Annotated in this window: 40 protein-coding genes and 2 pseudogenes (1 of these 42 running past the window's edge); 29 read left to right on the forward strand and 13 right to left on the reverse strand. The window is 36.9% G+C overall.

The window, feature by feature from the left end:
- Nucleotides 1-135 precede the first annotated feature (135 nt).
- Nucleotides 136-2,007, reverse strand: coding sequence for an S-layer homology domain-containing protein (locus ACVYAD_RS08450; protein ID WP_476425816.1), 1,872 nt, complete (start codon nucleotides 2,005-2,007; stop codon nucleotides 136-138).
- 603 nt (nucleotides 2,008-2,610) lie between these two features.
- On the opposite strand from ACVYAD_RS08450, the gene ACVYAD_RS08455 reads away from it, so the two are divergent.
- Nucleotides 2,611-6,312, forward strand: coding sequence for an S-layer homology domain-containing protein (locus ACVYAD_RS08455; protein WP_476425818.1), 3,702 nt, complete (start codon nucleotides 2,611-2,613; stop codon nucleotides 6,310-6,312).
- A 991-nt stretch (nucleotides 6,313-7,303) separates the two neighbouring features.
- Here ACVYAD_RS08455 and ACVYAD_RS08460 read toward each other — a convergent pair.
- The gene (locus ACVYAD_RS08460; protein ID WP_476425820.1) at nucleotides 7,304-8,143 is read right to left on the reverse strand and encodes a copper amine oxidase N-terminal domain-containing protein; all 840 of its coding nucleotides are present in this window, start codon (nucleotides 8,141-8,143) and stop codon (nucleotides 7,304-7,306) included.
- A gap of 900 nt (nucleotides 8,144-9,043) precedes the next feature.
- Between ACVYAD_RS08460 and ACVYAD_RS08465 the strand changes: the two genes are divergently transcribed.
- Nucleotides 9,044-10,930: a stalk domain-containing protein gene (locus tag ACVYAD_RS08465; protein ID WP_197139729.1), complete on the forward strand. Its 1,887-nt coding sequence runs from the start codon at nucleotides 9,044-9,046 to the stop codon at nucleotides 10,928-10,930.
- Nucleotides 10,931-11,038: 108 nt separating this feature from the next.
- Here the strand turns inward: ACVYAD_RS08465 and ACVYAD_RS08470 are convergent.
- Nucleotides 11,039-11,231 (reverse strand): annotated as a pseudogene (locus tag ACVYAD_RS08470) (IS3 family transposase); the annotation flags it as partial.
- Between the two features lie 253 nt (nucleotides 11,232-11,484).
- Between ACVYAD_RS08470 and ACVYAD_RS08475 the strand changes: the two are divergent.
- The 3 genes and pseudogenes from ACVYAD_RS08475 to ACVYAD_RS08485 all read left to right on the forward strand — a co-directional run.
- On the forward strand, nucleotides 11,485-13,362 hold the full coding sequence (locus tag ACVYAD_RS08475; RefSeq protein ID WP_476425822.1) for a copper amine oxidase N-terminal domain-containing protein: 1,878 nt from the start codon (nucleotides 11,485-11,487) through the stop codon (nucleotides 13,360-13,362).
- A gap of 72 nt (nucleotides 13,363-13,434) precedes the next feature.
- Complete coding sequence (locus tag ACVYAD_RS08480) at nucleotides 13,435-15,933, forward strand: S-layer homology domain-containing protein (protein ID WP_476425824.1); 2,499 nt, start codon at nucleotides 13,435-13,437, stop codon at nucleotides 15,931-15,933.
- Between the two features lie 171 nt (nucleotides 15,934-16,104).
- Nucleotides 16,105-16,508: pseudogene (locus ACVYAD_RS08485) on the forward strand (transposase family protein); the annotation flags it as partial.
- 953 nt (nucleotides 16,509-17,461) lie between these two features.
- On the opposite strand, the gene ACVYAD_RS08490 reads toward ACVYAD_RS08485, so the two are convergent.
- Together ACVYAD_RS08490 and ACVYAD_RS08495 are read right to left on the reverse strand one after the other, a co-directional pair.
- A complete protein-coding gene (locus ACVYAD_RS08490) occupies nucleotides 17,462-18,715 on the reverse strand; it encodes an HlyD family secretion protein (protein ID WP_349661280.1) in 1,254 nt (417 codons plus the stop codon).
- Nucleotides 18,715-19,392 carry a hypothetical protein gene (locus ACVYAD_RS08495; RefSeq protein ID WP_349661279.1) on the reverse strand — a complete coding sequence of 226 codons (678 nt, stop codon included), beginning with the start codon at nucleotides 19,390-19,392 and terminating at the stop codon, nucleotides 18,715-18,717. The genes ACVYAD_RS08490 and ACVYAD_RS08495 overlap by 1 nt, the downstream gene beginning before the upstream one ends.
- Nucleotides 19,393-19,706: 314 nt before the next feature.
- Here ACVYAD_RS08495 and ACVYAD_RS08500 point away from each other — a divergent pair, with 314 nt between their 5' ends.
- From ACVYAD_RS08500 to ACVYAD_RS08515, 4 genes are all read left to right on the forward strand, one after another.
- Nucleotides 19,707-23,174, forward strand: coding sequence for a hypothetical protein (locus ACVYAD_RS08500; protein WP_476425826.1), 3,468 nt, complete (start codon nucleotides 19,707-19,709; stop codon nucleotides 23,172-23,174).
- 193 nt (nucleotides 23,175-23,367) lie between these two features.
- Nucleotides 23,368-24,447, forward strand: coding sequence for a CAP and S-layer homology domain-containing protein (locus ACVYAD_RS08505; RefSeq protein ID WP_476425828.1), 1,080 nt, complete (start codon nucleotides 23,368-23,370; stop codon nucleotides 24,445-24,447).
- 222 nt (nucleotides 24,448-24,669) lie between these two features.
- Entirely contained in the window at nucleotides 24,670-25,584 is a 915-nt protein-coding gene (locus ACVYAD_RS08510) for a C40 family peptidase (RefSeq protein ID WP_349661277.1), read from the forward strand.
- A gap of 219 nt (nucleotides 25,585-25,803) precedes the next feature.
- Nucleotides 25,804-27,726 carry an N-acetylmuramoyl-L-alanine amidase gene (locus tag ACVYAD_RS08515; protein WP_476425830.1) on the forward strand — a complete coding sequence of 641 codons (1,923 nt, stop codon included), beginning with the start codon at nucleotides 25,804-25,806 and terminating at the stop codon, nucleotides 27,724-27,726.
- 452 nt (nucleotides 27,727-28,178) lie between these two features.
- On the opposite strand, the gene ACVYAD_RS08520 is transcribed toward ACVYAD_RS08515, so the two are convergent.
- The 4 genes from ACVYAD_RS08520 to brnQ all read right to left on the reverse strand — a co-directional run bounded on the left by ACVYAD_RS08520 (nucleotide 28,179) and on the right by brnQ (nucleotide 35,128).
- On the reverse strand, nucleotides 28,179-29,192 hold the full coding sequence (locus ACVYAD_RS08520) for a hypothetical protein (protein ID WP_476425832.1): 1,014 nt from the start codon (nucleotides 29,190-29,192) through the stop codon (nucleotides 28,179-28,181).
- Nucleotides 29,193-29,933: 741 nt separating this feature from the next.
- Nucleotides 29,934-31,913 carry an S-layer homology domain-containing protein gene (locus tag ACVYAD_RS08525; RefSeq protein WP_476425834.1) on the reverse strand — a complete coding sequence of 660 codons (1,980 nt, stop codon included), beginning with the start codon at nucleotides 31,911-31,913 and terminating at the stop codon, nucleotides 29,934-29,936.
- Between the two features lie 307 nt (nucleotides 31,914-32,220).
- The gene (locus ACVYAD_RS08530) at nucleotides 32,221-33,600 is read right to left on the reverse strand and encodes a S41 family peptidase (protein WP_476425836.1); all 1,380 of its coding nucleotides are present in this window, start codon (nucleotides 33,598-33,600) and stop codon (nucleotides 32,221-32,223) included.
- Between the two features lie 208 nt (nucleotides 33,601-33,808).
- A complete protein-coding gene (brnQ, locus tag ACVYAD_RS08535) occupies nucleotides 33,809-35,128 on the reverse strand; it encodes a branched-chain amino acid transport system II carrier protein (protein ID WP_349661272.1) in 1,320 nt (439 codons plus the stop codon).
- Nucleotides 35,129-35,377: 249 nt separating this feature from the next.
- On the opposite strand from brnQ, the gene ACVYAD_RS08540 reads away from it, so the two are divergent.
- The 3 genes from ACVYAD_RS08540 to ACVYAD_RS08550 all read left to right on the forward strand — a co-directional run bounded on the left by ACVYAD_RS08540 (nucleotide 35,378) and on the right by ACVYAD_RS08550 (nucleotide 37,311).
- Nucleotides 35,378-36,259, forward strand: coding sequence for a C40 family peptidase (locus ACVYAD_RS08540; protein WP_476425838.1), 882 nt, complete (start codon nucleotides 35,378-35,380; stop codon nucleotides 36,257-36,259).
- 223 nt (nucleotides 36,260-36,482) lie between these two features.
- Entirely contained in the window at nucleotides 36,483-36,875 is a 393-nt protein-coding gene (locus ACVYAD_RS08545) for a hypothetical protein (protein WP_476425839.1), read from the forward strand.
- Nucleotides 36,790-37,311 (forward strand): hypothetical protein, encoded by a 522-nt coding sequence (locus tag ACVYAD_RS08550; protein ID WP_476425840.1) that lies wholly within the window; start codon nucleotides 36,790-36,792, stop codon nucleotides 37,309-37,311. The genes ACVYAD_RS08545 and ACVYAD_RS08550 overlap by 86 nt, the downstream gene beginning before the upstream one ends.
- A 1-nt stretch (nucleotide 37,312) precedes the next feature.
- Here the strand turns inward: ACVYAD_RS08550 and ACVYAD_RS08555 are convergent, their stop codons facing one another.
- Both ACVYAD_RS08555 and secA2 read right to left on the reverse strand, forming a co-directional pair.
- Nucleotides 37,313-38,206, reverse strand: a complete 894-nt coding sequence (locus ACVYAD_RS08555) for an accessory Sec system S-layer assembly protein (protein ID WP_349661269.1) — start codon at nucleotides 38,204-38,206, stop codon at nucleotides 37,313-37,315.
- The gene (secA2, locus tag ACVYAD_RS08560) at nucleotides 38,206-40,569 is read right to left on the reverse strand and encodes an accessory Sec system translocase SecA2 (protein WP_476425842.1); all 2,364 of its coding nucleotides are present in this window, start codon (nucleotides 40,567-40,569) and stop codon (nucleotides 38,206-38,208) included. Before secA2 ends, ACVYAD_RS08555 begins: the two co-directional genes overlap by 1 nt.
- Nucleotides 40,570-40,793: 224 nt before the next feature.
- Here secA2 and ACVYAD_RS08565 point away from each other — a divergent pair, with 224 nt between their 5' ends.
- A complete protein-coding gene (locus tag ACVYAD_RS08565; protein WP_197139754.1) occupies nucleotides 40,794-41,858 on the forward strand; it encodes a glycosyltransferase family 4 protein in 1,065 nt (354 codons plus the stop codon).
- 649 nt (nucleotides 41,859-42,507) lie between these two features.
- Here ACVYAD_RS08565 and ACVYAD_RS08570 read toward each other — a convergent pair.
- Together ACVYAD_RS08570 and ACVYAD_RS08575 are read right to left on the reverse strand one after the other, a co-directional pair.
- A complete protein-coding gene (locus tag ACVYAD_RS08570) occupies nucleotides 42,508-43,542 on the reverse strand; it encodes an LCP family protein (protein ID WP_476425844.1) in 1,035 nt (344 codons plus the stop codon).
- Between the two features lie 137 nt (nucleotides 43,543-43,679).
- Nucleotides 43,680-44,318, reverse strand: coding sequence for a YigZ family protein (locus tag ACVYAD_RS08575; RefSeq protein ID WP_349661265.1), 639 nt, complete (start codon nucleotides 44,316-44,318; stop codon nucleotides 43,680-43,682).
- Nucleotides 44,319-44,485: 167 nt separating this feature from the next.
- On the opposite strand from ACVYAD_RS08575, the gene ACVYAD_RS08580 reads away from it, so the two are divergent.
- From ACVYAD_RS08580 to ACVYAD_RS08655, 16 genes are all read left to right on the forward strand, one after another.
- Nucleotides 44,486-45,634 (forward strand): sensor histidine kinase, encoded by a 1,149-nt coding sequence (locus tag ACVYAD_RS08580; RefSeq protein WP_476425846.1) that lies wholly within the window; start codon nucleotides 44,486-44,488, stop codon nucleotides 45,632-45,634.
- 36 nt (nucleotides 45,635-45,670) lie between these two features.
- Complete coding sequence (locus ACVYAD_RS08585; RefSeq protein ID WP_079559471.1) at nucleotides 45,671-46,345, forward strand: response regulator; 675 nt, start codon at nucleotides 45,671-45,673, stop codon at nucleotides 46,343-46,345.
- 359 nt (nucleotides 46,346-46,704) lie between these two features.
- Nucleotides 46,705-47,247, forward strand: coding sequence for a nuclear transport factor 2 family protein (locus ACVYAD_RS08590; RefSeq protein WP_476425848.1), 543 nt, complete (start codon nucleotides 46,705-46,707; stop codon nucleotides 47,245-47,247).
- 583 nt (nucleotides 47,248-47,830) lie between these two features.
- Nucleotides 47,831-48,673 carry a DegV family protein gene (locus ACVYAD_RS08595; RefSeq protein WP_349661262.1) on the forward strand — a complete coding sequence of 281 codons (843 nt, stop codon included), beginning with the start codon at nucleotides 47,831-47,833 and terminating at the stop codon, nucleotides 48,671-48,673.
- A gap of 99 nt (nucleotides 48,674-48,772) precedes the next feature.
- Nucleotides 48,773-50,140, forward strand: coding sequence for an ATP-dependent helicase ComFA (locus ACVYAD_RS08600; protein ID WP_476425850.1), 1,368 nt, complete (start codon nucleotides 48,773-48,775; stop codon nucleotides 50,138-50,140).
- Nucleotides 50,137-50,727 (forward strand): ComF family protein, encoded by a 591-nt coding sequence (locus ACVYAD_RS08605; protein ID WP_476425852.1) that lies wholly within the window; start codon nucleotides 50,137-50,139, stop codon nucleotides 50,725-50,727. The genes ACVYAD_RS08600 and ACVYAD_RS08605 overlap by 4 nt, the downstream gene beginning before the upstream one ends.
- 79 nt (nucleotides 50,728-50,806) lie before the next feature.
- Nucleotides 50,807-51,220, forward strand: coding sequence for a TIGR03826 family flagellar region protein (locus tag ACVYAD_RS08610; RefSeq protein ID WP_349661259.1), 414 nt, complete (start codon nucleotides 50,807-50,809; stop codon nucleotides 51,218-51,220).
- Nucleotides 51,221-51,473: 253 nt separating this feature from the next.
- Entirely contained in the window at nucleotides 51,474-51,734 is a 261-nt protein-coding gene (gene flgM, locus ACVYAD_RS08615) for a flagellar biosynthesis anti-sigma factor FlgM (RefSeq protein ID WP_476425854.1), read from the forward strand.
- A 27-nt stretch (nucleotides 51,735-51,761) separates the two neighbouring features.
- Entirely contained in the window at nucleotides 51,762-52,262 is a 501-nt protein-coding gene (locus tag ACVYAD_RS08620; protein WP_476425856.1) for a flagellar protein FlgN, read from the forward strand.
- Nucleotides 52,263-52,322: 60 nt separating this feature from the next.
- On the forward strand, nucleotides 52,323-53,879 hold the full coding sequence (gene flgK, locus ACVYAD_RS08625; RefSeq protein ID WP_476425858.1) for a flagellar hook-associated protein FlgK: 1,557 nt from the start codon (nucleotides 52,323-52,325) through the stop codon (nucleotides 53,877-53,879).
- A 39-nt stretch (nucleotides 53,880-53,918) separates the two neighbouring features.
- Entirely contained in the window at nucleotides 53,919-54,836 is a 918-nt protein-coding gene (gene flgL / locus ACVYAD_RS08630; RefSeq protein ID WP_476425860.1) for a flagellar hook-associated protein FlgL, read from the forward strand.
- Between the two features lie 105 nt (nucleotides 54,837-54,941).
- Entirely contained in the window at nucleotides 54,942-55,505 is a 564-nt protein-coding gene (locus ACVYAD_RS08635) for a DUF6470 family protein (RefSeq protein WP_476425862.1), read from the forward strand.
- A gap of 16 nt (nucleotides 55,506-55,521) precedes the next feature.
- Complete coding sequence (gene fliW / locus ACVYAD_RS08640; protein ID WP_476426044.1) at nucleotides 55,522-55,965, forward strand: flagellar assembly protein FliW; 444 nt, start codon at nucleotides 55,522-55,524, stop codon at nucleotides 55,963-55,965.
- Nucleotides 55,965-56,183: a carbon storage regulator CsrA gene (gene csrA / locus ACVYAD_RS08645; RefSeq protein WP_323645554.1), complete on the forward strand. Its 219-nt coding sequence runs from the start codon at nucleotides 55,965-55,967 to the stop codon at nucleotides 56,181-56,183. Before fliW ends, csrA begins: the two co-directional genes overlap by 1 nt.
- A gap of 202 nt (nucleotides 56,184-56,385) precedes the next feature.
- The gene (gene hag, locus ACVYAD_RS08650) at nucleotides 56,386-57,228 is read left to right on the forward strand and encodes a flagellin Hag (protein ID WP_476425864.1); all 843 of its coding nucleotides are present in this window, start codon (nucleotides 56,386-56,388) and stop codon (nucleotides 57,226-57,228) included.
- Between the two features lie 100 nt (nucleotides 57,229-57,328).
- A protein-coding gene (locus tag ACVYAD_RS08655) for a DUF8042 domain-containing protein (protein WP_476425865.1) crosses the window boundary here: on the forward strand, nucleotides 57,329-57,671 show its 5' portion. The gene runs 2 nt beyond the window's last position; 343 of the gene's 345 nt are visible here — the first part of the coding sequence; it begins with the start codon at nucleotides 57,329-57,331; the stop codon is cut by the window's right edge — 1 of its three bases falls inside, at nucleotide 57,671.

Consider the following 57,671-nt stretch of genomic DNA (forward strand, 5'->3'; position numbering starts at 1 on the left):
AGGCCTGAAAAGTCTGCAAGTTCGTTACGAAACTTTGCGTTATTCATCTTAATTGAACCGCCGTATACGGATCCGTACGTACGGTGGTGTGAGAGGTCGGGAGTTAATCACTCCCTCCTACTCGATTTCATAAACCTATTTTGAATCAAGTGACTTATTATTCACAATATAATCACCAAAAACCCACCCTGTTTTGCCATTATAAATCACCTTATACCAGTTACCGTTTTTTACAAAATCACCATTAGCATCTACAACACCGATGATAAAGCTCTTTGGTTTTACGGTACCTAAAATGGTAGACGTAGTAGATGGCTCGCTTCTTACATTTAGCGTGATGTTCATATCGACAATCTGCAATCCATTTTTCAGACTTACATAATCTTTAAATAGCCAACCTTCTTGTCCATTCACTTTAACTTTGTACCAACCGCCATTTTCACCGAGCAAAGTGAACGATGTATCCTTTGGTAATTTCGTGATGATCGAAGAAGCATCCGTTGTATTCGGATAAGTTCTCATATTTAGGTCGTCAACCGTAGCCTGTCCAGTAGCCTCAGCTAAAGCTGTATCTACCGCATATTGCTTGGCAGGAGTAGGTAACGAAGTAGGGGAAGACTGGTTTTGATAAACAGGAACGTCAAATACTAAGTTAGTTGTAGTATTGGCACCTGTTAATTCATACATGTCATAAATCTTTTGCGCTTGGAGCACTGCCCACATAACATGTGTTGCATACTGATGGACCGTTGGGTTTTCAGGATTCCAACGTATTTTATATAATGTGTCCTGCCCTTTACTAATATATTTATCTTTCACAAATTGGGCCCCGCCAATAATCGCATCCTTGATCGTGAACCATCCATTTGTATAAGCTCGTTCAGCCCCATTTTTATTGGCGTTGGCATCAATAGCCCCAATGCCATATACATTGTATGTTTTCTTAACAGCAGTCAGGCTATTTCGATTTTCAGTCGTAACCATTACTGCTTTACCGTCCTTATCAAGACCAACTTCAATACCATTCGCTAGTGCTGAAGCGCCATTGCCTGTTTCATGCAAAGCATGTGATAACAAATAGATGGCATTGACATTATGGTCAACACCGGCCTGAATAAAGGCGTCTGCTGTACCGACTAAGCTTCCTTTATTATAAAGAGCTTTTTCGTTGATTGTTTTTTCATTTAGATTCGGAACAGCCGTCGATAATTTTAAGAATTGATAAAAGGACGGGCTATCCTGAATAAAACTTTTAGGGTGTACATAGTATGACACTAGTGCCTCGCTAGCTGTGAAAACGCCAGCACCATCTACTTTTGGATTATTGTTTGCCTGTTTACTCACCACAGCCTTGTAATCCTGTGAGTAGTTGGTTGTAGTATATTGCTTGCCACCAGCTTCAGGTGCCTTTAAATGTATCAATCGATAGAGTACAGTAGCTGACTCAGCACGTGTTGCCTGGGCAAGTGGCGCAAATGTATTGTTCGGCTTACCAACAATCAGCCCTAACGACACGACTTCTTGTACATCGGCATAGGCCCATTTAGCGATACTAGTATTGTCATTAAACTTAAGCGGGGAGGCAGTCGTCTTGATGTTTTTGTAATCGAGAGCTCTTTTTAGCATGGCAGCCATTTGCTGACGATCAATTTTATCATTTGGATTAAACGTTCCATTCGCATTGCCTTTAACTAATTGATAGTGACTCGCTTGCTTTATGACACCATAATACCAATCTCCTTCACGTACGTCTGAGAAGTTTGGTTTCGTAGATACTTCTGGTAAGTCAAGTGCTCTTACGAGAAATGCGGTGAATTCAGCACGAGTGACAGAATCATTCGGGCGATAATTGCCTGAATCATCACCTTTCATTAAATCGTGTGTAATAAGATAGTTCATTTCATAGTAGGCCCAGTGCTTAGAAATATCTTCTGCTGCTACATTTGTAGGTGCGAAGTAGAACATCGCAATAAGCATGGCCCCGAAAATCGAGAGTTTACCTTTCATTCTTTAAGCCCCTTTCAATAGTTGATAAGATCCTATCAAACTATTAAAAGTGTAGCATAAAAATAGGGAATCTATTGTTACAACATGGGAACAGATACATTTTTATAGTAATAATAATGAAGGAAAATACATTCCTCCTTTGGAAATCGCGTTATATATTTCTGTTTCTTTACAATTATGACTATTTATTTACGGAAGTCTTTAATATTTGACAATTTCGTATCTATTCCAGAAAATGCTTGGATAATGTTGAGAGTCAGGTATAATAGGAAATGGTTCTATATGTTACCAACCTGAATAAGGTAAAAATATTGGGTTATAGTGGTTACCATAATATAACCGGTAAAAAAATCTTCTATATCTAAATTTATGTCATAATGCTTGAATTTAGAGAAAGATAGTGTTATATTATTGTGGAAAGTGAATAAATTTACTAGAATGGTATTCTAATACTGTTTTTCTGGTGGATTTTACTAAAAAAATTTGCTTGTAGGTTTTTTTATTATTCAAGGAAGCTATAATACATACATTTAGGTAAAGCAGTACTATAGTTTTCGTTAGGATAATACCAATTTAAAGGAAATGTTAGGGAGGAATACAATAATGGCAAAGCAAAACAAAGGCCGTAAGTTTTTCGCGGCATCAGCAACAGCAGCACTTGTTGCAGCAGCAATCGTTCCTGCAGCATCAGCAGCAGAATCAACTACAACAATCAAGGACTTCGATAAAGTTTCAGATTGGGCAAAAGAAGATGTTAAAGCTTTAGTTGACGCAGGAATTATCTCAGGGGATGAAAAAGGAAACTTCAACCCAACTAAATCAATTACTCGTGCTGAAGCAGCTCAAATCTTCACAGGCGCTTTTGAATTAGAAGCTGAAGGTACTGTAGATTTCAAAGACGTTAAAAAAGACGCTTGGTACTATGATGCAATCGCAGCTACTGTAGAAAACGGAATTTTTGAAGGTGTAAGTGCAACTGAATTCGCACCAGCTAAAAACTTAACTCGTTCAGAAGCAGCTAAAATTCTTGTAGAAGCTTTCGAATTAGAAGGTGAAGCAGATCTTAAAGATTTCGCTGACGCTTCAACTGTTAAACCATGGGCTAAATCTTACCTAGAAGTTGCTGTTGCAAACGGCATTATCAAAGGTGTTGAAGTTAATGGTAAAACAAACCTAAACCCAAATGCTTCAATCACTCGTCAAGAATTTGCAGCAGTATTCAATCGTGCTCTTGAAAATGAAGTAGACAACGCTGTAAAAGTTGATAAAGTTGAAGTAGTTGACGCTAAAACTTTAAACGTAACTTTAACTGATGGTACTAAAGAAACTATCACTTTAGAAAAAGCTTTAGAGCCTAACAAAGAAACTGAAGTTACTTTCAAAATCAAAGATGTAGAATACAAAGCAAAAGTTACTTACGTTGTAACTACAGCTACAGCTGTTAAGTCTGTATCTGCAACTAACCTTAAAGAAATCACTGTAGAGTTCGACGGTAAAGTTGACAAAACATCTGCTGAAGATGTAGATAAATATTCAGTTGATAGCTCAGTAGAGTTAGAATCAGCTACACTTTTAGAAGATGGCAAAACAGTTCGTTTAACTGTTAAACCTTCTTCAACTGGTGTTGTTCTACAAAACCAAAAATCATACAAATTAACAATTAAAAATGTAAAAGCTGGAGAAAAATCTATCGAAGCTTCAAATGTAGCGTTTACACCAGTAGACAACACATTACCTGAAGTTACAGAAGTTAAATCTCTTGGAACTAAAGCTGTTAAAGTAACATTCTCAGAGCCAGTTAAAACAGCTACTGCTACTAACTTCAAATTAGATGGTAAATCTTATTTTGGTGCTGTTAGTGAAGGTTCACGTTCTGTAATTCTTAAACCTTATTCATCAACTGATTTAGCTGTTGGAGCACATAAATTAGAAATTTCTGGTGTAGAAGACTTTGCTGGATTTAAATCTTTATCTAAAGAATTTTCTTTTGATGTAGTAGAAGATACTGCAGCACCTAAAGTTAAGTCTGTATCTGCAACTCTTGAAAAAGTAACTGTTACTTTCAGTGAAGAAGTAGATCCTGATACTGTTATTAAATCAAACGTATTCTGGAAATCAGGTTCTGACAAAAAAGCAGCTGGTTCTGTAACTCAAATTGCTCCAGACGTATATGAATTTGACTTCACAGCAAATGCTTTACCAGGTTATGAAATGTCATTATTTGTTGAAGGCGTAAAAGACTATTCTGGCAACCAAATTACTGAAACAGAAGTTAAAGTAAGAGCTGAAGTAGATCAAACTCGTCCAGAAGTTACTGAAGTATCAGTTAGCAAACTTAACAATAAAAACATTACTGTTAAATTCAACAAAACTGTAAAAATTGACGATACTAAATACTTCACACTTACAGATAAAGATGGCAAAACTGTTACAATCCGTAATGTAGTTGCTGCGAATGGCTCAAAAGAGGATAAAGTATTTACACTTGAAACTTATAATGAGTTATCAGATGTTTATACTCTTAAAATTGTAGGTGTACGTGATACTACTAAGCTTCAAAATACAATGAATGATTACACAGTTAAAATTAACGGTAAAGATATTACACCACCAAATTATACTTCAAACTCAGCTAACGGCCGTACGTTAATTATTAACTTTGATGAAAAAATGGATTTAGCATCAATTGCTGATCACAAAAATTATTTAGTAACTATCAATAATAAATCTCAACAACTTCCTGAAGGAACTGAAGTAACTCCAGATCAAGGTGGTAAAGCAGTACGTATTGTATTCCCTGAATACATCGATAACGCTAAAGTTGGATTTAATGATGGATCTTTTGGAGCAAATATTACTAAATTCAAATTACTAGCTCTTAAAGATGTTGCTGGAAATATCATTGAACAATTTGGCGGAGCAGATCAAGCAATTAATACTGAAAAAGCTAAACTTGCTGTTCAATATGATAAAGATACACCAAATCATTCAGCTAAGATGACAGCTAAAGGTGTTATTAAAGTTCGCTTTGATCAACCAATTGGTAAAGCAGCTGCTAATGATTTCGTAGTAACTTCAGGTACTGGTGTAACAATCAGCTCTGTAACTACAGATGGTAGTGATATTGTTACAATTAATCTTACTGGTAATTTAAATGAAACAGGTCTATATGACACTACAACTGCACAAAACGATATTAAATTAGCTGTAAAAGATGGAAACAAAATTGTTACAACTTCAGGTAATACAGTTGTACAAACACAAACTCCAATTACTATTAAAGACGGTGTTAAACCAGAAGTAAAACTTGCAACTGGCCAAACTCGCTTAAACGTTGTTAACAACGAAATTGAACTTCCATTCACTGAAGCACTAGGTGGAAATGCGGCTGATTACAAAAATGACCTAGAAATCGTGAACGGTAAAACTGAAGAAGTTGTATCTGTAACTAAATACACAACATCAGTAGTTGGAAACGTTGTGAAGATTAAATTAGATAGTTCACTTCCAACAACAGTAGAGTACAAAGTAAGTGTGAAAGCAAAAGCTGGACACATTGTTGATACTCATAACAATAATGCAGAAGCTTCTTCGTCTTACCTAACAAAAGTTGATGGATTTGATACAGTTGCTCCAACATTATCTAGCGCATTAGCTCTTGATACTAACAAAGACGGAAATATCGATACATTAAAAGTAACATTCTCTAAAGCTGTAAAAGATTCTACAATTGATTTAGCTAAATTTGCTGGTTATCCGGTAAATGCAGTTGCTACTGTTGCTGGAGATGATGCAGATAACAACGTAGTATACTTAACGCTTACTACACCAATTACTGGAACTGCTACTACTGCAGCAACTAAGTTAACTGTTCTTGAGGGCGCTGTAAAAGATTTAGTTGGTAACGTAATTGCGGCTAATCCAACTGGCATTAGTTTAACTGATGCTTCTGGAGCAATAATTACACCAGCAGCTGCTTATGCTACAAATGTTATTACAGTATCAGCGAGTGAGAGTCTAGCTTCAATCACTGCTGATCAAGTAACAGTTGAAGGTTCTGTATTAGGTGATTATTCAGATAAAGTTACTCTTGTAGCTGGAACTGATTACACAGTTTCATTAAAATCTGGAGATGACACTAAGATTGAAATTACTTTAACTGATGCTGGTAAAGCAAAAGTAGCTCCTGTATCAACAACTAAGTTCAAAGCTACAGTTAAAACTACAGTTACAGATAAAGCAACACCTGCTAATCCTGTAGTTGATACTAAAAATGTTGCTGAAGTTGCAGTATCATCATATTAAGTTATAACGAAATTCAGATTATTTCATTTTGCTGAGTTGAATAATTTAATTAAAATAAACCCTGAAGAAATTTCTCTTCAGGGTTTTTCTTGCATCCATCATCTGACTTTCGAGTTGATCCAGCTTTTTTTAGTCATTTTCAGCTTCTAAAAATTTCATCTTCGCTTCTAAGCGTTCATATCTTTTTGTAAACTTAACTCTCATGGACGACCTGGATGATGTTTTCTTATAGTTTCTGTTTTGGTTTATTTATTCTGAGTAAAGACGGATCAAGGTTTCCATTATACGAATCCAAAACTCGAAGCCATAGTGAAGAATATGGGCTTAGAACAGTCGAGGTCTCGTCTAGGAAACTGTTGGGATAATGAGCCACAAAGATCATTCTGATTGGCATTTTAAAGATGAAACAACTATTAGAGTGTGTGAAAAAGGAAGAAATTAAGAGTTATATGATTTATTACAATAATTATCGAGGGAATAATAAAAAAGCTGCTGCAAATACAACATTAGCTTCAAAAAGTTGCCTAACCTTTATTTAAAAGTCCTTTACATATGGTACATTATAATTTTAAAAATCCTAAATTAATTTTGTATTATTTTGAAAAGGATTGAATGCGTCAAATAGAAAACAAAAAAAGCCCCTATCAGTCCATGTGAGAACTGATAGAGACACTAACTAATAGTAAAGCCGATACTAGACCCTGAATACCGATTAAGCTAAATACTTACCGATGTCCAGAAAGTTTCCAGAAGTTCGGAAATAAAAAGAGCGTAAGGAACTGCCTACCTTCAGCAAGGAAATAGGCAAAGATTAACGATTTCCTGGGTACAGTAAATTTTATAAGGAATGATACCATAGCCCCAAAATATCGTGTTTTGCAACAGTGTTGTTAGAGTTGTTTATTTGTATTATAGAAACTCCTGAAAATCATATCATAAGCCATTTCCATCCATTTTTAGAATTTACGGTTTATGTTTATTTTCATGGGTATCATTTTACATGATTTTTATTGATGATTTCCTGTACTGTAGTTTTAATATTGCGATCATATTTTATATCTTTAAAAGTACCAGTGTATGTCTTTTTATGAGATCCAGTTTTTATATCGAATAGTTCGATAGTATATTCACCAGAAGCTTTACCATTAACAATAGTTCCATCTAAATCCATATAAGCATCGTGCGCAGTAGCAAGTCCTGTACCACCGTTTGATACTCGAACGATATGCTGAGAATAGAAGTCTCGAGTATTATCTAGGTATGAATTAAAGACAAAATCACTTACTAGTTCCTTTGAGGAATTGGGTTGATCGACTTCTTGATAATAACGGTCTTCCGAAATAACTTCTAAATTAAGAGTTTGTAGATTCACAAAATAATATCTTTCAGCAAAATCATATGTTGTAATAGAAACTGTTTTCGTTTGATTATTCCAATCAACCTTTGCACCAAGTGCTTCACTAATAAAACGAAGAGGCACAAGAGTTCTACCATTAATAATCTGAGGAGCAACGTCTAAAGCAATCTTTTGTCCATTAATAGTGGCAGTTTTGCTACCAATTACTAAACCAATTTTTTTTGTACCTCGGACAGCTGTAATTGACTTTGTTTTTGCATTCCATTGTACTGTTGATTCTAATTCCTCGAAAATTGTTCGCATTGGTACTAAAGTTCGTCCATTAACAGATACTGCACCTTGGTCAAATCGTATAACATCACCATCAATTTCTACTTTAATAGCAGTTGTAGCCTCCGCAGAAGGGGCAAATGAGAAACTAATTAAACATAAAATAAGTGCTAGAGTTAGTCTAGATGTAATTTTTTTGATCACTTTAAATCTCCTTTAATCCTAATTAAATTGGGTAAATAATAGATTGATTGTCAGCTAATAACGCTGATTTAAACCGACCGAGCCTATCCCTTCAATCTTTGTAGGGTGTGAGCTTGTTTGAAAGGGGTGGTTTAATGAAGGGTTTTGATAGTCAGTTTTGAGGTGACTTGAAGCCTAATTCTACTGTTGGTTGTTAGTCGCTCTTATTTGTCTTTGACAAGTGAGTGGGTTCTTTGCGGTTCCTTAACGCCTTGCAATTATCTCTTCTAAATCTTCATTTATGTATCTAACCTTCCTCTAACGTTTATTGTATTTATTATATAAGTGTGCCACAAGTATGAGTATTTTCCTCCGTTAGCGTTATTTACCTATACAGTGCTGTAAGAAGTACGTTTACCAGAGCAATATGCTAAATGGTTTACTGAACATGAAGTGATGTTAATGACCCCAAGTATTATTATGATTTAACAGTAGGTGTCCATAATCGAAAAGACGAAAATGGTATTCATACAAATAATTGTTTATTAGGTAATAATTGGAATGTTGTATGAAAAAATTTATCCAAGATCACCTTACTGCTACACTTGAACAAAATGAATCAGCAAATGATAGGAATGATATTTATTAAAACGTATGCTATGTAAATAAGTTGATTGGAGTGGAGACTGGGCGACTCCTCGGGGATCAGCGTCACAGATGAGACCCTGCAGCGAAGCGAAGCGGCTCATCGGACGCCCCCAGGAAAGCGCCCAGTCGGAACGGAAATCAACCACACATTGCGGCTTAGGCTAACAGTACCTATTTCTACTTTTTTCGATATTAATGCCACATATTGGGCTTTTTTCGTGTTAATATGGTAAATAGTAGTTAGTAAATTTATGTAGAAAAAAGGAGATAGGGATGTTTAACAAATTAAAGGCTTTATGTATGGTGGCAGCTCTTGTTTTTGCTTTCGTATTGTCTGGACAAACTTCTGCGTCAGCTGCTACTGACAAAGGAATTCAGATACGAAATAATGTTACGATTAATATCGATGGAGAAACGATTCAAATCAATGATCCTATTTTAGATAAAGGGGATCACCTTCTTTTACCTATGAGAGCTTTGTATGAGGCGATTGGTGCAAGTGTTGAATGGAACAAGGAAACACTTACTGCATCAGCTAATCGAAACGGCAAAGTTATTGATTTAACAATTGATGCTATGACAGCCTTAGTAGATGGACAAGAGGTTGCAATGGATGTTGCGCCAATCATGTATAAGGATAGAATATATATGCCATTACGCTTTGTTACTGAAAACTTAGATGGAAATGTCGGCTGGGATCCTTCTACACAAACTGTTGATATTCTATTAGATGGTTCTTCAGAGAAACCTCAAGAAGATCCATATATCTTACATGTAAATAATAAGCGTATTGTAATGGATGATCCAATTGTTACGAAAGGATCTAGAACCTATATTCCAGCGGATTATTTATCCGATTATTTAGATGATTCAGCAGGTAATTGGCTACCAGATAAATCATTTGAATTACAAATTTCTGGTATGAGTCTTGTCTTCAAGGAAGGTAGTAATAACGTTTTAATCAACAATGAATCTGTAACAATAGAAGAACAGCCATTTATTCAAAAAGGTAAAATGTACGTTCCTATTACTTTTGTTGTCAATACATTGGGAGGAAACCTACGTTATATTAGCGAAAAAAGAGAAATGTATATTTATGTTTATCGCTATATGTATACAAGTGAGTTTCTAGAAAAATCTTTTGGTACTACATCATATCCTCAACCTGTTCCTTCTGCTCGTTTCGAAGGAGATCGTGATTTGATGGTCAGTGATAATCCAGAAAATTTAACCCACGCTTTATTACCTAAATCAAATTCTACGCTTGCACAATATCAAGTTAAATCCACTTCAGCTACAAATAAGCATCGAGTGTTTGGCTGGCATTTAAATAAGCTTGGAGCGGCAGTAAAGATTGGTATTACGATTGAAAATACTTCAAGCTCTGAAAGTATTAAGGTCAGCAGTTCTAAAGGGATTACTCAAATGACTGGGAATGACTGGTTCGGTCATGATATTGGTTTAACGCTTGCTGATGCGACGTTAAACGGAAAGCTTAAAAAATCTGATAGTACAGGTATTGTTATCGCACCAGGAGAAACAAAGGTGATTGAAACGTACGAGTTGTTCAGTGATTATGTCATCGGATTTTTACAGGACATAGATATTCAAGCTGTTAATGGTGGAAGTACGGATTATATGATTCGAACAGTATTAACGAAGAGTAGTAGTGATTTAACAAAGATCAAAACGGACGCGGTGGCAATTGATGAATACGCGATGCATCCACGAGGTGCTTGGCCAAGTGCTACTATTCAAGCAGATCTTCCAGCATATACAGTAGATTCGCCAGAGGTAGGTTATAACGTTTCAAATGGACGAACAGATCATTTGCAAACGGCAGAAAATTCACTGTCACAAATCAATGGTGCAGTGGGGAATCCTGGTCACTTTGGTATGAACTATAAGGTAATGATTCCACTTGTAAATGATTCAGGAAAGACAAAAACGATCAAGGTTAAGTTAACTGGTCGAGGTGGCTTATATAGTGGTGCAGTGAAGTTCAATGGCAAAGTGTACTTAGTGCCTTCGTTGCGATCTAGCTCAGAATATGTTGAATTTGAATACAAGATGAAGGGTTCATCAGATAAGCTTGAGTTAGAACTTATTCATGCAGGCGGAGCAAATCTTCCAGTAGCCATTTATGTAGAAACAAAATAATAAAGTCCCTGGCACGAATATTTTTCACAACATGACTTCGTGCCATACTTTTTAATTCGAAATGAAGAATTTAAGAAAACTAGTAACAACTGCTGTCAGATAAAAAGTCTTTTCTAACATCTCCGAAACAAGCGAATATATATTGGGAACCAATCTTGACGTAATGATTTCACCAATAAAGCTTTTCTCCAAATAATTTAAACTCCGTAATGTTCGTATTCCATTTTTCGTTTGGTGCATTTGCTTTAAATGGGCGATCTAAATGATTCGGTGCGATTTTATCAACTGTTCCTTTACAAGATGATTGATTGTTAATATTATGTTTCTTTCCCTATATATACTTAAACCTGTAAGAAAAGAATTAATAGACTTTTAAGAGATTGAAAGAAGAAGTTCATAGGTGTTGGAAAATCCTAAGATTTCCATGCATCTTTTGCATGAATAGGGTTTAGGTTCCAGTACCCAATTCGACTTTTTTCGATTTAAGTACCACTTTTTGGACTTTTTTCATGTTAAGATACCCTATAGATTAATTATGGAAAAAGGTGTTTAAGATGTTTAGTAAATTTAAGGTTTCATGTATGATTACCGCAGTTGCTTTGGCTACGATATTACCTGGACAAGCCTCTGCATCAGCAGCTAGTGACAAGATTCATATAAAGAATAATGTTTCTATTCAGATCAATGGTGAGACGCTCAAAGTGAATGATCCGGTTTTAAATAAATCCGATTATATATTTTTACCTATGAGAGCTTTGTATGAGGCGGTTGGTGCCAGTGTGGACTGGAAGAAAGAAACACTTACTGCGTCAGCTATTCGAGATGGCAAGTCGGTTAATTTAACAGTAAATTCAAAGACTGCCTTAGTGGATGGACAAAAGGTGCCAATGGTTGTTGCACCATTTATGTATAAGGATCGCACTTACATGCCATTGCGTTTCGTTAGTGAAAATTTTGGTGGTAACGTGAACTGGAATCCTACTACAGAAACTGTTGATATTTCCTTATCAGATGAGACTCAAGGGAACCCATATTTTTTACATATTAATAATGAACGTATTGTGATGGATGATCCAATTATCGTAAAGCAATCGAGATCCTATATTCCGGCTAATTATATATATGATAACTTAGAAGATTCTTCTGGCACGTTGTTACCAGATAAATCGTTTGAATTGCAAATTGCGGGAATGAGCTTTCTTTTCAAGGAAAATAGTAACCAAGTTCTAGTAAATGATGAAGTTGTGACAATAGAAGAAAAACCATTTATGCAAAATGGAAAAATGTATGTTCCCGTTAGTTTTATTGTCAACACATTAGGTGGGAATTTACGTTATATTGAAAATAAAAGAGAGTTATACCTTTATGTCTATCAATATATGTATACAAGCTCCTTCCTTGAAAAATCTTATGGTGCAACAGCAAAGCCTATAAATGTGCCTTCTGCTCGTTTAGAAGGAGATCGTGATTTATTGATTAGTGATAATCCAGAAACGTTAACGAGCAAACTGATTCCTAACTCTAATGCTACACTTTCCCAATATCAAGTGAAAGCAACAGCAGCTACAAATAAACATCGAGTATTTGGCTGGCATTACAATACGTTAGGGACAGATGTACAAATCGGTATTACAGTTCAGAATACTTCTAGTACTGAAAGCATCGAAGTAATCGACTCCAAAGGGACTAGCCAACAATCGGGGAATAGCTGGGTTGGCCATGATATTGGGTTAACCATTGCTGATGCAACGTTTAATAATAAGTTTAAAAAATCTAGCAGTAAAGGGATTGTCATCGCACCAGGAGAAACAAAGGTAATCGAATCATATGGTTTGCTCCGCGATTATATCATTGGATTTTTACATGAGCTAGATATTCAAGCTGTCAATGGTGGGACTCCAGAGTATACGATTCGCACAGTATTAACAAAGAATAATAGTAATTTAACAAGCATTTTATCAGATCCTGTTCCGATTGATGTATCTGCGATGCACCCACGAGGTGCCTGGACGAGCTCTACTATTCAAGCAGCACTTCCTACTTATACAGTAGATTCACCAGAAGTAGGCTATAGCATTTCAAATGATCGAACAGACAATTTGCTAACAGCACAAAATTCACTTTCACAAATCAATGGTGCAATAGGGAATCCAGGTCATTTCGGAATGAACTATAAAGTGTCGATTCCACTTGTGAATCAAACTGGACAGACAAAAACGATCAAGCTTAAATTAGCTGGTCGAGGTGGTATCTATAGTGGTGCAGTAAAGGTCAATGGCAAAGTGTATCTAGTGCCTACATTGAGAGTAGGTACAGAATATGTTGAATTGCCAGATTACAAGATGAAGGATTCATCAGAAACGATTGAGTTAGAATTCATGCATGCCGGCGGAGTAAATCTCCCAGTAGCTATTTATGTAGAAACAAAATAAATGAAGTCCCTGGCACGAATGAGTTTCACAATATGACTTCGTGCCATACTTTTTGATTCGGAGTTGAGAAAATTGGCAAAAAAATTAGTGACAATTGTTGTAGCATGTTTCGTTTTAATGCTAGCTGTAAATCCAAATTATGCAAATGCAGCCTCTTTTGATAATAAAATAAAAGAAGAGAAGAAAGAAATATCGCCACAAGTAACGCACATACAGCAAACCTATAGTTCTAATTCGATTCGTGAGTTTGTTAATGTTTTAGATGTAAATTTAAATAATACTTATACAAAACTTGAAGTCGGTGTACCGAAACCGATTAACTCACTTCAAACAACGACGAATATGGCAAAGCAAAACACATATGATGGACATCGTGTTGTTGGGGCTGTCAATGCTTCATACTTCTTAGGAAATGGTATGCCTGCCAACTTGTTAGCTGAAAAAAATGAAATTATTAACTATGGTATTTTAGGAGATACATATGAAAGTCCAACACAAAAGCCTGTTGCTTTTGGTGTATCCAAATCAGGGAAGGCGATCGCAGACTATTATTCTACGAATCTATCCTTTGAAGTAAATGGTAAAAGTTATCCGATTGATCTTATCAATACAGAAAGAACGACTGATAAAACAGTATTATTCACACCTGATAAAAAAACAACAGGGTCAAATAATTGGGGGATAGAAATTGTTGTCTCAAATGCTAGTCAAGATATGAAAGTATTACATTTCGGAGATCGCCTCTCAGGGACGGTTTCAAAAGTAACGACGTATGGTGCAGAAGGGAATTCAACGGTGCCATCGGATGGCTTTGTTATTTCGGTGCAAAATAAAGAGCTGGCAACTGAACTAAGCAAAATTACTGCAGGGACAAACATTGACGTGAATCTATCTATAGATGAAAAATGGATGGATGCTCAATTTATTTTAGCTGCAGGACCTATGTTAGTGAAAAACGGTAAGGTAGACATTTCTATGCCAACGAATTCTGGGTTTGCTTCAGCTCGCAGTCCTCGTACTGCGGTAGCAGTAGATGCAACGGGTACAAAAGTGTTTGTTGTTACAGTAGATGGTAGATTAAGTGGTCATAGTAATGGCGTTAATTTAACAGAGTTAGCTTCGCATTTAATCTCAATGGGTGCTACTTCGGCCATCAATCTTGATGGAGGCGGCTCGACAGCGATGGTTGCTCGAAATCCAGGCGGCTATTTTGCCAACCTTGTGAACGTCCCTTCAGATGGTGGTGAGCGTCGTGTATCAGCCATTTTACAGGTTGTCAATACAGCGCCACCAGGAAAAGCAAAGTCCATTACGTTAAACAATGTGGGCCAAGTCATGAAAGGTTCATCGGTTGACATGAAAGTGGCTAGTGCTTACGATCAATACTTAAATCCTATGACCATCAACCCGTCTAAGATGAACTGGACGGTTGAAGGCAATATCGGTAAGATGGACGGTGCAACCTTCACAGCTACGCAAAAAGGGGAAGGCAAAATTATCGGTGAGTATGACGGTGTGCGAACGTCCACAACTGTGAAAGTTGTAGATTTATCACAAGAAAAACCTATTGTACTAGATAGCTTTGATAATGCTTCATCATGGAAAGTGGAAGTGGCAAAAGCAAATGCTTCCATAACAAATGCTAAAGACTATGCTAGACAAGGCACGGCTAGCTTAAAGTTAAATTATGATTTTACAACAGCAGGAACAGATACGAAAGCAGCATATATGGTAGCTAAATCACCGATTCCTATTAACGGAAAACCAAATAACATTGGCGTTTGGGTATTTGGAGATGCTGGAAAGCAGTGGCTTCGTGGAGTGCTTGTAGATGGTTCAGGAGCAAAACAGACAATTGATTTCACTAGCCAAGGCGGTATGGACTGGAATGGTTGGAAGTATGTCACTGCAAACATCCCAAATGATGTGACACTACCATTGAAATTCGAACGATTATACGTTGCACAGCCAACAGCTTCTCTTCAAAAGAAAGGCCAACTGTATTTCGATCAATTACAAGCTGTGTATCAAGACAATCATGAGGAATTAGTCTATACAGATGTAACAAAAGGTCATTGGGCTTTTTCAGATATCCAAAGTTTGAATACTAAATCACTTATTAAAGGTTACTCGAATGGAACATTTAAACCAGAAGCATCCATTACGCGTGCAGAGGCAGCTACCATTATTGCAAGGGCTCTCAATTTAACAACAACGAAGGACCCAAGCTTTAAAGATGTCAGCAAGGACCATTATGCATACAGTGCCATTGCTGCAGTAGAGCAAGCTGGGATTATTAAAGGGCAAGAAGCAGGGAAGTTCAATCCGAACGGACAGCTTTCACGTGCTGAAATGTCGGCGATTTTAACAAGAGCTTATAAATTAACAGGCTCAAGTAAAGTGAACTTTACAGATGTGAAATCGACGCATTGGGCGTATAGCGATATCCAAGCCCTTGTATCAAATAACTTAACAGGCGGCTTCCCAGATAATACATTCAGACCAAACACACAAATTACGCGTGCACAATTCTCAAGCTTCTTAAATAGATGCTTAACATTAAATAAATAAAAACACAAATGACAAACCCCTGTAGGATTGAATTCTACAGGGGTTTGTTATTTTGGTCCTATAATATTTTTTGAGGTATTCACACAATTACACGCATAAAAAAAGCACAGATTCGCCGATTTATATACTTGAATTGTCGAGAAACAAGTAATAGAAAGGTGAACTGTGCAAATGAATTTTAACATGAATATCCCAGGATTAAAAGATGTAGTGATTACGAAAGTAGAAGAAATAGGCGATCGAATCGCATTGTATGTACAATTGCCTAAATGTACGCATCAATGTCCAGTTTGTAAAAAAGAAACTTCGAAGGTTCACGATTATCGTATACAAAAGATCAATCATTTAAAGTGGTTTGAACGTTTAACTATTCTTTTCTATAAACGTCGTCGTTATGTTTGTAATTGTGGAAAGCGTTTCTCTGAAAAATCCCCCTTTGTAGATAAATATCAACGTTATTCAAAAGAATGGAATCAAGTAGTTAGTATACGTGCCGTGCTATTAAAGCCAAAACATTTAAAGAAGCTGCAGAAGTACTGGGCACATCAACTTCGACGGTCATTCACCGTTTCGATCACTTTCGAGGATGAGCCGCTTCACTCGCGTTGCTCGCTTCAGGGTCTCGGGCCAACAGATGTCTTTTGCTGATCCCCGAGGAGTCGCCTAGCCTCCACTCCAATCAACCGCTTCATATGATGTACGGTTTTAAAAAATAACATCCAACTTTTTAGTTTTATCGAAACACTTTCAGGAATTATCGCCAATTTTTAAATTTTATCGATAAACTTTCACGTTTTATCACCCAACTTTTCAAATTTATCGACATCCACCTTCATTCTACACAAAACTGTTTATTATATTGTCCAGTCTCCATTCCATCAACTGATTCACATAGCATGTAGCCTCTGACATATCGCTTTAATTTAGGTGATAAAACGCAACTTTAGCAAAAGAGTGTCGTCTTGGGCCTGCAACGACAATGTACAATTACGTCACTGTTATTAAGTCTATTCTGTTCAATTATGATGCATTGTCATAGTGTCCAATTTTGTAGTGCATAAAATTTATAAAAGTTCTATGCTATTGTTGATTGGAGTGGAAGGCTACTCGACTCCCGCGGGAAAGCGAGACAGACGAGACCCTGAGGCCAACATGATGTTGGTCACGAAGGCATTGTCACAGGACGTGACGCATTTAGCCTTCGTTCCTTTAGCGAAGGAAGCGGCTCGACGCTCGCCCGCAGGAAGCTCTGCTCTGCGAGAAAGCGAAGCGACAGCAACAAATGTTTTAACTGTGCGAAAGCGGAGCGACAGCAACAAAGCGAGTAGCCTAGAACGGAAATCACCTCATATAAAGTGTAATAATTTTAACAAAAATTTCTTTAATCATTTTGTTTAGTCTTTTTTTACATCACCAATGAAAAAATCCGCCTAGATTTCTGTGAGGAGAGCAAACCGTTGCTGCTCTTTTCTTGCTCACAGAAATTGAAGCGGATTTTTTATTATATAAGAAGAACTATAAAATTTATTTAGAAAACAATATATTTAACATAGTGTTTCCAATCTAATTTCTTGAAATGTTTCCATTGGATTTTCTCAACAGGCATTGTACGGAAAGCATAGGCTGTAAGATTACGTTGTTTATCGGATATCATAGGTGTTCCTTCATCTAAACTGTCAGTAAAAATAGCTGACTGTGCAGTTTTAAAGTTAACATGAATATCCTTCATGTCGATTTTTCCATCCGGTCCAACAATGTATATTTTTTTACCTTTCTTTTTAGTAGCATGCACCCACGATTTATCTATTTTATAAGAATCAGATGCTTCGTTGACAATAATAGAGGCTTTGCCAGTAGTCGAAAATGGAATGTCCTCCATTGGTTCATCTTGTTGCAACACTACTTCATAATTCGTTGGTTGAGGTAAATCTGTTGTTTTTGCAAGTTCATTCCCCCAAATAGAAGAATCATCTGTTGCAATCGTTTGTTTTTCTAGTACAGTACCAGATAAGGAATCTTTCATATGTTTTACTTTAAAATCAACAGTTTGACCTTCCGATACTTTTTGCCACTCATCCTCAGATAAATAGGCAAGCATCGTTTTTTCAGTAGAATAAATTTCAAATGTGACTGTCCCAGATTCTTCTTTAACGGCTGCAATAACACCGTCCACTGGGCTAACGACACCTTCGCGAGCTTGTATTTGTTCAATTTGTGCATCCATTAGCGCAATTTGACGATCTGTTTCGGCAATATGTCGATTCAAAAGGGCTATTGCTGTCGATGGTGAACTTTGCTGTCCTAGCTCCAATTGTAGTGTGACAGATAATGTGCCGTTTATTTGGTCCGTATTGACGGAGCTTTTCGGATCAGCATCATCATAATCATTCTCGATTTGAGAAAGTGCATCTTCTAAATCACTTCGTTCAGTTTCATAGGCTGCACGTTCTGCCTCGAGCTTTGTTAACTCATTATCAACTTCTTCTGATTTAAAAGTAGCCAGTACATCATTAGGAGATACTTTTTGGCCACGCTTTACATTCACTGCGGATAAGCTTGTCGCATCGGCTGTAAGTGTATATGTTTCAGCTGGTGCAACAATCGTTTCCTTTTTGACACGTTCTGTATTTGTACCTTTATAAGCTTTTTGAAATTCATCGATATAGTAGGATCGTGTAATTTTGCTATCGTCTTTAAAGACAAAATAAGCATTTACGCCGACTAATAGCATTGTCAACACGATGGTCAAGCTTGTCCAAGGCTTTGATTTGATAAATGCCATTATCCTAACCCCCTAACAATCCATTCTTTAATTGGTAATACACTAATTAGACCAACAAATAAGGCCATAAATAGTTGTATGCCGATAATTTTTACGACTAATATTTTTCTGCTCGCCTCTTCCTCCCATTTAGATAGGAATGTGTACTGTACAACAATTGTTAGCATAGTCGCCACTGTCAATTGATTAAGTGTGAATAAGACATAATCCGTACTCATCATCTGCAATGCAAGAGGCGCTAATGAAAAGAATGAAAAGAGTGTTGTATAGCCAGTTAAGTAGAATACAGCAAACAAGATAGTTTTTTCGATTAATAAAAATGTGACAACATATAATTGGACTTTTTTAATCCATGTATAGGGAATGTCCGTTAATAGATGTAAAAGGTAGGTAACACCGTAATAATGGAAGCAAAAATAGACAATAGCCCATAAAATGGCACCAAGCATCGAAAGGTAACGAGCCACGTAGTATTCATTATGTAAATCCATTGCGAACAATGTCGTTAAAGTTTCAGTACCCATCCCCCAATATTCACGAGCAGTGAATAACAGAAGGAATAAGATGAAAACCGTCAACGAACGTCTTTTGTATCCAATAATCTCACCTTCTTCTACAATTTTAGTAAAGTAGGTTGGATTTTTTAAGCTATGCCAAAATTTATAACGGTAAAACATATACAGTTTCCTCTCTTCCAAAATAGTAAATATCAAATTTGTAGTATACACCTTGTTAAACGATATTGACATAAAAAAATAGCTGTTTTTTTCAATAATTTCGTCAAAAAAACAATATAAAAAACTACATGTCGAATGATGGAAAACATCATATAAAACTATTGTATAGTATAATAGAAAAAACTTCCTGTATTTCTATCAAGTTATTATAAAAAATTACTTTTGATACGCTTAATAGTGTAAATAATGGCTTGAAATCACATGAATTTCACCGATACAAAAGTAATGAATCGAAAAATGAAAGGGTGGTTCGATTGAATCGAAAATTGACGGCGGGAGTTATAACGAGTCTATTACTGGCACCAACAGCTATAGCGAATGCACAGGAAAATAATGATGCACAGCCTCGCGTATTAACTCAAACAGAACAAGTTGCCAACGTTAACGGAGTAGCTGCCGCAACGACAAAAGAACAAATGATAGCACAATTTGCGAAGCTCTCCGAGAATTCGACAGCCGATGAAATGGTTATTGCAAAAGGTGATGTAGCAAATCTAGCAACTTTTGGTTTTACTAGTGATGAGATTGATTTTATTCAAGCGAAGTATAAATATGTTGTCGAGCAACGTCGATTAATAGGCGAACTAAAGGAAATAGGAAAGAACATTAATGAAATAACATATACAAGTAAGTCATTTATCAATGATGTGACAGCTGTAGAGAACAATTTTAATAAATTTTTAAAAGAATCAGGTGATTCCTCTTATTTAAGCGTCCAAGATGCTTTTGGCAAAGCAGTGGAAATCGCACTTGTTAAAGCTAGCGATATTGCCTCTACAATTCGCGGTACATCTTTACAATATGACTATGATGAGGCTGCACGCAATGCCTATTTTAAAACAAAGGGAGCAGATATTGCGAAGCTGCTTAATTTAAAAGGAGATGCTGCTGCTGTATTACCAGTCACTACCGAACTAGAGAGTTTAGTAGCTATATTAAATAAAAATCCAAATGACTATGCAAACATTACAGCAGCATTGGAAAAAGTTACGACAGCTTATAATGCACTAACAGCGAATCAAAAGAAAGTGGTCGTAGCCCATAATCCAAATAACGATTCTGTAACACCTTATAAAAAGTATACGGATGCCTTATCCAATCTGTCTTCGGTTAATAAAGCAGTGCTAAACGTGGAAAAATTAATCGACGGCTTAGACCCTAAAGCTTCTACTTTCGATAGCAAAACACTTGCTGCCCAAGCTGCCTTTGACAAACTTGGGGAGAGTGAAAAGGCATTAGTGAAAAATAGCGATAAATTAAAGTTATATTTCCAATATGCTGATGTATCGAAACAAGTAAATGCACTAAATTCATCTATGAAGGATTACAAAGCACAACTAGAGGCATTACAAACTAAAGTAGCTGCGTTAAATGCTGGGAATAGTAGCGATGCAGCAGCGTTAAATGAAATTAAAAACAAGCTTGAGACTAAATTGTCGCAACTTGCAAATGAAGATAAAGCTGTAGCAGACCTTATCAGTGAAATTGATAATTTAAAAAACTCTAATAATCTAGTAGTTGATATGTTAAAAGCTCGCTCCGCTTATAATGCACTTCCATCAGCATCTAAAAGCCGTGTGACAAACATTAAAGTCCTAACAGATTTAGAGAAATCACATAAGGCAGTCGTCAATGTGATTGATCAATTTGAAAAGTTAGATCCAACATCTAAAAGTTATATTTCAAAAGCGAAATCTGCTTATACAGCTTACGCAAAGTTGGACGCGACAAAACAAGGGTATGTAAGAAATCATAATAATTTAAATGAGAAGGTCGCTGTAATAGAAGTGATTGTTCAAATAAATGCTTTAAATCCATCCCAAAAGACATATAAAGATAATGTGGCGAAAGCAAATGAAGCGTTTAATAAATTAGGTGACCTTAAAAAGGATGTAGTCAATAGTGGTGATTTAACAAAAGCACAGGGCTATATCGATACAGCCAAGGCTTTTGATGATCGTGTCTTAGCATTAGCGAATGAAAATCCAGATACTTTCGTGGCGAAGGTAGCTGCATTATCTGCAGAGTACAAAACAATGGATAAAAATGCGAAGAAACTAGTAGAGCAGGCAAAAACTTTAACTACTTACGAAAAAAATAATAAGGCTGTTATTAAGGTTATTCAAATGATCGATGCCTTAAATCCTACAAGCAAGGATTACACGAAAAAAGTACTCGCTGCGCGTAAGGCTTATAATGCACTAGATGCAGTATCGCAAAAACGTGTGACGAACTATGCGAATCTAACTGCAGTTGAAGATGTGGCTTCACTGATTGGCCTCATTGCAACATTAAAGCCATCAAGCAAGACATTCTACCAAGATATGAAAACAGCACGAGAGATGTACGATGCACTACCTAATGAGAAGCAACAAGTAATCATTAATTATGATGCGCTTGTAGCAGCAGAAAATGAGTATGGAGTAGCACAAAAAGTTGTCGAGCTTATTGATTTAACGAAACAACAAGATGGCGACTATTTAACGAAGCTCCTAGATGCACGTGTAGCGTATGATCAGTTAACTTCAAATCAAAAGAAATTAGTCACAAATATTAAAGATTTAACAGCACGTGAAAAAGAGGTAAAACCTATTTTAAATGTAATGCTGCAAATTAATAATTTGGATCCGGAATCCAATAATTTTGTCAGCAAGGTTAATTCTGCGCGTAAGGCGTATGATAATTTAAATAAAGATCAGAAAAAATATATTAATAATATCGATGTTTTACAAAACTATGAGCCTATATCTCAGGTGATTGAATTAATTAGTAAACTGAAATCTTCAAGTAGTACATATCTTGAGGATACAGTTCGGGCACGTGCGCTTTATGACGCGCTAGCGGCAGATAAGAAGCAATATGTAACAAACTATTACTTATTACAAGCAGCAGAAACAAGCATTTTAGGTGCTGGTAATGTTATGCAGATGATTAATGAGTTACCGTCTGTAGATCCGAAGCAATATGTGAAACGTATTCAGGAAATTCGTGCAGCTTATAACGCTTTACCAAAGGATCAACAAAGAGCCGTACAAAATTACAAAGTGTTACAAGATCAAGAGAAGCTTTTAAAGCCTGTTATTAGTGTTGTCGAGGATATCGATCGACTACTTACGGCCAAAGACATGAATAGTCAATATCAAAAAATCTTAAAAGCCTATGATAAGCTAAATGCCGAGCAAAGACGTTACGTCTATAATGATGATCTATTATTATCATTAGATAACGTAATAAAAGTATATAAAAACATTGCTAATTTAAATCCAAAGGACAAATTTTACTTTGGTATGGTGGAAGCAGTACGAAAAGAGTACGATAGCTTAAATACGACAGATAAGCAAAGGATTACGAATTATTCGATCTTGTTAGACGCAGAGAAAAGTATGGCCGATGTAAAGAAAGTCGTTGAATTAATAGCTAGCCTTTCACCAACCTCTTCAACGTATTTAGAAGATGTAGCGAATGCAGTTGCAGCCTATAAAGCGTTAGACTCGAAATTAAGAGGACAAGTCATCAATGAGGATGAATTAAAGAAAGCTGAAAAGGATGTAGAGGCTGTTCAAAAAGTAGTTCAAGCTATCTCTGTTATTGATCCAGACAATACGTCATTTGAGAAAAAAGTGTTAGCTGCTCAAAAACTATATAACTCACTTTCACTGGAACAGCAGGATTTAGTATATAACTACCGCATTCTAGAAGAATATTTAAAAATGATCGAATAGAAATAACAAGAAGGAGTTTTCCCAATGCATATTTTGGGGAAACTCCTTCTATACTATAGAAAACAAATTTATAAAGCTATGAAATTTCCAAAAAAAGTGAAACCTTATCAATCAAGAAATCGTATGTAATAGGGAGTTTTATTTCCGTGTTTGAGGGGTATAATTTAAAATAATTTAAATATAGGAGGTAGCCATGTTTAAAAGGGTGATAAGTATATTGGTACTTTCAATTGTTTTACAAGCTACAACTATTGGAAATTTATCTGGGATTAGTAAGGCAGACGCAGCATCCAACATCGCTGGTGATGTGTCTAGTTCATATTGGGCAAGTTCGTCAATTCAACATATGCTGTCGAAGCAATATATGACTACATATACTGACAATACATTTAAGCCGGACCAAGCTATTACGAGGGCAGAGGCTGTATCTGCAATTGCTCGGTCTATTCAAACAAACACAGATACTTCGATTTCACTACACTTTAAAGATGTTCCTGCTACACATCCCTATTACAAGGAAATTCAGAAACTTGTAGGCATAGGGGTTTTACAAAATAGTGATGCCTTTCATCCAAATGAGCCTTTAAAGCGTTCGGAAGTTGCAAAAATGCTAGCACTAGCCTATCAGTTTAAAGTTGATGGTAAAAATAAAAGTAAATTTGATGATGTTCCTGCTACATACTGGGCAAAAAACTATATCGAATCACTAACAGATATAGGAATTATTGGCGGAGTAGATGCCAAGCATTTTGCACCCAACAAATTAGTGACACGGGCTCAAACAGCAGTTTTTGTTGAACGTAGTATAAATTTTCAGCAAAAAGTAAAGAAGCTTGAAGTGGCTTATGATTATTTAGCAAAGGATTATATACCAACATTAAATCTTTCGACAGCTTGGTCAAAAGAGGTCATTCGGCTCATCAATGTGGAACGGGAAGAGAACCAACTAGCTCCTGTTACCTATGATTCGGAACTGACACAAATCGCAATTATAAAAGCCCAGGACATGGTTAAACGCAATTATTTTGAACATATTTCTCCTTATTATGGTGCTCCTTGGGATTTAGCGACATTATTTGATTATTCTTACACGAGCTTCGGCGAGAATATTGCAAGGTATTTCAAATCGCCAGAAACCGTTGTGAAAGGATGGATGGCTTCTCCTGACCATCGAGATAATATTATGAAGGAGCATTATACAAATACAGGTGTTGCGGTTACACAGGACCGCCAAGGAAATTATTATTGGGTTCAACTATTTTCGAGTAAATAAATGGTTATGTAACAAAGAGTTGCTAATGTTACATTTATGTTACGGATGCTATAAATAACCAATAAAATTTTTCCATTTTTAACGCTGATGATGCCAAAAAACGTTGGTATATCAGCGTTTTTGTTTATTCCGGAAATCGTTACACAATTGAAAAATTAAAATACCCCCTTTTATGATAGTCTATGTATAGGCAAAAAAGTTTAGAGGGGGTATAACAAAAGTATGAAGAAAAAATGGTTATTACCGATTTTTGCATCTTTCATGTTATTTTCTACAACTCATATAGATTCAGCTGAAGCAGCGACTCAAACTGAAGTCACTGATACAGCTTCTAAATATTTAGGCATTCCATATAAATACGGTGGGACAACTACAAGCGGTTTTGATTGCTCTGGCTTTACTTCTCAAGTATTTGCAGATTTAGGCATCACATTAAACCGCACATCAGGCGCTCAATACCAACAAGGGACAGCAGTTGCTAAAAGTGATCTTCAAGTTGGAGATTTACTATTTTTCAATACAAGTGGCAAAGGTGTCTCACATGTATCTATATACATAGGTGACGGTAAAATGATCCACTCTCAAACTAACCAAGGTGTTAGTTATTCAAACGTAAATGATCCATATTATTGGGGTTCTCGCTACATTGGCGCTAAACGAGTTGCTACATTTGACGAAGAACAACAAGCTGAAGTAAAGAAAGTAGCAATTGATTTTACAGTATATGCTTCACGTGCGGAAGCTGCTTCACAAATTGCGAAAGCTTTAAACTTAGATACATCTGACAAAAATAGTGGTTTTGTCGATATAAAACCAACGTATGAGCATGCAGGTGCAATTGCAGCTGTTGCAAAATTAGGTATTTTTGAAGGTGATGCAAGTGGTAAATTCAATCCATCTTCACCAATTACTCGTGCACAAATTGCGAAAGTATTAGTTATAGCGTTCGGACTTGAGAATGCTGGTCAAGAAGTAACATTTAGTGATGTACCACAAGATAGCTGGGCTAATCAATATGTTTCTATTCTTGCATCGAACGGTGTTACTAATGGAGATGGCAATGGCAACTTTGGTATGGATGAATTACTAAAAATTAAAGAGCTAAAAATGTTTATTGAAAGATTACAATCTAGATAATATTTTCATTGATGCATTGATTGCAAGAAAAGATCTTTTAAATAGCTTATAATTAGAGGAGAGTTTGCAATTGCAGACTCTTCTATTTTTATGATAATTTCACTGAAAAGGAAGTGATTGGAAAAAATAAACATAAAAAGTGCTGTCAGATGATGATTTGTTTAGTTAATTTTGTTAAAATGAATACGTTAAGAGAACAGGAAGGGAGGAAATAAGACATTGAATCTTAAAAAAATTAGTCTTATTTTGTTGTGCGTCTTATTCATTTCAGCTTCTATGTTTACTATACATAGTGATAGTGTAATGGCAGATACAACTACAAATGTAACATTTGCAGATATCTCCAAAAATCACGAAGCTTATGAAGAAATCAATTATTTAGTGAGCTTGGGTGTTATCCAAGGATATTTTGTAAATGGGAAAAGAGTCTTTGGTCCAAATGAGTCTGTAACACGTGAACAAGTGGCAAAAATGGTTGTCGTTGCCTCAGGTAACAAACCATTGGTCGTAAACAAATCAAGTTTTTCGGATGTAACAGTAGGTACTGAAATGTCAGGTTATATTGAAAGAGCTGTGCAATTAGGGTTCTTTTCAACGAATACACAAGGCAAATTCTTACCAAAAAAGGCTATCACTCGTGATGAAATGAGCCATGTATTAACGAAGGCATTTAACTTAGACACAAGTGAATATGAAAACTTAGATTCACCATTTGCTGACGTAAGTATTACACACCCTTACGTTAAGTATGTAAATACAATTTACTATAATGGTATTACAAATGGTAGTGGTAAAAATTATTTACCAAATAGTACTGTTACACGTGCGCATTTTTCATTATTTGTAGCACGTGCAAAAAGTGAGAAATATCGTTTAGAGTTACCAGTAAAAGGTTCATCTGTACCTGATACAAAAGAAGTTATTGGGCTCGTCAAAGTAACGACAGATGGTCTAAACATCCGTAAAACAGCGGATAGTTCTTCAAATACTAACATTGTTGGTATAGTTAATAAAGGCGGCAAACTATCAGTTTATGAAGTTCAGGGCAAATGGCTGAAAGTAACATATAAAGGTGCCTATGCTTATCTTTATAAAGATTATGCACAATTTTTAGATGCAGATGGCAATGAATTAGGGGCTGTCCAAAAAGAAGTGACATCTAATGGGGCTATTAACTTATATGTCAAACCAACTTCTTCAGCAAAAGTCATTCAAACTATTAAAGCGAATGTAAAATTACCAGTTTACAAAACTGCTGGCGGCTATCATTTAACGCAAGTAAATGGTTTACCAGGTTACATTGTAGCGAACAGCACAACAGAAACGGGTAAAGACGAACAAACTGATCCAACTCCACCTACAACACCACCTACAGCTTCAGGTGATGTATTAGGACGAGCAACTGTTGGAAACCTAAATGTCCGTAGTGAAGCAAATGCAACTTCTACAGTGCTATTTAAGCTTAACAAGGGCGACTCTGTTAAAGTTAATGGAATTAATGGTTACTGGGCAAGCATCGAATACAATGGTAAATCAGGTTATGTCCATAAATCGTATTTAAAATTATTAAATCAAAATGGCAAACCGTTGCAAAATCGTATTATTATCCTAGATCCAGGTCATGGTGGTAAGGATCCAGGGACAGTACTAGGTTCTTTCTCTGAAAAGAACATTACATTAAAAGTGAGCACACTAGTTAAGCAAAAGCTTGAGAATGCTGGCGCAAAAGTGTACATGACTCGTACTGCTGATACGTTCCCTACCTTACAAGGTCGAGTAGATTTTACAAATGCTAACTATGGTGAGATTTTCGTAAGTGTGCATGTAAACTCTGCTACCAATACCTCAGCATCGGGTACTGAAACATATTATTCTATTTCATCAGGAGATATGCATCAGGAGGATATTGATTTAGGCACTTTTGTAAATAATCAAATTGTTAACAATTTAAATATGAAAAATCGTGGCGTTAAGCAATATCCATACTATGTAATTAATAATATGAGCATTCCATCCATTTTAGTGGAACTTGGCTTCTTAACGAATGATGGAGATCGTCAAAAAATGACAACTGATGAAAATGTAAATAAATTTGCAGATTCTATCTATAACGGAATTGAGCAATACTACAAAAAGCAATAATTGATCAACATAGAAACTGTCCTAAAGTGATTAACTCACTTTTGGGACAGTTTTTTTATTGTTAAGGAAAGATAGGGCTCTATGAAGATAGTCTTTAACCTGGCATAGTTAATATATGATAGATGTATTTTTCTCACTGATTATTTTTATGTTTGCATGTAGGTTTTTATGTATAGATAAATATATTTTGTTTTGGGCTAAGAAGAGGGGGCAAAGGCTCGAGGAGGTTAGGGGAGTGTTCAGGTAGTCGTGAGAGCTGATTAGATAAGAGAAAGAAGTAGAGCCCCTTTCCGATTCCATAGAATCGGAAAGGGGCTCATATACATTCTTATTATTCGTTCAGTTAGATTTATTAATTTCAAATAAACTTTCTCTTCAATCACTCTCTTATAGAGTACAACCATTACTCTAAGAAAGCGGGGGTATTATTGTTTACTGAAGTGCTTATTTTCTTAGAATAATTTCAAACTGTAGAATTGTCCTTCATAATTAGTAAATTCATAGTACGTTGTTAAGTCTAAATCAGTTAAAAGGAAAGAATCTTTTGCGACTAAATAATTATGAATCGATAAAGAAGCTTGATAATAATCTTTAAAAGTCTCTTCGTTTAAATTGTTTTTATACTCTGAAAGTATATTTTTATATTCTTCAATAGTTTTCAATTGACTGATGAATTCATAATCTCTTTTAGCATATTTATTTTCTAATTTATCTTCTAAAATTGCTTTCACACCACTTGTATATGCCAATAAATCGGTATATTTCTCAGGCGGTAACATTGGTTTATGAGTTATATTCCATATATCTTCTGAATGAAGAGCGTATTTGTCTTTTAAGTGTTTTGGAATCATTTTTTTATATTCTATGAAATCCTTCACATCTTCTTCGGAAATATCAAAAGTATTCACGATAGCAATTTCCAATCGTAAAATATTTTCTTTTTCAGCATCAATTATTTTGATGAGTTCATTTAACAATTCTTTGTAACGAGTTAAATCTTTTTCTAAAGGTTCTGCTTTAAGCATAAGACCGTATCCACCATCTTTAAAAACTTTAGGTTTTAATTCAATTAGCTCTAATTTCTTCTCGTTTAATTGAATCGCAGCGTCCTTTAAAGAAGCCTGATAATTTTGCAGTTTTTCTTCATCAATCGCTCTTAGATTGCTTAAGTGTTGATAAGTTCGTTTCAATTCTTGTTTACGATCTTCTTCTGTTGGTAATTTAGCATTAACAACGACTGTTGTGTCTTCAAAATTGTAACTCCCGTATCCATTGTAATCCCAAACAAATTCAAGTAAACCGTTCCTTATATTATTTAATTCCACGACTTTTTGATTTGTAACTGTTTCTTGAGAAAGTTCGGATTGTGTATTTTTCAACTCTTTCCCATCTTTTGTTTCGGTATCTGAACATCCTACAAGTAATGCAGTTCCTAAGCCACTTAACATTAAAAATTTGAATTTCATGATTGAACCCCTTTTAAATATTTAACGAAAACTATTTCTTCTTTCACTAGTATACCTGTGGTAAAACATGTATGTATATATTGTGTGAATATACGATATATTCCTAGACTAAAAAGAAACATAGTAAAATAATTGCTACGGAGCTTTATTTTGAATTTTGATGTTGTATTTTTATTAGTAATATTCTTTCGTATAGTAATTATTTACTGCATTTCCATTCAAAAGTCTATCATTCTTTTATGTTTTTCTCAACACCTTAATCTATCTTTTACGCCTTGAAAAAAGTGCCAATCAGCCATAGTAACAGTAAACCACTAAATCCGTTTAAAACTTTCAAACCTCTAATGTATCTTTTGGAAGATAATCTTGAGAACGTATTAAATGTGTATAATCGTAAGAAGAAAAAAATAAAAAAAGCAGCTATTTTATCTTTGACAAGATTAACTACTTTTATATGTAACCTACATATTTGAGGTGGGGTGTTCTTGGATAGCCTTAATAGGCTCTGTCCTTATAAACGATGTTATCCAAAAAATCGCCGTGTTCATACGGTAACGGCTAACTAACCAAAACGATGGCCTGTGGCATTACCGATAGGAGAGTCAGCGTGACGGCCTCATTCAGGCCTAAGCACAATGCCGACATAATTGATAGAATCATTCAATTTGCCAACGGTTTTAGTAAAGATAATAACTATCGAAAAAGGCTGCCCCGAAAATATTCGGAGACAGCCTTTAATTGCTACTTCACGGTATTAATGAATTGAACATACTCTTTATTGATGTAGGCTGATTGTGTGTGGAGTTTATCAGAAAGTACTTCATACCAACCATTAACATTCGTATCGGTTACAATAACGGGCATACCGCTTTTATTATATGTGTAAAGTGGACTTTGACTTGTTGATGCATCTGGACGAACATTTAGGCCAGTTGTTGTCGTACGACCAATTTTGTATGGATTTTTTGCATCTTTAAAGCCTAAAGTTTTTTCGGCACGGTAGTAGTGTCCAGCAATTTTAGCACCCCAAAATGGATCAGATGCATACTTCACGTTAAAGCCGACTTCCTTAGAACCAACTACTGCACCATTCGTGTAAGGGCCACCTGGTGTAATGTAATTAGGCTGCAAGAACTTTTCAACAAGTTCATTAATATTGGCTGCAACACTATCAAACTTTTTATTTAGTGGATTCGTGTCATATACATATAAACCAAATAAGTTGTTAAGATTTTGAGCATGGTCACTCATACCATATGCACTTTCATGCTGGGCAAGCGATAAAATAAGCATAGCATTAATGTGAGCATTTGCTTCTACTTCTTTTAATACTTTCCCTAAACCGATTAACTTACTTTTCTGTGTCGCATTTTTATAAAGACTAGCCCCTGAACTTTCAACCTCAGCTAACTTTTGCATAATGTAATTATCTAGTTCTGCTGCAGTATATTGAGTTTGGGCACGTGCAGGTAAAAATTGATAGTAATTATAAGCTTCACCTTTTGAAGAGCCACTAGCATTATAGAAATTAATGCCATTCCAGCTAAAGTACTTTTCGCCCTGCTTCATGAAGTCTGGAGCTTTTCCATATACATAGCTAGAAGAGTATTTATTTGATTTATAATCATATAAAGTATGTTTAATTTCACCATTCTCGTTTGAATAGTAAGAACGACCCTTACTTAAAGCAGATGGGATTAATGTAACATCGGCATGTTTTAAATACCCAACCTGACCTGCTAAACTAACTTTTACTTGTGTCGCATCACTACCTAAATACTGCATTTCTGTATTAGCAGCAACAGAAATTTGATCTTTAATTGTTTCAGATTTAAGGGCTACATAATTATTAGTTACAACATAACCAGATGACATTTTCATAATTTTATCATTTAGCGTAATGACAAGTGTATTTTTTGACAAGGCTTTTTCAGCAGCATCAAAGCTAGAAAAGGCTTCGTTTCCTACAAGATTGCCATTTGAAATTTCTTTTACGATGAACTTAGTAGAGTTACCATTACCAGTATCACCATTGTTGTTCCCGTTATTGCCGTTATTGTCGTTGTTACCATTATTGCCGTTATTATTAGTGTTACCACCATCATTTTTAACATCGTCCGCTAGAAGTATTAAGCGAAGTACAAATGTAGAGGCCTCGCCAATTGTGGCGTTATCTTTTGGTAAAAACATTCCATTGGAGCTACCTTTAATAAGCCCTAAATCTGCTCCGATAGCAATGTCTTGGCGGAAGTCTTTAAAAATAGCTGCATTATCCATAAAAGTAGTGGATGGTGTACCTTTTGGGATTTTTAAATAATCAACAGCTCTAATTAGCATAACTGCCATATGTTCTCTTGAAATACGGGCATTTGGTTTAAACGAACCATCTGTATAACCTGTGATAATCCCAGCAGAAGCAGCAAGCTTAATATCACTCGCAAATAAATATGTATCTGGGACATCTGTGAAAGTAATATTATCCTTTTTCTCAAGGTTTAAAGCCTTTGCTATGTAAGTAGCAAATTCTCCGCGCGTGACAGTGTCGTTTGGACGATAGCTTCCATTTGCATCTTGCAGTAATGCATCTTTGGAAATTAAATAGCGTAAACCACTTTCATGCATATGTCCTGAGAGCTCATCAGCATATGCCATGTTTGGTTGCCAAATAAGCATGCTAACAAGTGCCATTAACACCACCGTTAACATTGATAGTTTTTTCATAGTTTTAACCCTCCTAAGCTTCTATTATTTTAACAAAGTTGGAGAATTAAGATAAGGGTCAAATGTTAGAAATAACATAAAATATGCCAATCAAAATTTACCAATAACTATACTTTTGAGCTATGTTAATAGAAATAGTTGGATAGACAATAAGGTGAAGGACATTTGCGTTTAGCGGATTGGTAAAGTATTTGATGAGTAAGACGTTAGTGTATATATCTTCAGCCAGTAATTTTAATGCAAGAATAGAAAAAAAACTCCCACCGACATTAAGTAATGAAGCTACTTAAATGGTGAGAGGCATTTTTTATTTTTTCATTATTATACGCTGATAAAAACCTTGCGGTGGTTTGTTAGCATTTTGTGTTTTTGGATGGACAAGAATCATATATTCTCGCCCAGCAGATAAAGGTTTTGATGGGGTTACGATTAATGAACGACCATCTACTTTAGCTGTCATAGGCACTTCATTACCACCTAAAGCAATTAGCTGAACCTTATCCTCAGACATTTGTGAAGAAAGTGTATAAGGAACTTTCACTGTTAAATTTTTAGGATCCGCAACATTTTTTAAGCTTGCCAGCTCTTTATATTTTGTATATTGTGCTTTGATTGCGTCATAATGTGCCTGGAAAATAGGGGCAGTCTTAGTTTGAATGTTCGGTTTTACACCGACCTCATTAATTGTTTTCCCTAAAGGACCTGTAAAATTACCGATTGTAAGCTTTAAATAGCTACCATCCTGCAGTTCAAAAAAGCCCTGCATACAGCCTTTTCCGTATGTAGTTTCTCCGTATAAAATAGCAGATTGCTGATCTTGCAATGTTGCTGCTAACATTTCAGAGGCGCTAGCACTATAGCGGTTTACAAGAATACGTGTATCAGCAGGGAATTTTTCGTCTTGATTGACTGCACGCACTTTATAATTGGCATGCGCTTCTTCCAGTAAAAAGGCGATTTTTGCTTTTGGGAAAAATCCTGTAATCTCCTGAGCCGTTGTTACATAGCCTCCACCGTTGTTTTGTAAATCCAAGATAAAAGAAGTTGCACCACTCTGTTTTAACTGAATTAGTGCTTTCTTTACAAGCTCTGCACCGTCTTCAGAGAAGGATGACATAGCAATGTATCCAACATTCCCAAATAGTAATGTAGATTCCACATTCGGTAATGTGAATTTTTTTCGTGTAATCGTTGTCGTAGAAGTTGTACCATCTGCATGTTGGAGTGTCACGCCTAATTTAGTATTTTCATCACCAATTAATAAGGATGAGACTTCTTGCGTGGAGCTTCCTACAACGGATTGTCCGTTAATGGCAGTAATAATGTCTCCAGCAACGACACCTGCATCTGATGCACCGCTACCCTCAAACACTTGTAAAATATGAATGCCATCTTCATGTTCTTCGATAATCACACCAACCCCAATTGTTGATAGATCGATGCTATTGATAAATTCCTCGAATTCCTTTTTCGTAAAATATGTAGAATAAGGATCTAGCATTTCAAGGATTTCAGGAATCGTTTTAGCCTTTTGCAAATTTCCATGGATAGTTCCCACGTAATTTTCCGTAATAATTTCCTTAATTTCCTTTACAAGCTGTTGTTCATTGCTTGCAGCAGAAGCGTTTGTTAACGGAAAGATGAAAAAGCTTAGAACGAATACAAATGACCACAATACTCTTTTCATAGGACACCTCTTTTCTAATATTTAGTATACATGATTTTCCATATAACTGTAATAGGGCTTATCACCAAAGTTGTAGGTGACATTTTTCCTTCTTCGCGCAACGGACGGGATTTCCTACAAAAAAGAATCTGCTAACTTTTTTGAGAAAGGTAAAGGACATTCGCAAAAAAGGAAAGCAGATTCTAGTTATCTTATAGATGAAGATATTTTATTTTTTTGTTAGCTTATGAATAACAAAGCCGATAAGTGCACCAACTATTGCAGGTACAAGCCATGCTAGACTTTGTTCATATAATGGTAAAGCTTTTAAAATATTCACATACGGTGTAATCGTAATCTCCATTTGCTTAAAACCATCGTTCAGACTAACGAAGAATGTAGGAATTAATGCTAAAATGTAAACGATTTTTCCACCTTTAAAGAAGTTATCGAAAAGTGAAAGAACCATTAACACCATCGCTAGTGGATAGATGATTAATAATACAGGTAGTGATGCACTAATAATTGTTTCAAGACCAACGTTAGTAATTGCTGCACTGAATATTGTGAAAATTACTAAAAACGTTTTATACGAAACACTAGGAAATAGTTTATTGAAAAATTGAGCATTGGCAGTCAATAAACCTACAGCAGTAGATATACACGCTAGTAAAATTGTGGCAGATAATATAATAGTCCCAAGTGTACCAAAAAGAGCTTCAGCTGACTTCGCTATAATAGTACCGCCATTATCAAAAGTGCCTATTGCATTAATACTAGTGTTACCAATTTGTCCAAGTGCGATATAGACAAACGACAAGCCAATTGCGGCAACAATACCAGCGAAAATTGTCGTTTTGACTTGCTTCTTAGTATCTGACATACCCATGTCGCGTAATGCTTGCAATATAACGATTCCGAATACTAATGCACTAAGTACATCCATTGTTAAATAGCCTTGAACAAAGCCTTCAGTCAATGGTGACGAAGTGTATTTTCCTATAGCTGCCCCTGGTTCACCCATTGGGGAAATAAAGCTTTTAATAGCTAGTAGTAGAATAACACCTAATAGAACAGGCGTTAAAATTTTCCCAACGCGATCAACAAGCTTTGAAGGGTTAATTGCTAAGACTAGTATTAAGGCGAAAAATATAACAGAAGTAATCAAAAGTGGTGCCCAATGATCTGCTGCTCCCTCTGGAAGAAATGGGACAATTCCGATTTCATAGGAAACAGAACCCGTACGCGGCACTGCAAAAAATGGACCAATCGCTAAATAAACAATTGATGTGAAAATAATACCAAAGGTAGCGCCAACACGGTTTGCTAGTATTTGTAGATCGCCACCCGCCTTCGCAATCGCAACGATGGCTAATAGTGGTAACCCAACACCTGTTATTAAGAAACCAATCATTGCTGACGTTATATGTTCACCAGCTTGTTGACCTAATAATGGGGGGAAGATAATATTTCCGGCGCCTAAAAACAAGGCAAATAATAGTAAACCTACTGCTAGATTCTCTTTGATGAAAAGCAAAATGTTTTTCATAAAAATTAAAACTCCTTTAAATTTGAAAAGATTAAACTTTCTAAAAATTTTAAATACAGAAGTGTATGTTATCATACGAATACTATTCTTGCAATCAATAATCTCTTATTATTTGTCAGAATATGTCGGATTCATTAAGATTCATAAATTGTTTGAAAAATAGTCAGTTTTTCCGATTTCTGATTACGAAAATATCTAGTATGATAGACACACAAGGAAATATTTTAGCACGAATGGAGGCAAATTGGTATGAAAAAGACAAAAAAATTAAGAATCCTTGCTTTAACAACTATTGCTACTTCTTTTTTAGCATTACAAAGTGCAGAAGCCGCTACTTATACCGTACAAAAAGGAGATACTTTATCTAAAATCGCTTCAAGCCATAAAGTAACAGTACAAGACATAAAAACTTGGAACAATTTAAAGAATGATATGATTTATGTCGCACAAAAGCTTGAAATTTCAAAACAAACGACTAACGAAACGGTAAAACCTTCAAATCCATCAACAACAACACCATCAAAACCTACAGTTACTTCCCATACAGTCGTTAAAGGCGATTCCTTATCCAAAATCGCTAAGCAATATAATATATTAGTAAAGGAAATCAAAGACTGGAATGGGCTTGCGACAGACACGATCTACATTGGACAAGTGTTAAAATTATCTGCGGGAGCTTCAGTACCCGGAAATGAAACAGTACATAATAACGGATCTTCAGGTTCAGGAACATCAAAAGATCCTACTGCCAATGGACAAGCTATCAATAAGAAAACAATAGAAGTAGCGAATTCATTAGTAGGAACACCATATCTCTACGGTGGCAACACACCAGATGGTCTAGATTGCAGTGGCCTTATTTACTATGCCTTTAATCAAGGTGGATTAAAAATTGGCAGAAACAGTAGCGAAGGCTATTTCGATAATTCAACACAAGTTAATAATCCGGTATCTGGCGATTTAGTATTCTTCGAAAATACGTATAAACAGGGTATCTCTCATATGGGTATTTATATAGGCAACAATAAATTTATCCATGCAGGAGCAGACGGTGTTGAAGTATCAGACGTTACATACTCTTACTGGTCTACAAGATTAGTAGCTTATAAACGTTTCGACGCTATAAAATAAAGGAAAAGCGATTTTTTGCATATACAGCAGAAATCGCTTTTTTTTATGCGCGGGAAGGTGAATACCCGCGGAAGAGAGGTGAATACCCGCGGAAGAGAGGTGAATACCCGCGGAAGAGAGGTGAATACCCGCGGAAGGGAGGCGGATACCCGCGGAAGGGAGGGGAATACCCGCGGAAGGAAGAGATACCCGCGGAAGAGAGGCGAATACCCGCGGAAGAGAAGTGAATACCCGCGGAAGGAAGGGGAATACCCGCGGAAGAGAGGCAAATCTCCGCGGAAGGAAGAGATACCCGCGGAAGGGAGGGGAATACCCGCGGAAGAGAAGCGAATACCCGCGGAGGAGAGGTGAATACCCGCGGAAGGGAGGGGAATACCCGCGGAAGGAAGGCAAATACCCGCGGAAGGAAGGCAAATACCCGCGGAAGGAAGGCAAATACCCGCGGAAGAGATACCCGCGGAAGGAAGGTGAATACCCGCGGAAGAGAGGTGAATACCCGCGGAAGAGAGGTGAATACCCGCGGAAGAGAGGTGAATACCCGCGGAAGGGAGGGGAATACCCGCGGAAGGAAGAGATACCCGCGGAAGAGAGGCGAATACCCGCGGAAGGAAGGTGAATACCCGCGGAAGAGAAGTGAATACCCGCGGAAGGAAGGTGAATACCCGCGGAAGGAAGAGATACCCGCGGAAGAGAGGCGAATACCCGCAAAGGAAAGCGAATACCCGCGGAAGAGAGGTGAATACCCGCGGAAGAGAAGTGAATACCCGCGGAAGAGAAGTGAATACCCGCGGAAGAGAAGTGAATACCCGCGGAAGAGAAGTGAATACCCGCGGAAGAGAAGTGAATACCCGCGGAAGAGAGGTGAATACCCGCGGAAGGGAGGCGGATACCCGCGGAAGAGAGGCGAATACCCGCGGAAGGAAGGCGAATACCCGCGGAAGAGAAGTGAATACCCGCGGAAGAGAAGCGAATACCCGCGCAAGAAAAGCAACATCCGCACAAGGCAGGTCAAAAAAATCCCTTCTTTTAAAAAAAAGAAGGGATTTCGATAGTTTATTGTGTTACGCGTGCTGTCCAACGAGATAGGTCGGCGTCTTTTGCGTCAACAAGTTCTGCAGGGAAGACGAATGTCCAAGGTTTCGTTGAGTTTGGTTGTACAGTTAATACTGGGTCCATGTTGAATGAACCAGTAGCAATTTGTTTGCCTGTTGCATCTATAATTTCTAGTGGTAATTGTTCTAGATTAATAGCTTTATTGTGTCCGTTACGGATGAAAATCGATACATTTAGGTTGCCGTTGTCAGCTAGTTTTGCTTGTAAGCCGGTGAAGTTTACTTCAGTTTCACCTAGTTTTGGTAAAGTCTCGACGATTTTAGCTAGCTCTTCTTTTTGAGCTGCTGGTAATTGTTTTTCCCATGATGGGTCAAGTTCTAATTGGTGGCCGCGAAGGGACACAAGGTTGAAGGCGATTTTCCAGCCATCTTCAGGGATTTCGTCTACTTTAATTGCAGATTTATCGAATTCAAATACCCATGGGCGAGCGCTTTCTGCTGGAATTGTGCCAAGGGCTTTGAAATCGAATTTTTTAGATGCTACTAGCTCGTCATTTTTATCCATGATGAAAAGCTCGATTTCTCCTAGCTCGATTGCTTGTGGTAAAGATGAGCGGAAAAATGCGCGCACATGCCATTTGCGTTTGTTTTCTTCAATACTAATAGAGGAAAGAGATAATTGATTTGGTTTTAATGGTTCAAGTTCGTTTGCTAGGAAGTTGAAAATGTATTTTTGCTCCTGTGGTACATCCCAATCTGGATGGAATGAAAGCTTTGTTTCAACATCGCGATTATCGCCTGTATTCGTAGAAGCTTTTCCTAGTAAGTCTTTTGAGTCAATTGTGTTTTCTTGAACGATTTTGTCTGATTTTTTAAAGAATGAGAATAAGCCCATTATTGTACCTCCTGTTGTGCGTCAATTGTTTTCATGAAGCCAGTAATTTCTATAATAATAGAACGACGTAGTTCTTGGAAATTCTTACCGAATAACTCAAGCCCCTCGCGTTGGTAAATTCGCATTGGATCTTCTTGCTGGTAATGACGTAAGCCAATACCTTCTTTTAAATGAGCCATTACTTCCAAATGTTTCACCCAGCCACTATCGATGAAACTAAGCATGATTTGTGGCAGAACTTCTAGTACTTGTTCATTTTCAGCGAATTTCTCTATATGATTGAGCAGTTCTTGTTCAGAAGGTTGAATGTCTTCTAAAATTTGTTTTACTCTGCCCACTTCTCGGTCAATTGTGACAGGTGTAATGAAAAGTGAGTTGAGTGAACTCTCCATTTGATCATAATTCCATTCAACAGAATTTACTTCTTCTGGCGCGGCGTCGAGAACAGCAAATTCAACCGTTTCACGAAGCATTTTTTTAAGCTCGCCCATCAAGTCATTTTCAGCTAGAATTTTGTTACGTAGACCATAAATAACTGTACGTTGGTCATTGATAACATCATCTAATTTTAAGTTGTATTCACGCATACCGTATTGGGAACCTTCAACAATTCGTTGTGTACGGTTAATGAGTTCTTGAGCATCTTTATTTTGAATAATGCCTTGTTCGTTGACAACCATTTTTGCAGAGAATTTTTCAACTTCTTCTTTTGCGTAGCGACGGAACATATCATCTTCAATAGAGAGAATGAAGCGACTTTCACCTACGTCGCCTTGACGACCTGAACGACCACGTAGCTGATTATCTACACGGCGGCTTTCATGCTTTTCGGTACCGATAACATATAGACCTCCAAGAGCATGAACTTCTTCGCCTAACACGATATCTGTACCACGGCCAGCCATATTGGTAGCTACTGTAACACGCCCTTTTTGTCCTGCTTGAGAAATTAGTTCAACTTCTTGCTCAACTGTTTTAGCGTTTAGCAATTGGAATTTTAAGCCTTCTTTTTTCAAGCTATCGGCAACTGTTTCGGATTGCAGTATGGACGTTGTTCCTATTAAGACAGGTTGTCCCTTTTCATGACGGCGTTTAGCTTCAGCGGCTACATACTTATATTTATCTTCTTGCTTGCTGAAAATAATATCAGGCTGATCGACACGTTGACGTGGACGATTGGTTGGAATTTGAATAACTTCCATGCCATACACTTCTCGAATTTCTTTTTCCTGTGTTTTCGCAGTACCTGTCATCCCTGAAAGCTTCGGATACATACGGAAATAGTTCTGAATTGTAATTTGTGCCTGTGCTTTATTTTCATCAGTAATCGTTACATTTTCTTTTGCTTCAATCGCTTGATGTAAGCCATTCGATAGTGAACGACCTTCTAAAATACGACCTGTGAACATATCAACAAGCTCGATTTTGTCATCCTTTACGATGTAATCAACATCACGTTCAAACATGACATGAGCACGAACAGCTTGGATAACATAATGGAAAAGAGATTGATGCTCTAAGTCATACAGATTATCTATATTGAATGCAGCCTCAACTTTTTCAATACCTTTATCTGTTAGGGAAGTAGCTTTTGTTTCATCATCAAAATCATAATCTTCATCTATTTTGAAGCGTTTTGCTAACATAGATGCGATGCGATGTAATTCATCGTTAGATGGCATTTTACCAGCGATAATCAGTGGTGTTTTTGCCTCATCAATTAGTACACTGTCTACTTCATCAATAATGGCGAAGTGATAAGGTCGCTGTACTTTATCAGCTAAACTGTATGCCATATTATCACGCAAGTAATCGAAACCGAATTCAGTCCCAACACCATATGTAATATCTGCATTATAGGCTTCCTTTTTCTCGTCTGCTTCCATCATTGGTAAATTCAAACCAACTGTTAAGCCAAGGAAACGGTGAATCTGTCCAACTAGCTCAAAGTCACGTTTCGCTAAGTAATCATTGACGGTAATAACATGAACACCTTTGCCTTCTAATGCACGTACATAAGAGGGAAGGGAAGCAACTAGCGTTTTACCTTCACCTGTAGGCATTTCAGCGATATTGCCTTCAGTTAAAACAAGACCACCAATAAGCTGTACATCAAAATGACGCATTCCTAATACACGTTTTGAGGCTTCGCGTACGACCGCAAATGCATCTGGGATGATGGATGCAATAGGCTCATTTTGTTGTAAGCGATCTTTGAAAATAAAAGTCATTTCTCTTAATTCTGCATCTGACTTATTAACATATTTTTCTTCGAGACTATTAATTTGTTCTACTATTTTATAGTAGCGTTTTAATTGACGAGCACTCGTTTGCTCTTTATTACTTTTGAAAATTGAGAACATGAAATATACGCTCCTTTAATGTTGTCTAACTACTAGACACTACATTATTCTATCAAATTTTACGTATGGTGACTACATTTGGCATACAGCATTCTTCCAATCTGAAAAAGATGGAAAATATTTGTGAAATGGTGGAAAATAAATAGAAAAAGTATATTTCGGCGCCGGTTCGTGCTATAATCAATTTGGATTTAATGTAGATTATTTTTTTGAGGAGGAGAGACATGCTCTACGTGTCTATAATAGCAGCATTTGTTGCTTCAATATTGTTAACTCCACTAGTTAAACGATTAGCGTTCAAAATAGGTGCTGTCGATGCACCAAACTACCGAAAAGTACATGCACGAATTATGCCAAGACTCGGGGGATTGGCGATCTTCCTTTCTTTTTTAATAGCTGTAGCTATATTTCAGCCGATTTTGATAATCAATGAAAATGGTAGTAACTTTTTACTTGCAATTATTATTGGTGCTTGCATTATCGTAGCAACCGGTGTCGTAGATGATATGCGTGAAATTTCCGCAAAGGCTAAATTAGTTGGCCAGCTTATTGCGGCACTTATCGTTATCTTTGTAGGTGGCATTCAAATTGATATGATTACCCTGCCATTTGTAGGTGAATTAAACTTTGGATTCCTAAGTATTCCTTTAACAATTATTTGGATTGTTGGTATTACTAATGCCATTAATTTAATTGATGGCTTAGACGGTCTAGCGGCAGGCGTTTCAACGATTGCCCTTATTACTTTAGCTGTCATGGCAATTATCATGAACAATATGTTCGTATTAGCAATCGCAGCCATTTTAGCAGCAGCAACAATCGGATTTTTATTTTACAATTTCCACCCAGCGAAAATTTTCATGGGAGATACAGGAGCATTATTCCTTGGCTTCATGATATCAGTGCTCGCATTGCTTGGATTTAAAAATGTTACAGTCGTTACATTAATTATCCCAGTTATCATCCTAGGTGTGCCGATTTCTGATACATTCTTTGCGATTGTTCGTCGTGTACGAATGAAGAAAAAATGGTCTGATCCTGATAAATCACATTTACATCACCGTTTACTAGATATGGGCTTTACACATCGACAAACAGTGCTCATTATTTACGGGATTGCAATAATGTTTGGTTTGGCCGCAGTTATTTTCTCTATGGCAAAAGTATGGGGTGCGATTTTACTCGTAGCAGTTATTTTAACAGCAATTGAAATTTTGGTTGAAGTCATTGGACTCGCGGGTAAAAACTATAAACCATTATTGAATTTTGTACGGATATTTAATAAATAATAAATTGAAAGCAATCATACATTTTGTGTGATTGCTTTTTTTGTCGACTCTTTTTGCACGATTTTAGTCGAATACCCGCGGAAGGGAGGCGAATCCGGGGGTGAGGAAGTGATACCCGCGGAAGAGAGGCGAATACCCGCGGAAGAGAGGTGAATATCCGCGGAAGGGAAGCGAATACCCGCGGAAGGAAGGTGAATACCCGCGGAAGAGAAGCGGACCCCGGGCAAGGAAGAGATACCCGCGAAAGGAAGGCAAATACCCGCGAAGGAAGGCGAATATCCGCGGAAGAGAAGCGGATCCCGGGGCGAGTAAGGTGAATACCCGCGAAAGGAAGGTGAACACCCGTAAAATAGTAATAATACATGGATAATTAATTAGCCTAACTCCTGCAGCCTTTTTGATTCTAGAAAGAATACAATTACAAGTACCTTCATCCGAATGCTGTGCGAAGGAGCCGTTAAGAGGTGCAGTCATCAGAGCGCGTTGAGAAGCTACGCATGTGCCTGAGAAACGAAGTGACAGATAGGACCATCAAAGGGGACGAAGAGGATGTCGATTGGGTATTTGGCGAAAGCAATACTCAGTAGGATTCCATAAAAAAACCTTTCCACAAATTTAAGTGGAAAGGCTATAAGTTTTATTAAGCTAATTAATTTACCGAAGTTTCTTCACTTGAATCACTGTCAGTGTCGTTATTTGTGAGGCTTGTTGAATTTTCATCTAAGCCAAGGTGGTTTTGCAAAGTTTCTTTTACTTCATTAACTGACGCTGGATCTAATTGGTAATAATATACACCAGTAGACATATCATCAGTGCCTTCTAAATTTAAAGTGTCAATGCGTGGTACACCTTTTGTTAAATAAGATAAGAAGGATTTCATTTCATCAAATGTCATATCCGTCTTCATGTTATTACCAAGTGCATTAATGACATCATCGTATTTTGAGATAGAACCAACAGAAGAAACTTTATTGATGATAGCTGATAGAATTTCTTGTTGACGTTTACCACGCTCAATATCGCTATCTTGTTTACGTGTTCTTGCGAGTGCAAGTGCTTCACTACCGTTTAAGTGCTGCATACCTGGCTCCAGGTTGATTGTAAACTTATCGAATTCGTCTAACTCGTGTAAAGCATAAGGTACTTCAGCTTCGATGCCACCTAATGCATCTACTACGTCAATGAAAGCATTGAAGTTCATACGTACATAATAGTCAATTGGAATATCTAATAATTCTTCAACTGTCTTGATTGTTGTCAATGTACCACCCATAGCATGAGCGTGGGTAATTTTATCTTTATATTCTACTTTAGGAATATAAACGTATGAATCACGAGGAATGCTTAGCATTTTAATCGTATGCGTTTTGTTGTTTAATGTCGCTAAAACTAGTGCATCGGAACGTGAGTGATCAGAACCTTGCCCACGATTATCACTATCGTCCACACCGACAAATAAGATAGATACATTATCCTTTATCGGCTCTACTTTACTTTCGCGAAGTGCTGAAACTTCGCGGCCTTCTAATTTTTCGTGTGCTGAGTCAGCTGCGTGTTTCACTTGTTTAGTAAGGTAAACACCATAAGCAGTAACACAGATGGCCAAACTAGCAACGAGAAGTAAGGAAACTTTTATAATTAAGGAAGCTTTAGAAGACCTCTTTTTGTACTTTTTATTTTTCATTTATATTCTCCTCTAAGTTATGGGGATTATAATACGATTAAACTAAAATTTATGCAAATACAAGTAATAAATAGGCAGTTGATAAAATAGCTTAACGTTAAAATTATACTATGCATAAATAGTTTCGGCAATTAAAACTATTTATCTACAATAAATTCAATAAATTGAGCATTCTCAAACGTAATGTTTGCTTGTCCGTTTGTCATTTCTGTTACCCAGTTTCGGAACTGTTCTTCCTCCTCTTTTAACACGGATACAATAATGTCGACGCCTTCCAAATAGCGAATTTCCTCTAAAGTATACGAAGAACCTCGAATTTCATTTTCCACTTTGCCAAGCCATGTGTAATCAACGGTAATTTTCATAATATGATGAAGCTTGCGTTCGACAACCTGGGCAGCGAGTAAACCTTCTGTTGTCGCTTTTCCGTAAGCACGAATGAGACCGCCACCGCCAAGCTTAATGCCACCAAAGTAGCGTGTGACGACAACGACCGTATCTTTTAATCCTTGTTTTTTTAGGACTTCTAACATAGGGACGCCAGCTGTGCCACTAGGTTCCCCATCATCATTTGCTTTTTGAATATGATCATGCTCACCAATCATATAGGCGGAACAATTGTGTGTCGCATTATGATGCATTTTTTTTATACGTTCAATAAAAGAAATTGCATCCTCTTCCGTTTCTGCGCGTTCTATATAAGTAAGAAAGCGAGATTTAGAAATAACAATTTCGCTTTCGCCGTATCCTTTTACTGTTAAATAGTTTTCTCTCATCCGAACCAATCTCCTTTTAGGTAGAGTTCTATTTGACTTCTATTCTATAATTTTCATAAAGAAAAAGCATTAAATTTTAACAGCGGGATGATATAATGGGTATAGACTATGTAATTGGTCTATTGAAATGGTAAGTAATCATAAGACATTAGACTGGGGAGTATACTATGTTTTCAAATGATACCTTCGATTTAAAGTCGCTTGATGACATATTTAATCGAATGTTAGAAACAATCATGAGCTCAAAGGACGATATCTTTATTATAAGTGAACAAAGCCGTAGAAGTTTCGAAGATATGCAAAATGAGCTAGAAATTGTTCGAAAACAAGTTTCAATTGTTATTGATGAAGGCGATGCTTTAGAAAAAAGCACACAGCTTGCCAAGCAAAGACTTGTGTTAGTGAGTAAAGCTTTTGATAATTATACCGAAGAACAAGTTAGAGAAGCATATGAAACTGCACAGGATTTTCAAGTGAAACTCTCCGTTATTAGAACACAAGAAAAGCAACTACGTGATAAAAGAGATGATTTGGAGAGAAGATTAAGAGCATTACTCGATACGATTGAACGTGCAGATCAGATTGTCAATCAAGTAAATGTCGTTTTGAATTACTTAACTTCAGATTTAAAAAATGTTGGTTTAGCACTTGAACAAGCAAAAATGAAACAAGATTTTGGTATACGTATCATTGCGGCGCAGGAAGAGGAACGTAAACGTCTATCTAGGGAAATACATGATGGACCTGCTCAGATGCTCGCAAATGTACTAATGCGCACTGATTTAATAGACAGAACGTATCGTGAAAAGGGCATTGAATATGCTTTGGCAGAAATTGCTGATTTAAAAAAAACGGTGCGTAATGCATTATCAGAGGTGCGACGTATCATCTATGATTTAAGACCAATGGCACTTGATGATTTGGGAATTGTTCCGACATTAAAAAAGTACTTATCAACAGTGACTGAATATAATCCGGGTGTTGAGGTTCATTTCCAATCAAGAAGCACCGAAAAGCGTATACCATCAAACTATGAAGTATCTATTTTCCGCTTAGTGCAGGAATGTGTAACGAATGCCATGAAACACGGAAAATGTAAGGATATTTGGGTGAAGCTTGAGTGGTTGAAAGATGCCGTAAATATCGTTGTAAAGGACGATGGCATAGGTTTCGATTCACAGAAAGTTAAAGACCATTCCTTTGGGATTTTAGGTATGAAAGAACGTATTGAAATTTTGGATGGGACAATCTCAATTACAAGTGAGATAAATCGAGGTACGACGGTTTTATTTAAAATTCCGTTAGAAGTAGAGTAAAACGATTGTTTGAGGAAATTTAGGGGGTAAAGACAAATGACGAAGATTATTATTGTAGACGATCACCAGCTATTCCGCGAAGGAGTAAAGCGTATTTTAGATTTTGAAGATACGTTTGATGTGGTAGCAGAAGGTGATGATGGTACGGATGTAGTATCTTTATATGCTGAAAATCAACCTGATGTTGTACTGATGGATATTAATATGCCGGGGAAAAATGGCGTAGAGGCAACAGCAGATTTAATTAATGAGTACCCAGATGCAAAGGTTATTATGCTTTCCATCCATGATGATGAAACATACGTAACACACGCACTAAAATCTGGCTCACTAGGCTATATGCTGAAAGAAATGGATGCGGACGAAATTGTTGAAGCTATTAAAGTAGTTGCCAATGGTGGATCTTATTTACATCCGAAAGTAACTAAAAATTTAGTAGCGGAATTCCGTCGTCTTTCTGAGCATGAAAATAAAGGTAACTTCCATCAAACAGAAATTCGTCGCCCATTCCATTTGTTAACAAAGCGTGAATGTGAAGTATTACAATTATTAACAGATGGACAATCGAACCGTACAATTGGTGAGACGCTATTCATTTCTGAAAAAACAGTTAAAAACCACGTTTCAAGCATTTTACAAAAAATGAATGTAAACGACCGTACACAAGCTGTTGTTACAGCCATCAAAAATGGTTGGGTTGAAGTACGCTAATAGCATATATTGTATTTTATTTCTTTCAGGAGAACTGAAAGAAGTTAGAGCCTCCGGCGGATGTCACGGAATCGGAAAAGAGTTCTTTGCGCTAGCACAAAACCGATTCCGGACGCAATTATGCCGAGGCGTAATTGATAGCTGTTTTTAAAGGCTACTATATTATTTAGTAGTTTTTTAAAGCAGTTTTTTTTATAGGTACGAATTGTCGAAAAATGTAACAATTTATACATAGAGATCGTGCAACATTTTATAAGCGTGGGCGTCATAAGGAAGATGTAGCACCTTAATGTAGAAAAAACACAACAAAATTCCTACAACGGGATTTATATGCTACAATATGCGCGGGAGGTTTTTTGATGTTAAAGAAAAGTTTTCTAGCAGTTCTTACTATATTAATGTTAACTGCCTGTGGTAATAAAAAAGATGAAATGAATGCAGAAGAACAACAAAAAATCATTGATGATGGAACCATAGGATTTGAAATGAATGGTGGGCAAATAACGAAGGCAGAAAATGTCCCTGCTGATGAAGGAAAAGCAATCTTACTAGCCTTTAATGAATATATTGAAGCTTTTAATTCAAAAGATATTGATCGTTATATGCAAACGCTCTCGAAGGATCCAAAAGGTTTCGATTATGATGAAGAAAAAGAATTCACGACAGAAGTATTTAAAGAGTCAGACGTTAAACGAGATGCTAAAGATACGACAATCATAAAATATAACGAAAATGAAGCACAGGTCCATTCCAATATAACATTGCATTTAGTACAAACTAAAACAAATGTGAAGCATGAAAGTGCAGGACAACAAGTTACAGTATTGGTCAAAGAAGATGGGGACTGGAAGGTCACTAGCGTCTTTTATATGGACGACACGAAATCAAGTACTGGCAAATAAAAATGAGGATCTCTTCATTCAGGCTCATCACTAAAAGTTGAGGTTGGGCGATTTCCTGGGCATTAGCGTCAAAGACAAGCCCCTAGAGCGAGCGCAGTAGTGAGATGGCAAAAAGCATCATGCCTAACTGCTTATTGGACTTGCTTCATTAGAAAGGAAATCAACCCCTCTTTATGGTGATGAGCCTTTTTTCATTCAAAGAAGGATTAATAGGGTGAAAATCATATGAGGAGATCTATACATAGAAAATGAATGTGAAATGAATGCGGTTGTCTAGAATGATAAAAGAGTGAAGTAACTTCCTCCTATTCGACGTGTAGACAAGATTACGTTATGTCGTAATTCATTTCACATTCATTTCTTTTTATCTTCATTCAGCTAGCTGAAATAGGGGAACTCAGTCTAAGAGCGCCACGTCCTGTGGCGACGACTGAGTGACCAACATCATGTTGGCCTAAAGCCTCCGTCGGATGTCACGGATTTTGAAAGGAATAAATTGTGCATGCACAATACAAAATCCAGACAACAATTGCGCTGAGGCGCAATTGATTGTAAACTATTTAGAATAGGAGAGTGGACATGGATGAGGACAGCAATCGTAACAGATAGTACTGCATATATTTCGGCTGAGGAACGAGCACGCTTAAACATTCATATGATTCCGTTAAGTGTAAATATCTCAGGTCAACTTTTTGAAGAAGAAGTAGATATCACGGCATCTGAATTTTATGATAAAGTACGTGGGGCAAAAGAATTCCCAAAAACAACTCAGCCTCCAATTGGAGAGTTTGTCGCTCTCTTTGAAGAGCTGGCAAAAGAGTATGATGAGGTAATATCTATTCATTTATCAAGTGGTATCAGTGGTACATATCAAGGTGCCGTTCAAGCAGGCGAGATGGTGGAAGGCATTGATGTGTCCGCTTTTGATAGTGAAATATCCTGTGCGGTACAGGGTTTTTACGTTCTACGAGCTGCTGAATTGGCGGCTCAGGGCTTGTCTGCAAAAGAGATTCACGCTTCATTGGAGGACATGAAGCAATCAGTTCGTGCTTACTTCATTGTAGATGACTTAGCGCACTTACAACGTGGGGGACGTCTGTCTGCAGCAGCGGCATTAATCGGCGGCTTATTACAAGTAAAACCGATCCTGCATTTTGCGGACAAGGTCATTGTACCTTTTGAAAAAATTCGTACACGTAAAAAAGCATTAAAGCGTGCGGAAGAGCTACTAGCTGAAGATGCTAAAAAGTATGAAGCAATGGACGCTGTTGTAATCCACGGCAATTGCCTTGCTGAAGCAGAAGAATGGCTAGCACAACTAGCAGCAACCTACCCGAACGTTAACTTTAAAATGAGTTATTTCGGTCCTGTTATTGGCACACACTTAGGTGAAGGCTCAATGGGTCTAGGTTGGACAAAAAAATAATAGTAAGTGAGACAGTCTCTACAGTAAATGTGTAGAGGCTGTTTTTTTATTTAGGAATTTCTTATCGCCGATAAATAATCACATGAAAGGAGCAAAGCAATGACATACAAAGGTTGGTTGTTGCCACCTGCATTACGAGATTTCCATGAAGGACGTATTTGGTTGAAGGAGCATGCCTCATTTTCTAAGGAAGATATCGAGAAATCAATCAAGTATAAATACTTCCGTATAATAGAAGGAATTCAAAGAGATCCACATCTAAAATGCAATCGTTGCCATAATGAAGATCCTCAGCAATTTACAACGTTTGATTGTTCAAAGTGTCTGCAGCCATGTATATATTGTAGACATTGTTTGAATATGGGCAGAGTGAGTAGTTGTACGCAATTGATGATTTGGACGGGCCCTCGCACAATTAGGACAAAAAAGCATTCACTCGAATGGTCAGGGCAATTTACTGTGCTTCAACAGCAGGCGGCAAATGAAATGCTAGAAAGTGTGAAGGCAAGGCGTTCTCATCTCTTGCATGCAGTATGTGGGGCGGGTAAAACAGAGCTACTTTTCCCAACTGTTCATTATGCGTTGGAGCAAGGCTTGCGAGTATGTATCGCTACACCTCGTACAGATGTAGTGTTAGAGTTACATCCACGCTTTCAAAAAGTTTTCCCACAAACGATGATCCATGCATTATATGGTAAATCACCAAAGCAGGAGGGCTATGCCCAGCTCGTGTTGGCGACAACACACCAGCTTTATCGGTTTGACCGAGCGTTTGACGTCATGATTGTTGATGAAGCAGATGCCTTTCCGTATACATTTGATGAAACGCTACAAAGCGCAGTGCAACAGGCAAAAACAGAAAATGCACCACTATTGTTGGTCACGGCAACCCCTTCTCCTAAACTACTTACTCAGTATCAAAATGAAAGCTATTCATTTATTCCGAAGCGCTATCACGATTATCCATTACCAGTCCCTCGATTTCATTCCCTATGGAGCTATGAAAAAAGCTTGAAACGGGGAAAGATTCCAAGAAAGCTAAAACAATGGACAGAGGAGCGCCTTGCACGCAAAGAGCCATTTCTATTATTTTTCCCAAAAGTCGAGTTAATGAAAATAGCAACCCCTCTTTTTCAGTTATTAGATGAGAATATCATGGCAGTACATGCGGAGGATCAGGAGCGTAAAGAGAAAGTGCTGAAACTACGTGATAAAGAAGTTCCAGGCTTACTGACTACGACCATTTTAGAAAGAGGGATTACGATCAAGAATGTACAGGTTGCAGTGATTGGGGCAGAATCGACCATTTTTACTTCAAGTGCACTCATTCAAATCGCAGGGCGAGTTGGTCGAAATGCCGATTTCGCAGAGGGAGACGTCGTATTTTTTCATCATGGTATTACGGCTGAAATGGATGATGCTCGGACAAAAATTCTTTATTATAATAAGAAAGGATTTTTATCATGAATAAAATAGAAACACTGTGCTTATTATGCTCACAGCCTTTGCGATCAGCAATTTCATGGAAACTACTTTTAACAAAACAATTTCAGCCAACTATCTGTGATAGGTGCTCTGCCCAGTTTGAATATTCTTCAACAGCAACAGCACTTTACCAATATAACGATGAGATGAAAGACTTTTTACATCAATATAAATTTCTTCAGGATGTTGCACTTGCTAAAGTATTTCGGCAGGAGCTACATGCACGATTGAAGCAAGAAAAAGCAACCATTATACCGATTCCTATGCAACCCGTTAAGCAAAGGGAACGTACCTTTTCGCATATGGAGGAGTTATTGAAGGCTGCGAATATTCCTTTTATACAACTTTTAGAAAAGACGACGACAGAAACGCAAAGCTCCAAAAATAGAGAGCAACGAAACCAAGCCGCATCACTTTTCCGTCTGATGGATGGAGCCCATGTAGAGCATAAAGAATACTTTCTTTTTGACGATATAAAAACAACAGGGACGACTTTAAGGCATGCTACTGAAGTTTTATTAAATGCAGGCGCCAAAAATGTCAAAAGCTTCACACTAATTAATGGATGAAAATGCTAATGCATTGTGTATAATAGATTACGAGTATATAAGATTCGTATTGTTATTATGCAAGAGGAGGAAGAAATAGATGGCAGAGGTTCGCAATTGTCCGAAATGTAATGAGTTTTTTAATTATATAGGGGTCAGAGAAGTATGTCATAAATGCGCTCAATCAGAAGAAGAATTATATCAAATTGTTTATCGCTTTTTACGTAAACGTGAAAACCGTGCAGCGACAGTAGAGCGTATCGTTGAAGCAACAGGAGCTGAAGAGGAGCTATTGTATAAATGGGTACGCAAGGGACGTTTACAGCCTGCAATGTTCCCGAATCTTGGCTACCCATGTGATAACTGTGGTCACTTAACGACAACAGGCAAGCTTTGTACAAAATGTCAGGATGAATTAAAGTCAGAGCTACGTACATTCGAAGCGGCGAAGGAGTTTCGTGAGAGTGTGGCAGGTCGTGATCGTGTAACTTATCACGCAGATCGAAAACGTTAACTTCTTTCATCGAGTGTCCAAACACCCCTGAAATAGGGAATTCGGGCTAAGAACTTTACATCCTGTGAAAACGCCTGGAAGCAATGGTTTTAGGCTAATCTCTTATATTGCAATTATACCGAGGCATAATTGATAGGTCTAAAGTGTGTTAATTTTAAACAAAATTAGCACACTTTTTTCTATTTGAAAACTTAACATTATGTGAGACAATCCGAAATAATAGTAAGATAAGCTTTTAGACAGGGGGGATTACATGAAAATTACATCATATGGGATTAATGCAGTGAACGCCTATAACAATCAGGTGCGCAATGTAAAATCAAGCACTAACAAGGCATCCTTCGCAGATAAAATCGAAATTTCAAAGACTGCACAAGAGATGCAAGGGATTTCAACATATAACACAGAGCGTGTAGACCGCGTAAAACAATTAAAAGAAGATATCGCTTCTGGGGAATACAAAGTAGACGCTCGCAAAGTGGCAGAAGATATGCTGAAATATTATCGTTTCTAAGGAATTTCAGAAAGGGTGCTTCGCAATATGTCTGTAGAAACGATCTGTTCTACACTAACAAAACTAGAAAAAATGCATAAAAGCTTACTTGAACTAGCTATAAAGAAAACTGAAATCATTACAGCTGGCGATATCGAAGCACTGGACCAAATGCTCAAGGATGAGCAGGCACATGTAGCAGCCATCGATAAGCTCGAGCAACAGCGTCAAAAACAGGTAACGGATTACCTTGGGGCAAAAGGATTTGCTTCAATTGACAAAGCAACTGTCGCTGATGTCATCGAGGTTGCTGAACAGCAGATTGAAAAAGACATGCTCTCAACTGTTCGCAATCGATTATTGCAAATTATCAACGATTTAAAAAAACAAAACGATTTAAATCAAAAACTAGTGTTCCAATCACTACAATTTGTCAATTTGACATTGGGTTCCTTGCGACCTCAGACCGAGCAAATAAACTACTCTGGTAGTGAAATACGCGGAACAAATAAGGTTGCTAAAAAATCATTTTTTGATTCTCAAGCATAGTTTCTTGCACCCATGCAAGAAACATTTGCTTGGTAATATAAACGTTAAGGAGGAAAAAGAATGCGCTCAACATTTATGGGCTTAGAAGCTAGTAAACGCGGTTTATTTACACAACAAACAGCTCTATATACAACAGGACATAATATTTCCAATGCAAATACATTAGGTTACTCTCGCCAACGAGTAAATATGCAAGCGACGCAAGGTTTCCCACAAGCTGGTTTAAATCAACCTAACTATCCAGGGCATCTAGGAACTGGGGTAGAAGCGGGATCGATTCAACGTATGCGTGATGAATTTGCTGATCGTCAATTCCGTCAAGAAACAAACAAGCTAGGCTATTGGGAATCACGATCAAATGCGATCTCTCAAATGGAAGATATAATGGACGAACCGTCTCTATATGGCTTAAACGCAGCATTAGAACAGTTCTGGAAAGGGCTTCAAGATGTAAGTACAAACCCAGAAAATATGGCCTCTCGTAAAGTAGCCATGCAACGTGCGGATCACCTAGCTGAATCATTTAGATATATGGACACGCAGCTAAAAACAATTCAAGGTAATTTAGGAAACGAAATTAATGTAGCGACAAATCGTATCAATTCACTTCTAAAACAGATTGCAGCTATCAATAAACAGGTGCAGGAAGTAGAACCGAATGGTCATGTACCGAACGACTTATACGATGCACGTGATGTGTTAATTGATGAATTAAATAATTACATACCTGTATCCACTAAACGTGTCGCATCGGGCGGGAATGCTAGTGCTGTGGCTGAAGGAAGCCTTACAGTTGTATTCAAACCATATGGTACAGATAAAGAGATTGAGCTAGTGAATGGTAGAGACTTTGCTACTATCGAAGTAAATGGCACTGGTTCCAAGCAAATCGATGGCAATGACTTGTCCAATGTGTTCTCATCTATTCAAGTAAGTGGACTTGGCACAACAGAATCCATTTCATATGACCAGTTAGAACCAGGTAAAGGGAAAATGTTATCCCTTATTGATTCGTACGGGTATGCTGAGAAGGATATTAATGGTAACGTCATTGGTACAAAAGGCTATTATACTGAAACATTAGCAGACCTTAATAAATTGGCAGCTAAATTTGCTGAAGCCTTCAATAAAATGCATCAGCAAGGCTATGATTTAACAGGTGTTCAAAATAAAGAAGATTTCTTTACTGGGGAAAACGGAGTAATAACTGCAGGTAATATTAAGGTAAACGATGTTTTTATGGATGATCCTTCTAAATTAGCTGCATCTGATGCAGCTAATGAAGAGGGGAATGGTAAATTTGCACTTGAACTTGCTAATCTTCAATCAAAAAGCCAAGCTGATTTAGATGGTGCGACGTTTAACTCCTTCTATCAAGGTATGATTGGGAAACTAGGAACTGATGGTGAAGAAGCTTATCGCTTAAACATGACTTCTGAAAAATTATTAGTAACACTTTCTGAAAATCGTGCCTCAGCAAGTTCAGTATCCCTTGATGAGGAAATGACAAATATGATTACGTTCCAACAAGCATATAATGCCAACGCACGTATGATTACAGTTGTCGATGAAACATTAGACAAAATCATTAACGGCATGGGCCGTGTAGGACTATAGAAGATACTCTAGCATTACGATAGAAAGGGGCTTTTAAATATGCGCGTAACACAATCCATGTTATCGAATAACATGCTTTTAAACTTAAACAAAAGCTTTGGTAAAATGTCTAAGCTACAAGATCAAATCACCTCAGGTTCTAAAATTACTCGACCTTCTGATGATCCTGTAATTGCAGTAAAAGGAATGGGCTATCGCCGTGATTTAGGTCAAGTTGAACAATATACACGTAATATGAATGAGGTTAATAACTGGATCGACACAACAGACGAATCGCTCAACCAAGTTGGTGAGCAGATGAAGCGAGTGCGTGAGCTAGTGATTCAAGCGGCCAACGATACGAATACACCGGATGAACGTGCGAAAATTAAATCTGAAATTGATCAGATTCGTCAACAAATTCAGGATATAGGTAATACAAAGATTGCCGATCGTTATATTTTCAGCGGAACACGTACTACTCAGCCATTGTTTGAAAATGGTGCAATTGATCCATCAAAAGTAAACTCAGAAGACGTAGTTATTGAAGTTTATGATGGTATTCAGATGAAAGTGAATACTCCTGGAGCTGAACTGTTTCAAAATGTTGATGACATGATGGGGAAAATTTCAGATCTTTTAGATCCTAATCGTGCTGGTGGACCAGCTACTGGTGAAGAAATCGGTAATGCTCTTGGGGGAGTAGCTGAACAAAGTACTGGAGATGACATTACAGCAATCCATAATAAAATTCTCGAGGCTCAGGCTGATATCGGGGCACGTCAAAATCGTGTGGAGTTAATGGAGAATCGCCTTGCAATCCGTGAAGTAAGTGTAACAAAGCAAATGTCCGATAATGAAGATGTTGATTATGCGAAGGCTATTACTGAAATGGTTACTAGTGAATCGATTCATCAAGCGGCACTTTCTGTTGGCGCGAAAATAATTCAACAAACATTAGTAGATTTTATTAGATAAAATAATTTTACTTATTTAAATTTCGACAATAGATCTTAACGAATAAGATTAAAAGAAGCGTTTGGACATTTTGTTCAGACGCTTTTCTTGAAAGGAGAGAAGTAGATGAGACTCCCGCAAATTCAAATTCATACAACAGACGCGAAATTAGACCTTAATATAGCTAAGCCGCAACAAACTATTAAACAACCGAAAGCAACACAGCATATTGAACAGCCAGCCGCTATTTTAGAAATTCATACTACTAAAGGCGTTTTAAAAATAGACTCTTCTCAGGCAAGAAGGGATATAGGGATGATAGGTCCAATGGAATCAGCTGCCAACTACGCAGAAAAAGGAAAACAAGAGAACCTCCAAGGAATGGCACGTAGAGCGAGAGAGGGACGTCAAATGATGGACAGCGCTGGTAAAGGCCAGGGCCGTGCAACTATCCAAAATATTGCAAAACAAAATCATGGTCCTCACCGTACGCCATTTAATATTAAATTTGTACCATCAGTAGGTTCAGTGAAAATAGACTATACACCAGGTACAACCGATGTCAATATTCAGCGGAGAGAGCCAATAATTGACGCAAAAGTGAACAAACCAATACACGAATACACACCAGGAAAAGTAACTGGTACAATGGTACAAAGACCGGATGTTGACATCAATGTCGTCATTTAAAGGAGCGTATAAAACAATGAAAATTGCTACTAAATTTTTAGGTGAAATCGAAATTGAGGAACAGAACATCTTAACGTTTGAACATGGATTACTCGGATTAGAGAGTGAAAAAAAATTCGTATTATTACCTATAGATGCAGAACTTCCTTTAGCGATACTGCAATCTGTTGAACATGTGGAAATTGGTTTTGTAGTTGCCTATCCGTTCGCCTTCAAAAAAGACTACAGTTTTGATATAAGCGAAGACGATCGTAACCAACTACAAATTGAGAAGGAAGAGAACGTACTTACATACTCTATAGTAACAATGAAGGAAACATTCCAAGAATCAACGATTAATTTGCTTGCACCTATAATCGTTAACATGGATAAAAAGTGTGGTAAACAAATTGTCCTACAAGATAATAAATCCTATCCACTACGCTACCCAATGCAAACATTGGAAGGAAGTGCGAAATAATGCTAGTACTTTCTCGAAAAAAAGATGAATCTATCATGATAGGCGATCAAATTGAGATTAAAATATTAGCTGTCGAAGGCGAGCAAATTAAAATCGGCATTGTTGCGCCAAAAACAGTTAAAGTACACCGTTCAGAAGTTTTTGAAGCTATCCAAGCGCAAAATAGAGAAGCTTTAACAGCATCTTCAAGCTTCTTGGAACAGTTAAAGAAAAAATAAAGACTATGTTTTTAAGTGATAATTTTAATCTAGTAATCTATTACATAAAAAAATAAAAAAACTTTCGAAAAACTATTAAACTTTTCCAACTTAATACGATATATAAATTGTAAGGGGCAGGAAGTACATACATACTACCTAATCCGAAACATTCCACACGGATGTGGAATGACAAAAACAAACATTCAAGGAGGAATTCCAAATGAGAATTCAACACAACATTTCAGCTTTAAACACACACCGTAACCTTGCTTTCAACAACACTCAAGCTTCTAAAAACCTTGAGAAATTATCTTCAGGTTACAAAATCAACCGTGCTGGCGATGACGCTGCTGGTTTAGCAATCTCTGAAAAAATGCGCGGACAAATCCGTGGTCTTGATATGGCTACTAAAAACGCTCAAGACTCAATCTCTTTAATCCAAACTGCTGAGGGTGCTCTTAACGAAACGCACTCAATTCTACAACGTATGCGTGAATTATCAGTACAATCTGCAAATGATACTAACACACAAGAAGATCGTGATAAATTACAAGCAGAAGTAGATCAATTAGCAAAAGAAATTAACCGTATCTCTAATACTACAGAATTCAACACAAAGAGTCTGTTAAACGGTGACTTAGAGACTGATGGAGCAAAATTCCACATCGGTGCTAACTCTGGTCAAAACATGACACTTAATATTGGAAAAAATGATGCCAAAGAATTAGGCGTTGGTACTTCGAATGATGAAGCAACTACTGGTATTAAAATTTCTACTCAAGCAGATGCAGATAAAGCAATTAAAATAATTGATGATGCAATTAACACTGTATCTAAAACTCGTTCAAATTTAGGTGCTGTACAAAACCGTTTAGAGCACACAATCAATAACTTAGGTGCATCTTCAGAAAACTTAACAGCTGCTGAGTCTCGTATCCGTGATACAGATATGGCTAAAGAGATGATGGGCTTCACTAAAAACAACATCTTAATGCAAGCTGCTCAATCTATGTTAGCTCAAGCTAACCAACAGCCTCAAGGCGTTCTTCAATTATTACAATAATAAAAAAATAAATAAGGTTCTCTCTAATTTAGAGAGAACCTTATTTATTTTTTTAAAACTCTGCCGATATAACGTATAGTATATAAAAGGAGAGACGTTTATGATGGAGCAAGTGCAAGGAGTAATCGATAGCTATAATTCATATATGAAAAATATAACAACGGGTGTACAATATATCGCAACTCAATTACGTTTAGATGGTACAGAGAAAGTGTTTGTCGCGATTAAGGATTTTTCAGAAGGCGTAATTTGGTTATCACAAGTAACTGAGTTATTAAAACCATACGACGTTGACACACAATTAGATATAACAAAGATTGAAGAGTTTTTAATCGAGATTAATAAAGGACTAGAAATAAAAGACTATATAATCGTTGCGGATATGTTCGAATATGAAATCGCACCTTTTTTTGAGGAGTTACCAATTATTACACTACAACAGT

The organism is Lysinibacillus sp. G1-3, from assembly GCF_056322905.1.

Bases quoted from the DNA above. Each gene is read 5' to 3' on its own strand.
- ACVYAD_RS08620 (WP_476425856.1), top strand. From the start codon at position 51,762: ATGTCTGTAGAAACGATCTGTTCTACACTAACAAAACTAGAAAAAATG.
- flgL (WP_476425860.1), top strand. From the start codon at position 53,919: ATGCGCGTAACACAATCCATGTTATCGAATAACATGCTTTTAAACTTA.
- ACVYAD_RS08475 (WP_476425822.1), top strand. From the start codon at position 11,485: ATGTTTAGTAAATTTAAGGTTTCATGTATGATTACCGCAGTTGCTTTG.
- brnQ (WP_349661272.1), bottom strand. From the start codon at position 35,128: ATGAAAAACATTTTGCTTTTCATCAAAGAGAATCTAGCAGTAGGTTTA.
- ACVYAD_RS08565 (WP_197139754.1), top strand. From the start codon at position 40,794: ATGCTCTACGTGTCTATAATAGCAGCATTTGTTGCTTCAATATTGTTA.
- ACVYAD_RS08495 (WP_349661279.1), bottom strand. From the start codon at position 19,392: ATGTTTTACCGTTATAAATTTTGGCATAGCTTAAAAAATCCAACCTAC.
- ACVYAD_RS08600 (WP_476425850.1), top strand. From the start codon at position 48,773: ATGACATACAAAGGTTGGTTGTTGCCACCTGCATTACGAGATTTCCAT.
- ACVYAD_RS08595 (WP_349661262.1), top strand. From the start codon at position 47,831: ATGAGGACAGCAATCGTAACAGATAGTACTGCATATATTTCGGCTGAG.
- secA2 (WP_476425842.1), bottom strand. From the start codon at position 40,569: ATGTTCTCAATTTTCAAAAGTAATAAAGAGCAAACGAGTGCTCGTCAA.
- ACVYAD_RS08465 (WP_197139729.1), top strand. From the start codon at position 9,044: ATGTTTAACAAATTAAAGGCTTTATGTATGGTGGCAGCTCTTGTTTTT.
- ACVYAD_RS08490 (WP_349661280.1), bottom strand. From the start codon at position 18,715: ATGGCATTTATCAAATCAAAGCCTTGGACAAGCTTGACCATCGTGTTG.
- ACVYAD_RS08635 (WP_476425862.1), top strand. From the start codon at position 54,942: ATGAGACTCCCGCAAATTCAAATTCATACAACAGACGCGAAATTAGAC.
- ACVYAD_RS08450 (WP_476425816.1), bottom strand. From the start codon at position 2,007: ATGAAAGGTAAACTCTCGATTTTCGGGGCCATGCTTATTGCGATGTTC.
- ACVYAD_RS08520 (WP_476425832.1), bottom strand. From the start codon at position 29,192: ATGAAATTCAAATTTTTAATGTTAAGTGGCTTAGGAACTGCATTACTT.
- ACVYAD_RS08555 (WP_349661269.1), bottom strand. From the start codon at position 38,206: ATGGGCTTATTCTCATTCTTTAAAAAATCAGACAAAATCGTTCAAGAA.
- ACVYAD_RS08540 (WP_476425838.1), top strand. From the start codon at position 35,378: ATGAAAAAGACAAAAAAATTAAGAATCCTTGCTTTAACAACTATTGCT.
- ACVYAD_RS08610 (WP_349661259.1), top strand. From the start codon at position 50,807: ATGGCAGAGGTTCGCAATTGTCCGAAATGTAATGAGTTTTTTAATTAT.
- hag (WP_476425864.1), top strand. From the start codon at position 56,386: ATGAGAATTCAACACAACATTTCAGCTTTAAACACACACCGTAACCTT.
- ACVYAD_RS08510 (WP_349661277.1), top strand. From the start codon at position 24,670: ATGAAGAAAAAATGGTTATTACCGATTTTTGCATCTTTCATGTTATTT.
- ACVYAD_RS08570 (WP_476425844.1), bottom strand. From the start codon at position 43,542: ATGAAAAATAAAAAGTACAAAAAGAGGTCTTCTAAAGCTTCCTTAATT.
- ACVYAD_RS08455 (WP_476425818.1), top strand. From the start codon at position 2,611: ATGGCAAAGCAAAACAAAGGCCGTAAGTTTTTCGCGGCATCAGCAACA.
- ACVYAD_RS08580 (WP_476425846.1), top strand. From the start codon at position 44,486: ATGTTTTCAAATGATACCTTCGATTTAAAGTCGCTTGATGACATATTT.
- flgM (WP_476425854.1), top strand. From the start codon at position 51,474: ATGAAAATTACATCATATGGGATTAATGCAGTGAACGCCTATAACAAT.
- fliW (WP_476426044.1), top strand. From the start codon at position 55,522: ATGAAAATTGCTACTAAATTTTTAGGTGAAATCGAAATTGAGGAACAG.
- csrA (WP_323645554.1), top strand. From the start codon at position 55,965: ATGCTAGTACTTTCTCGAAAAAAAGATGAATCTATCATGATAGGCGAT.
- ACVYAD_RS08575 (WP_349661265.1), bottom strand. From the start codon at position 44,318: ATGAGAGAAAACTATTTAACAGTAAAAGGATACGGCGAAAGCGAAATT.
- ACVYAD_RS08530 (WP_476425836.1), bottom strand. From the start codon at position 33,600: ATGAAAAGAGTATTGTGGTCATTTGTATTCGTTCTAAGCTTTTTCATC.
- ACVYAD_RS08525 (WP_476425834.1), bottom strand. From the start codon at position 31,913: ATGAAAAAACTATCAATGTTAACGGTGGTGTTAATGGCACTTGTTAGC.
- ACVYAD_RS08585 (WP_079559471.1), top strand. From the start codon at position 45,671: ATGACGAAGATTATTATTGTAGACGATCACCAGCTATTCCGCGAAGGA.
- ACVYAD_RS08590 (WP_476425848.1), top strand. From the start codon at position 46,705: ATGTTAAAGAAAAGTTTTCTAGCAGTTCTTACTATATTAATGTTAACT.
- ACVYAD_RS08505 (WP_476425828.1), top strand. From the start codon at position 23,368: ATGTTTAAAAGGGTGATAAGTATATTGGTACTTTCAATTGTTTTACAA.
- flgK (WP_476425858.1), top strand. From the start codon at position 52,323: ATGCGCTCAACATTTATGGGCTTAGAAGCTAGTAAACGCGGTTTATTT.
- ACVYAD_RS08605 (WP_476425852.1), top strand. From the start codon at position 50,137: ATGAATAAAATAGAAACACTGTGCTTATTATGCTCACAGCCTTTGCGA.